Origin of the sequence: Nocardia sp. NPDC051833, from assembly GCF_040681225.1 — a bacterium.
GTDB lineage: Bacteria > Actinomycetota > Actinomycetes > Mycobacteriales > Mycobacteriaceae > Nocardia.
Genome location: NZ_JBFAYK010000002.1, coordinates 1,028,731 through 1,086,401 on the forward strand (window position 1 = coordinate 1,028,731; position 57,671 = coordinate 1,086,401).

Sequence of the window (57,671 nt, forward strand, 5' to 3'; positions counted from 1 at the left end):
CGGACCGCGAGTGGACCTACCGCCACGTCGTCGTCGACGAGGCGCAGGAACTGTCGGAGATGGACTGGCGGGTGCTGATGCGCCGCTGCCCGGGCAAGTCCTTCACGGTCGTCGGCGATCTCGCGCAGCGCCGCTCGGCGGCCGGGGCGAGTTCGTGGGCCTCGATGCTGGAGCCGTATGTCCCGGGCCGCTGGGCCTATCGCGCGCTGACCGTCAACTACCGCACGCCCGCCGAGATCATGGCCGTCGCCGCGGCGGTGCTCGCCGAGTTCGCGCCGGAGGTGCGGCCGCCGGAATCGGTGCGCGCGTGCGGCGTCGCGCCGTGGTCGCGCCGGGTAGACGCGGACGAACTCGGTACGGCCATCGAGGAATTCGTGCGCGCGGAGTCCACCAGGGCGGGCACGAGTGTGGTGATCGGTCCAACCGGGGTGCCCGGCACGGTCACCGCGTCGGAGACCAAGGGCCTGGAGTACGACGCGGTGCTGGTCGTCGAGCCGGCGCGGATCCTCGCCGACGGACCTCGGGGCGCGGCCGAACTCTATGTCGCCCTCACCCGGGCCACCCAGCGCCTCGGCGTCCTGCACCACGGCGAACTCCCCCGGTCCATGACGGGGCTCGCCGGGCTCGTGCCGACTCGCTGAGATCCGCGGAAGAGCCGGGGCGACAGCCGATGTCGCGGTGGTGTGGCCCCCGGGTCGGGGCCGCACCACCGCACCGTTCAGCGCTGGGTCGAGCCCGCGTCGACGGGCAGCGTCACCGCGGTGATGTAGCGGGCCTCGTCGGAGGCCAGGAACAGCGACGCGTTGGCGATGTCGACGGGATCGACCCACGGGATCGGCAGCATGTTCATCGTCACCGCGGCCTCGGCGAACTCCTCGCGCGTCGGATGCTCGCGGTCGGGACGGAACACCCTGCGCACCATGTCGTTCTGGATCATCGGGGTGTCGACATTGGTGGGGTGCACCGAGTTGACCCGGACGTGGTGCGGCGCCAGCTCTTTGGCGAGCGAGCGCATCAGGCCGACCACGCCGTGCTTGGCGGCGGTGTAATGCGCGACGCCGACCAGCCCGCGCAGGCCCGCGATCGAACTGGTCAGGATCATCGCGCCGCCGCCGCGGGCGAGCAGGTGCGGGGTGGCGGCCTTGCAGGTCTGCCAGACGCCGGTCAGGTTGACGTCGATCATCGTGTTCCACTGCTGTTCGGTCAGCTCCAGCGCGCCCGCGCTGGAACTGATCCCGGCGGTGGCGCAGACGATGTCGAGGCCGCCCAGCTCGGCGACGGCGGCGTCGACCGCTTGCCGCAGCGCGGCGCCGTCGCGGACGTCGACGGTGGCCGCGACGATCCGGGCGCCCGTCGCCTCGACCGCGCGCACGGTCTCGGCGAGGTCGTCGGGCGTCGCGCCCGGCGATACCACGGTCTCGACCGGTCCGCAGATGTCGACGGCGACGATGTCGGCGCCCTCCTCGGCCAGCCGGATGGCCTGAGCGCGACCGATGCCGCGCGCGGCGCCGGTGATCAGCGCGATCTTGCCGGAAACCCGTCCCATGTCACACCTTCTGAGTCAGTCCGGCATCCACCACGAGCTGGGTTCCCGTCACGTAACGGGACTCGTCGGATGCGAGGAAGAGCACGGCATTGCTGATGTCGACCGGGTCGACCCACGGCACGGGCAGCACCGTGCGCTGGGCCAGGGCCTCGGCGGCGTCGGCCTGGGTGGGGTCGGCCAGGTCGGGGCGCAGCTTGGCGTACACGGCGTCGTTGAGGATCATCGGCGTCGCCACCGAGCCGGGGTGCACGGTGTTGACCCGGATGCCGCGCGGGCCGAGTTCGTTGGCCAGGGTGCGGGCCAGGCCGACCACGGCGTGCTTGCTCGCCGAGTAGTGCGAGGCGGTGGCCGCGCCGGTGATGCCGTTGGTGGAACTGACGATGACGATCGAGCCGCCGTCGCTCAGCGCCGGGACACCGGCGCGCACGGTGTGCCACATGCCGGTGAGATTGATGTCGATGGTGCGCTGCCAGGCCTCGTCCGTCAGCTCCCAGGACAGGGCGAGGTCGCTGTAGATGCCGGCGTTGGCGACGATCACGTCCAGGCGGCCCAGCGCGGCGACGCCGTCGGCGACCGCCACATCCAGCGAAGCCTGATCGCGGACGTCGGCCGCGGCGGTGACGCACATCCGGCCGAGGGCTGCCACCTCGGCCGCCGTCTGCGCCAGGCCCGCCGCGGCGGCCTCGATGTCGACGGCGATGATGTCGGCGCCCTCCTCGGCCAGCCGACGGCAATGGGCGCGGCCCATTCCCCCGGCCGCGCCGGTCACCAGCGCGACGGTGTTCTGCATGCGGTTCATCGGGCGCCCCCGGGAGATCGAGTGTCCACGAGCCCGACGCTAGGTTCGCCGCCGCGACCACCGTCCCCGTTCTTCCCGGTCAGTGGACAGTGCGCGGTGATCTCCCGGCCACCGGGATCGGCGGCCCGCGCGGTACGCCTGAGCTGCGACGGTGACCACGCAAGACCGGCTCTGTGATCGAGGAGGACACCAGTGACGAGGGCGACTGTCGACGTTCCGCGTGGCTCGCGGGTGGTGACGCTGCGCGTGGCGGCGGTGATCGAGGAAACCGCGGACGCGCGCTCGCTCGTGTTCGAGGTTCCCGACGAGGCCGCCGACCGGTTCGCCTACCGGCCGGGCCAGTTCCTCACCCTGCGGATCCCGAGCGAACGGCCCGAGCCGGTCGCCCGCTGCTACTCCCTGGCGAGCTCACCGTTCACCGGCGAACCGCCGCGGGTCACGGTCAAGCGCACCGCCGACGGCTACGGCTCGAACTGGTTGTGCGACAACGTCGCCGTCGGCGACACCCTCGACGTGCTGCCGCCGCAGGGCGCCTTCACCCCGGCCTCGCTCGACACCGATCTGCTGCTGTGGGCGGCGGGCAGCGGCATCACTCCGGTGATGTCGATCCTGCGCTCGGCGCTGGCGCGAGGCACCGGCCGGGTGGTGCTGTTCTACGCCAATCGCGGGCAGGATTCGGTGATCTTCGCCGAGGCGCTGCGCGAGCTGGTGGCGCGGCATCCGGGCCGGGTGCACGTGGTGCACTGGCTGGAGTCGGTGCAGGGTCTGCCCACGGCCGCCCAGCTGGCGGAGTTCGCGGCGCCGTACGCGTCCTACGAATCGTTCGTGTGTGGGCCCGGCCCGTTCATGGCGGCGGTGACCGAGGCGCTGTCGGGCGCGGGCTGGCCGCGGGAGCGGATCACCACCGAGGTGTTCGTCTCGCTGTCCGGTGATCCGTTCGCCGACCCCGAGCCGATCGCCGAGGCCGACGCGGCCGATGCCGCGCAGGTCGAGGTGGAGCTCGACGGCACCGTGCACGCGCTGAGCTGGCCCCGGTCGCGCACCCTGGTCGACGTCATGCTGGCCGACGGTCTCGACGTGCCGTACTCGTGCCGCGAGGGCGAATGCGGTTCGTGCGCCTGCACCGTCGTCGACGGCGCGGTGTCCATGGGCCCCAGCTCGATCCTCGATCAGGAGGACATCGACGCGGGCTACACCCTGGCCTGCCAGGCCAGGCCGACCACCGATTCGGTGCGCATCCGCTTCTGACCCGAGAGGTGCTCTGTGGCAACCGATACCGCGCGCTCCGAGGTAGGGTTCGGCTCGGAGCGCGGGCCCGTGCTCGCCTCCCTTATGCTCGCCACCGGCCTCGTCGCGCTCGATTCGACGATCCTGGCGACCGCCGTACTCTCGATCACCGACAGTCTCGGTGACTTCGCGCTGTTCCCCTGGCTGTTCACCAGCTACCTGCTCGCCCAGGCGGTCACCGTGCCGATCTACGGCGCGCTCGCCGACACCTTCGGCCGGAAACCGGTGATGCTGTTCGGCGTGGCGGTGTTCGCGCTCGGCTCCCTGCTGTGCGGGGTGGCGACCAGCATGGTGGCGCTCATCGTGTTCCGCGCGGTGCAGGGCATCGGCGCCGGGGCCATCCAGCCGACCACCATGGTCATCGCCAGTGATCTCTACACCCTCGCCGAACGGGCCACCGTGCAGGGCTATCTGGCCGGTGTGTGGGCGGTGACCTCGGTGACCGGCCCGCTGCTGGGCGGGATCTGCGCCGACTATCTCGGCTGGCGCTGGATCTTCCTGATCAACCTGCCGCTGGCCGCGCTGGCCGCCTGGATGCTGGTCCGCAACTTCCACGAGTCCGCGCCACGCCGTCGCCGCAGCGTCGACTACGCGGGCGCGGTGCTGCTGACACTCGGCGCCGGGGCCCTGGTCCTGGGTCTGCTCGAAGGCGGTCGCGCCTGGGCGTGGGGATCGCCGACGGGCCTCGCGGTGTTCGGGCTCGCCGCACTCGCGCTCGTCCTGTTCGTCGCGGTCGAATCCCGGGCCGCGCACCCGATTCTGCCGCTGTGGGTGTTCACCCGGCGGGTGGTGGTGGCGAGCAGTGTCGCGGCCATGCTCGGTAGCGCCCTGCTGTTCGGGTTCACGACCTATGTGCCGATGTTCAATCAGGGTGTGCTCGGCACCGGTGCGCTGGTCGCCGGGCTCGTCACCGGTGGCCTCACGCTGGGCTGGCCACTGGCTGCGGCGCAGGCCGGAAAGGTCTACCTGCGCTTCGGTTTCCGCACGTGCGCGGTGCTGGGCAGTACGGTGGCCGCGCTCGGCACGGCCACGATGTTGCTGCTCGGCGAGGATTCGCCGCTGTGGCAGGTGGCCGTCTCGTGCTTCGTCGTCGGCGCGGGCATGGGCCTGGTGGCCACACCGTCGTTGATCGCGGCGCAGACCAGCGCGCCGTGGTCCGACCGCGGCGTCGTCACCTCGGCCACCATGTTCGCGCGGTCGCTGGGCAGTGCGGTGGGGGTCGCGGTCTTCGGGGCGATCGTCAACGCGCGGCTGGCCGGTGTCGGCGCGCCCTCGCCGCAGACGTTGTCCGCCGCCGTGCATCTGGTGTTCGCGACCATCGCGGTCATGACGCTGGTGCTGGTCGCCGCGTGCGCGATGATTCCCCGCCGGATCACGCAATTTCCTGCCCATCCAGCGGGAACACCCGAGTTCGCCGAGCCGGTGGACGGCGAGCATGGGTGGGCATCACCAGAGGAGAAGAGGGAGCCAGGATGCTGACAACCAGCGTGCGCGCCGAGCTCGCCGCCGAATTGGCGCGGGCGGAGCTGGATCGGGTGGCCGTGTCCCCCATCGCCGACCGGTATCCGGCCATCGATGTGGTGGACGCCTACGAGATCCAGCTGCTCAACATCCGGCGCAGGCTGGACGACGGCGCGAAGATCGTCGGCCACAAGGTGGGGCTGTCGTCGAAGGCGATGCAGGAGATGATGGGCGTCGACGAGCCCGACTACGGTCATCTGCTCGCCGAGATGGAGGTCTTCGAGGACGTTCCCGTCGACACCTCCAAGTACCTGCTGCCGCGCGTGGAGGTCGAGGTCGGGTTCGTGCTCGGCGCCGACCTGCCCGGCGAGGACTGCACCGAGGCCGACGTGCTGGCCGCGACCGTCGCCTACGCGCCCTCGATCGAGCTCATCGATTCGCGCATCAACGACTGGAAGATCGGCCTGACCGACACCATCTCCGACAACGCCTCCTCCGCCGGATATGTCCTCGGTAAGGAGCGCGTCGCGCCCGGCGACATCGACATCAAGGGCATCGACGCCGTGCTCACCCGCAACGGTGAGGTCATCGCCGAGGGCCGCAGCGACGCGGTGCTGGGTGATCCGGTGATCGCCGTCGCGTGGCTGGCGCGCAAGGTCGCGACCTTCGGGGTGCGACTGAAGGCCGGTGACGTGGTCCTGCCCGGTTCCTGCACCCGTGCCATCGATGCCCGTCCCGGCGACGATTTCCTCGCCACCTTCACCGGACTCGGTTCGGTCCGTTTGTCTTTCGCCTAGCCAAGGAGGCTCGACGTGTCCAACGGGACAGTCACCGCCGCGATCGTCGGATCCGGCAACATCAGCACCGACCTGCTCTACAAGCTGCTGCGCTCGGACAAGATCGAGCCGCGCTGGATGATCGGCATCGACCCCGATTCGGAGGGGCTCAAGCGGGCGCGCGGGCTGGGTCTGGAGACCTCTGCCGAGGGCGCGGACTGGCTGCTGGCTCTCGACGAGAAGCCGGATCTGCTGTTCGAGGCCACCTCCGCCTACGTCCACCGCGCCTACGCGCCGAAGTACGAGGCCGCGGGCATCCGCGCCGTCGACCTCACCCCGGCCGCGGTCGGCCCGGCCGTGATCCCGCCGGTCAACCTCGACTCGCTGCGCGACGCGGCGAACGTCAACATGATCACCTGCGGTGGCCAGGCCACGATTCCGATGGTCAACGCGGTCTCTCGGGTCGTGCCGGTGTCCTACGCCGAGATCGTGGCCTCGGTGTCCTCGGTCTCGGCCGGTCCGGGTACTCGCGCGAACATCGACGAGTTCACCAAGACCACCTCCAAGGGTGTGGAGACCATCGGTGGCGCGCAGCGCGGTAAGGCGATCATCATCCTGAACCCGGCCGAGCCGCCGATGATTATGCGCGACACCATCTTCTGCGCCATCCCCGAAGACGCCGACCGCGACGCCATCTCCGAGTCGATCTTCCGGATGGAGAAGTCCATCCAGGAGTACGTGCCCGGCTACCGCCTGCTCAACGATCCGCAGTTCGACGACCCGTCACTGGTCTCCGGTGGCCTGGCGAAGGTGTCGATCTTCGTCGAGGTCGAAGGCGCGGGCGACTTCCTGCCCCCGTACGCGGGCAACCTCGACATCATGACCGCCGCCGCCACCCGCGTGGGTGACGTGCTGGCCGACCAGATCATCTCGGCTCGGGTGTAAGGAGCATCGACACCATGGTCTACTCAACGGATCTCGACATCCGCGTCACCGACACCTCGCTGCGCGACGGCTCACACCACAAGCGCCACCAGTTCACCGTCACCGAGGTCCGCGACATCGTCACCGCCCTCGACGGCGCCGGTGTGCCGGTCATCGAAGTCACCCACGGCGACGGCCTCGGCGGTTCCTCGTTCAACTACGGGTTCTCCAAAACCCCTGAGCAGGAACTGATCAAGGCCGCCGCCGAATCGGCCAAGCAGGCCAAGATCGCCTTCCTCATGCTGCCGGGCGTCGGCGTCAAAGAAGACATCAAGATCTCCCAGGACAACGGCGCCTCGATCTGCCGGGTCGCGACGCACTGCACCGAGGCCGATGTCTCCGTGCAGCATTTCAAGTTCGCCCGCGACCTCGGTCTCGAGACGGTCGGCTTCCTGATGATGTCGCACAGCCAGCCGCCGGAGGCGCTGGCGAAGCAGGCCAGGATCATGGCCGATGCCGGCTGCCAATGCGTCTACGTCGTCGACTCGGCCGGTGCCCTTGTCCTGGAACAGGTCTCGGACCGCGTGGCCGCGCTCGTCGCCGAACTCGGTGACGACGCCCAGGTCGGCTTCCACGGCCACGAGAACCTCGGCCTGGCCGTGGCCAACTCGGTCTACGCCGTGCGCGCCGGCGCCACCCAGATCGACGGCTCCGCCCGCCGCTTCGGCGCAGGCGCGGGCAACCTGCCCGTCGAAGCCTTCATCGGCGTCTGCGACAAACTCGGCATCAAGACCGGCGTCGACTTCTTCGCCGTCACCGACGCCGCCGAAGACGTCGTCCGCCCCGCCATGCCGTCGGAATGCCTCCTCGACCGCCAAGCCCTGATGATGGGCTACGCAGGCGTCTACTCCAGCTTCCTCCGCCACGCCGAACGCCAAGCCGAACGCTACGGCGTCTCCGCGGCGCGTCTGCTCGTCCGCGCGGGTGAGCGCAAGCTCATCGGCGGCCAGGAGGACCAGCTGATCGACATCGCGCTGGAACTCCAGCGCGAAGCGCGCGTATGACCCACGGGCGATCGACGGGTCAGCCGTCGATCGCCCGCGCCAGGCGCGGCAACTGCCGCAACGGGTTGTCGCGTTCGACCTCCCTGCGCTGCGCCGCGTCGAAGATCGATGACAGGCCGGGCGCGGGATCGGTCGATCCGGACTGCGGCAGGGTCAACGCGCTGAACGGCCAATCGGAACCGAAGACGATGTGATCGCGGCCGGTGACAGCGAGGGTGCTCGCCATCGCGGCCGCTGATGCGCTCAGGGCGGTGTCGTAATAGAAGTTCCCGATCTGGCGCTGGATGTCGAGCACCGAAGGACGGGGCAGATCTTCGGGCCACAGCCGGCCGAGCACGGTCTGGGTGGCGACGCCCACCCGCAGCGACAGGAACGGCAGCGTGCCGCCCGCGTGGGCGAGCTGGAACCGGATGCCTGGATAGCGCTGGGTCATCCCGGTCGCCATCATCAGGGTCGCCGCCCTGGTCGTGTCGAAGGTGAACTCCTCCAGGAAATCCGGCAGTGGCAGTTCGGGTTTGGCGTCGGCGGGGATCGCCGCCGGATGCACGAACACATAGGCGCCGCGCTGCGCCAGCACCGCCATCAGCGGTTCGAACCGCGGATCGCCCAGGTACACGCCGTCATAGGCGGACAGCAGCACGACACCGTCGAGACGCAACTCGTCGAGGGCATGGATCGCCTCCGCGATCGAGGCCGCGAGATCGGGCATCGGCAGCACCGCGAACGCGCCGAACCGGGTCGGATGGTCCCGCAAGAGCTGGGCCGCGTACGCGTTGCAGTACCGCGCCATGTCGATCGCCTCCGCGCCACGGAGGAACGACACACCGGGATCGGAGACCGACAGCGCCTGTGCCTGGATTCCGTAGTAGTCCATGAACGCGAGGGCCTGCTCCGGCGACCAGTCCGGCGTCGGATAGCCGCCGATCGTCACGTGGCCGTGCTCGAGCAGCGCAGCCCGGTAATCGGGGGGCAGGAAATGCGCGTGCAGATCGATGCGATACGCGGAATCGGGCGCGGCCGCCTGCGCACGTACCAGGGTGGGTGCCGCCGCCGAAGCGACGAGGCCGAGAGCTCCCGCCGCCAGCACGCTGCGGCGGCTCACCGACGGGCGAATCGGGTCGGACATGGGGTCTCACTTTCCGGGACCACATATCTGATGATCTGGTCAGATATGATCTGGTCACTAATTCCGAGGGAGGAGTTCGATGGCCACCGAGCCCGTCGTGCGCAACCGGGTCGATCGCCGCCGCGAGCGCACCCGCAACGCCCTGCTCGGGGCGGCGCGGAAGTTCTTGTCGGAGGGGCGGTCCGCGGTGAGCATCCAGGAGATCACCGACGCCGCCGATGTCGGCTTCGGTTCCTTCTACAACCATTTCGACTCCAAGGACCAGCTGTTCGACGAGGCCGTCCGCTCGGTCCTGGAGGTCTACAGTGAGCTGCGCGACGAGATCGTCGCCCTCTACGACGACCCGGCCGAGGTCTTCGCGGTGAGCTACCGCATGACCGGCCGGATGCAGCGCCAGATCCCGGAGATGGTCCGGGTGCTCCTGCATTCGGGCCTGTCGGTCCTGCTGCGCGACGAGGGCCTGGCCCCGCGCGCCCGGCGCGATATCGTCGCCGCCCAGGAGGCGGGCCGCTTCGAGCCGATGAACCCGGACCTCGCGGTCATGGCCGCGGGCGGGGCGCTCCTGGGATTGCTGCAGTTGCTCGACGCCGATCCCGAGGCCGACGCCGAAGCGCTGGCCGACGAGATGACCTTGCGCATGCTGCGCATGTACGGCATGGACGACACCGCCGCCCGGCAGTTGGCCACCGGCCCGCTGCCCGCCCTGCCACAGCTCTGAGCTCACCGGGACCGGGTGAGGTCGAGCGCGATATCGGCCAGCAGGTCTTCCTGCCCGCCGACCAGGCCACGGCGGCCCGCCGCGGCCAGGAGGGTACGCACCTCGACTCCATAAGTGGCCGAAGCCTTCTCGGCGTGCCGCAGGAAGCTCGAGTAGACCCCGGCGTAGCCGAGCGCGAGGGTCTCCCGGTCGACGCGGACCGGATGGTCCATCAGTGGCCGGACCAGATCGTCGGCGGCGTCGGCGAGCGCGTCCAGATGCGCGCCGTGCTCCCAGCCGCTCAGATCGGCGACGGCGACGAACGCCTCCAGCGGCGTATTGCCCGCGCCAGCGCCGAGTCCGGCCAGCGACGCGTCGACCCGGACGGCGCCAGCCTCGACCGCGACGACGCTGTTGGCGACCGACAGCGACAGGTTCTCGTGCGCGTGGATACCGATCTCGGTGGCCGGGTCCAGGACATCGCGATAGGCGCGAACCCGGTCCCGCACGTCGGCCATGGTGAGCCGCCCACCCGAGTCGGTGACGTAGACACAGTGCGCGCCTGCCTTTTCCATGAGTTTCGCCTGCGCGGCGAGCCCGTGGGGGCTGTTGCGGTGGCTCATCATCAGGAAGCCGGACACGTCCATGCCGAGCTCGCGGGCGGCGGCGATGTGCTGAGCCGCGATATCGGCCTCGGTGCAGTGCGTGGCCACCCGGACCGAACGTACCCCGAGCGCGTATGCGCGACGCAGGTCCGCGACCGTGCCGACCCCCGGAAGAAGCAGAGTCGTGAGGCGGGCGTGGGTCAGCGCCCCCGCCGCCGCCGCGAGCCATTCCCAGTCGGTATGGCTGCCCGGACCGTAGGTGAGGCACCCGCCGGCGAGGCCGTCACCATGGGCGACCTCCACCGCGTCGACACCGGCGGCGTCCAGCGCGGCCGCCACCGCCGCGACGGTGCGCGGGCTCACGCGGTGACGCAACGCATGCAGGCCGTCGCGCAGGGTCACGTCCTGGAGATAGATCTCGGTCATCACGCACCCGCCGGGAGGGTCGCGGCGATCCGCTCGGCGACGCGCAGCGCGGCCGAGGTCATGATGTCGAGATTGCCCGCGTAGGCGGGCAGATAGTGGGCGGCCCCCTCGACCTCGAGAAAGACCGACACCTGATGGGTCACCACGGTGTCGCCGACGAGGGTATGCGTGGGCACCTCCGGGTCCAGCGCGGTGATCTGCACGTCGTGGCGCAGCCGGTAGCCGGGCACATAGGCGGCCACCTGCGCCACCATTGCGGTCACCGAGTCCCGCACGGCCGCATGGACTTCCGGCGACGGATCGGCGAGCAGCGCCAGCACGGTGTCGCGCATGATCAGCGGCGGTTCGGCGGGATTGAGGACGATCAGCGCCCGGCCGCGCCGCGCACCACCCACGGTGACGATCGCCGTCGAGGTGGTCTCGGTGAACTCGTCGATATTGGCGCGCGTGCCGGGCCCGGCGGAGCGCGAAGCGATCGAGGCGACGATCTCCGCGTAGGGCACCTCGGTCACCCGGCTGATGGCCGCGACGATCGGAATCGTGGCCTGGCCACCGCAGGTCACCATGTTCACATCGGGCGCGTGGACGTGCTCGTCGAGGTTCACCGCGGGAACGACGAACGGGCCGAGCGCGGCGGGCGTCAGATCGATCAGCCGCTTTCCGTAGGGCGCCAGGGCGGCGGCGTTGGCCCGGTGCGCGCCCGCCGAGGTCGCGTCGAAGACGATCTCGATCGCGTCGAAGTTCGGCAGCGCGAGCAGGCCGGTCACGCCCTCGGCGGTCGTGGGGACGCCGAGGCGTTCGGCCCTGGACAGGCCGTCCGAGGCGGGGTCGATCCCGACCAGCGCGCCCATGGTCAGGGTGTCGGACAGGCGCAGGACTTTGATCATCAGGTCGGTGCCGATATTGCCCGAGCCGAGGACGGCGACGGGAACGCGGTCGTTCATGCGGTTTCCTCCATGATCAACTCGGCCGAGCCGAGTGTGGTCGTGTCACAGGCGAGTTCGGCGCGCACGCGGGCACCGGGGCGCAGTGGCGCCATCGGACCGAGCGCACCGGACAGGACGATGTCACCCGCGCGCAACGGGTCGCCGAGCGCGCACGCGGTCGTGGCCAGCCATGCCAGCGCCGCCAGCGGGTCGCCCAGGCACGCCGAACCCGTTCCGGTGGCGACGATCTCGCCGTCGATCGCCATGGTCATCGCGACCGCGCGCGGCTCGAACGCGCCCGGGTCGAGCCGGTCGGCGCCGAGGACGAACCAGCCGCTCGAGGCGTTGTCGGCGACGGTGTCGGCGAAGGTGATGTCCCAGTCCGCGATCCGGCTGTCGACGATCTCGAGCGCGGCGGTCGCGTAGGCGACCGCGCCGCGCACCTGGTGCGCGTCGAACGGGCCGGCGTCGAGATCGGCGCCGAGCACGAAGGCCAGTTCGGCCTCCACCTTCGGTTGCAGCAGCCGGGGGCGGTGTGCCACCGGTGTTCTCGTGGCGTCCATGTCCGCGAACAGCACCCCGAAATCCGGCCGGTCGACGCCGAGCTGGCGTTGCACCGCGGGTGAGGTGAGCCCGACCTTGCGGCCGACGATCCGGGCGCCGCCGGCGAGCCTGCGCTCGGTGCCGAGGCGCTGGACCGCGTAGGCCGCGTCGACGCTGTCGGAGCCGAGCAGATCGCGCACCGGACGGGCAGGCACCCCGGTCGCCGCGGCACGGGCCAGGCGCTCGGCGGCCGCCGCGATCGCGGCCGTGGTGGACGTGCTGGTCATCGAACCTCCTGGGAACGCGGTGCGACGGCAGGAAGGGCGAGCTGCCGATGCCATCGGGCCACCAGCGCGCCGCCGTGGCCGGGCGCCGCCACACCGAACACGTAGCGGTCGGGACGCAGCAGCACAAGCCCGCCCCGGCCCGCGCCGCCGCGCCGCAGCCATCGGGTCAGGACGCCGGTGTGGTCCTCGACGTCTGCTACCCCGGCCTGGCGGCCGTCGCCGGGCCTGCCCTGTGGGCGCCCGCCGACGGGGTAGACGGTGACGAACCGGGTACCCAGCGCCCGCAGCACGGCCTGATCGTCGTCGGCGAGCACCGTGCGCGGGTCGACGCCGGCGCCGAGCACCGCGAACCCCGGCCCGAGGACATCGTCGAGGCGACAGTGCCTGCCGTCGTAGGTCCGCACCTGCGGCTGTGGCGCGAGGGTACCTTCGATGCCGGCCCAGCCGCGCCGGGGCAGACCGAGGTAGGCGCCACGACGGAAACGGGGTGCCGGCTTCATCTTCGCGGCTTTGATCCAGCCACCGAGCCCGGGCACCCGCAACGCGCTGACGATCGCCGTGTCCCTGACCGCGGCAGCGACCGGATTGCTCATGGAGACAAAGTTCTTCATCAGCACCGACAGGTCGATCATCGCTTTCGCGTGGGGCCTGCGCTCGGTCTCGTAGCTGTCCAGGATGCTCTGTGCCGCACCGTGTTCGATGATGGTGGCCAGCTTCCAGGCCAGGTTGTCGGCGTCGCGGACCCCGGAGTTCATCCCCTGGCCGACGAACTGCGGTGTCATGTGGGCGGCGTCGCCTGCCAGCAGCACCCGGCCGATCCGCCAGCGATCGGCGACCACGGCGTTGAAGGTGTACACCAGCTTGCGCAGCACCTCGACCTCGTCGGGGTCGACGAAGCGGGAGATGTGCCCGCGGACGGTGTCCGGGTCCTCCATCTCCTCCTTCGACTGGGTCTCGCGCAGCATGAATTCGAAGCGATGGTGGCCGTCCGGTTGGGGGCACGACACGATCGGCAGGGCGGGATCGCAGACGAAATCGAAGTACGGCAGGTGCCGGAAGGCGTCCACCCCGGCCCTGGCCTTCAGGTCGACGACCAGCCAGCGTTCCGGATAGCTGGTGCCGCTCATCGCGATTCCCAGGTGGGTGCGCACGACGCTGCGCCCACCGTCGCAGCCGATCAGGAACTGCGCCCTGACCCGCTCGACCGCGCCCGGCCCTGACTCCGATGCGCGGGTTCCGTACCCGCTGCCGCCACTGGCGTGGTGCTCGATCTCGACGCCGGTCGCGTCCTGCTCGAAGCCGACCACTTCCCGCCCGCGCCGCACGTGCACCTCGGGATACCGCGACAGCGCGCGCTCGAGCGTGGTCTCCAGGTACGGCTGGTAGAGGAAGTTGACGACCGGCCAGCCCAGCGGGCGGGCCATCTGATGGAACTGGGCCAGCGGGCGGCCGTCCCGGCGCACCCACTGCACCGTCGAGTCGTGGTTCATCTGCGCGGCGAGTTCGTCGGCGGCACCGGCGGACTGGAAGATCCGCATGCCCTCGTCGTCGGTGTAGACCGCGCGGGCCAGGCCGTAGTACTCGGGTTCGCGTTCCAGCACGAGCACCCGCACACCGCGTCGGCCGAGCAGGTTGGCCAGGGTGAGGCCCGTCGGACCGAGGCCGGCCACCACCACGTCGTAGTCGGTCATCGGAGCTGCTCTCCGCTGAGTTCGGGCACGGTCTCCTCCGGGGTCGCCGCGTGGCGCAAGGCCTGGCGGAACTGGTCGAATTTCGTCAGGACGGTCGAGCCGACGGTGCTGTGGCCCCAGATGCTGATGCCCTGATAGGTGCTCGGTTCCCAGGTCGCTTCCCGTTCGGGACCGATCACGAGCGGGTTCCAGCCGACCTCCAGTTCGAACCCGGACGGGGTCACGCAGTAGTAGGACAGTTCCCGGTCGTTGGTGTGCTGGCCGACCGACCACGCCATCGGGAAGCCGAGTTCGCGCACGCGCTGATACGAGGCGAGCATGTCGTCCAGCGACGCGGACTGGATATTGACGTGCTGCACCCGGGTCCGGATCGGATCGATCCGGACACCGCGCACATCGGCGACGGCGATCGAATGATGCCGCTCGTTCACTCGCAGGAACCGGATCTTCATCCGCAGGCCCGCGACGTTCTCGTCGATGTAGTCGGTCAGCCGGGAGTCGAAGACCGTCCGGTAGTACCCACGCACCGCCTCCGGCCTGCGTGAGAGCAGCGCCACGTGCCCCATTCCCGCGTCGCCGGTCACCCACCCGGTGCTCAGCATGCGCAGTGGTTCGGGCGTGGTCACCGCAACCGTGAAGATCTCCTGGACAAGGCCTTTCGGTCCGGGGAAACGCCACAGGCGTTCCACCCCGCGCAGCGCGGCTTCCTCCGCGGTGCCCTCGGTGACGGGTACGCCGCGGTCGGCCACCCTGGCCACGATTCGATCGAACGCGGCGTGGTTGTCGATGTGCCAGCCCATCGCCGTGACGTCCTCCGCCGGACCACGCCGCACGAGGAACCGGCACGTGCGCTCGTCGAGCCGGAAGCGCAGCGTAGCGCCGTCGAGGGTGTCGACGTGCAGGCCGATCGCGTCCGCGCCGAAACGCCGCCACCGGGCGGTGCGGTTCGATTCCACGACGAGGTAACCCAGGTGTACGTCGCCGAAGACATCGTCCCCGTCGGCCCGCTCGATCACGACCCGGCCACCAGGAAGCTCGCGGCGAGCTCGTTGAACAATGCTGCGCGTTCCCACTGCACCCAGTGGCCGGTGTCGGCCGCCAGGAACAGGTCGCAGTGCGGCATGGTTTCCGCCAGCATCCGCCCGCCCGAGGGCCGGTTGACCTTGTCCTGGGCACCCCAGACGACCAGCGTCGGCTGGGTGACCGCGCGCAGGCGTGGATCCCGGGTGAGATCCATCCGCCACAGCGTGCGTGGCGCCGCCGGGCCCGAGGGGCGCCGCAACGGTGGGTTCGCCACGACGGCGGGGTCGATGCTGGCGCGGAATCGCTCCTCGATCAGCTCGTCGGTGACACCGCTCGCGTCGAATACCAGGTAGTCGCGCAGGAACTCGGCCAATTTCTCCCGGCTGGGCCCGGCGCCGCCGTAGTAGGCGAGCAACGCGTTGAGCCCCTTCGTCGGCAGCGCGCGGGTGGTGCCGATGCCGCCGGGCCCGAGCAGGACCAGCCGATCCACCACGGCAGGCCGGTCCATCGCCAGGCGCAGCGCCGCAGCGCCGCCGTAGGAGTTGCCGACCAGGTGCGCGGAATCGACACCGAGTTCGTCGAGCAGGCCACCGACCGCGGCGGCGAGGTCGCCGAACGGATCGGATTGGTCGATCCGCTTCGTCGAGCGCCCGTAGCCCGGCAGATCCGGGACGATCACCCGGAACCTCTCGGCCAGCGCGGCGATGTTGCGCGCGTAGTTCGAGCGGCCCGACGCGCCAGGACCGCCGCCGTGCAGCAGCACGACCGCGGGGCCGGAACCGGCCTCGCTGTAGAAGATCTCCCGGGCGCCGACCCGGACGGTGCGTCCGGGCCCGACGATCTCGTCATTGGTTATCACAGACACCTCCACGTCGTTATTGATGAAATCATCAATCATGACGGAAGCATCTGTCAAGGAGTTTCTGACGATATCATCAGAAACATGAGGCGTGGCCGGTCAGCGCTGGTGGAGGGACTCCTCGGTGTCGTAGCCCAGGGTGACGTCGTGGGTGATCTCGCCGCGGGTCACCGAGACCTGGCTGGCGACCGGGGGGTAGCCGCGGGCGACGACGGTGTACTCGCCTTCGGGCAGGTCGGGGACCAGGTACTGGCCCTTCTCGTCGGTGCGGGTGGTCGCGGCCGGGTCGCCGCCGGCGTCCAGGACGGTGATCTGCACGTCGGCGACCGGGCGGTCGCCGTCCACCCAGGCCGAGCCGACCAGGATGGCCATCGGCTCCAGGTCGATGTCGTGGTGCAGCGAGCCCGTCTCGGGGACGGTCAGCGCGACCGCCGACGGGCGCATGTGGTCGGCGACCGCGACCAGCGTGTAGGTGCCGCTGACGACGTCACGGCACACGTACGCGCCGTCCTCGCCGGTGATCGCGGCGCCGACGACGTCACCCTCGGGATCGGTGAGCGTCACGGTCGCACCGAGCAGTGGTTCGCCGCGCCGGGCCGAGCGCACGATGCCGGTGAGTTCGCCCGCGCCGACGAGCATCAGGTCGACGTGCAGGGCCCGCTCCCCCATCGACACGCTCACCGCCTCGGGCTGATGACCCGCCGCGGCGGCGATCAGGACGTAGTTGCCGGGCTGGGGCGCTTCGATGACGTAGGCGCCGTCGGCGTCGCCGTTGCCGCGCGCCACCTGGTGCCCGTGCTGGTCGATGAGCGTGAGCGTGGCCGAGGGCACCGGACGGGAGTCGTCGCGGCGCAACAGTCCCGCGATGACCCGACCGGTCGCGGCGGGCCGCAGCGAATCGACCATCTCGTGCGCGTCGTGCAGGCTCACATCCCGCAGCAGGGTGCCGTCGGAACCCTCCTCGGGCACCGGATCCTCGCGCAGCGGAATCTCTTTCATGAACACCAGCACCAGGCAGGCCACCACCGCCAGATCGGCGGCGAGCAGGAACACCCCCTGCATGGCGTCGGTGAATCCGGTGAGGATCGGCACCCGCAGCGCGTCGGGCAGCCCCGCGATCCCGGAGGTGTCGCGTTGCAGGGCGTCGAGACCGGCGGCGTCGAGGCCCGGCGGCAGGCTGCCGCCGAAGGCCGACAGGATCGAGCCGGGCAGCCGGTCGAACAGCACGGTCAGGAAGACCGCGACACCCAGCGTGCCGCCGAGCTGCCGGAAGAAGGTGGCCGCCGCCGTCGACACGCCCATCTCGGTGCGCGCCACCGCGTTCTGCGCGGCGATGATCAGCGTCTGCATGCAGCCGCCGAGGCCGAATCCCATGATCGCGCTGTAGGCCAGGGGCTGCCACAGCGGCCCGTCGTAGCCGACCCGGGCGAACAGGGCGCAGCCGATCGCCAGGATCAGCGCCCCGAGCACCGGCAGCACCTTGTAGCGCCCGGTGGCCTTGGTGATCAGCCCGGACAGCTGGGCGCCGACCATGATCCCCAGCACCAGCGGCAGCATCAGCAGACCCGCCTCGGTGGGCGAGAAACCACGGACCACCTGCAGATACTGCGGCACCATCGTGATCGCGCCGAACATCGCGACGCCGACGAGGAACCCGCCGAGGATGGCGATGCTGAACGTCCGGCTGCGGAACAGGCGCAGCGGGATCAGCGCCGCGTCCTTCATGACGAACTCGACGATCAGGAACAGCAGCAGCCCGCCCGCGCAGATTCCGTAGCACAGCAACGACTTCGGCGAAGTCCAGCCCCACATCCGGCCCTGTTCGGCCACGATCAGCAACGGCACCACCCCGACGACGAGGGTGAGCGCGCCGAACCAGTCGATCCGGCTGGGCCGGCGGACGTGCCGCACGTTCAGCACCTTGGCGACCACGACGAACGCCAGGACCCCGACCGGCACGTTCACCAGGAACACCCAGCGCCAGCCCTCGATCCCGCCGAGACTCTCGTAGTCGGACAGGAACCCGCCGACCACCGGCCCGAGCACCGTCGCGATGCCGAACACCATGAGGAAATAGCCCTGGTAGCGGACCCGTTCCCGGGCGGGCACGATATCGCCGACGATGGTGAACGCCAGCGACATGAGCCCGCCTGCGCCCAGCCCCTGGAAGGCGCGGCAGGCCGCCAGCTGATACATGGTGGTCGCGAAGCAGCAGGCGGCCGAGCCGAGCACGAACAGCGCGATCGCCAGCAGATAGAACGGTTTGCGGCCGTAGATGTCGGCGAGTTTGCCGTAGAGCGGGGTGGTGACCGTGGCGGTGATCAGATAAGCCGTTGTCGCCCAGGCCTGTTCGTCGAATCCGTCGAGGCTGTTCGCGATCCGGACGATCGCGACGCTGACGATGTTCTGGTCGAGCGCGGCGAGGAACACCCCGAGTAGCAGGCCGGACAGAATCGTGAGCGTCTGGCGATGCGTGAGGCGTGGTTCGGCAACGACGGTATCGGTCATGGAAAAGCCCTGGTTCTGATCGGCTGGCAAGTTGGGGGTCGATCATGCGGCCCACACGAGGGCCGACAACCCCGCTGCGAGGAAAACTTTGCGCCGCGGGTGGAACTCTTCATGCACTGGTGGGCAGAGCTTACCCACGTCGAATCCGCCGCCGTCAACGAGGGATCAAGTGACCGATCATTTCACACCGAAACGATAGGCCGCGGCGATCAGAACTCGCAGTTCCCGGGCCCGCGCTTCGGCCAGGGAATGCACGACGACCAGGTGATTCCACCGCGCCCGGCCGACCTGATTCACCCGATACACCGGTGGACCCGCGATTTCGGCATCGATCGCGAGCATGATTTGCACGGTGCCTTCCGGATTCCGCCCGGTGACGTTGTAGAGCGATACCCACGCGAACTTGCGCGCGACCCCGAACCCGATCTGCGAAGCCACCGACAGTTCCGCGGGACCGTTGGCCGCGATCAATTCCCGCAGCACCGTGAAGATCTCGTGGGAATGCGGTTTGCCCGCGAAGAAGGTGGCGATCGCGTCCTCGACGGAATCGCTCATCGGCTCGCGGGCACGGTGAGCCGTTCGGCCAAGGCGCGCAAAGTCTCCGAGCAGCCCGCGTGGATGCGCACGGCGGCCAGCTCGTCGCCGCGGGTGGCACCCCGATTGACGATCACCACCGGCACACCGTTTTTCGCCGCCCGGCGCACGAAGCGCAGCCCCGACATCACCGTCAGCGACGATCCGGCGACGAGCACCGCCCCCGCCTCGTCGATCAGGGCGTAGGCCGCGGCCACCCGCTCGGCGGGCACGGTTTCCCCGAAGTAGACGATGTCGGGCTTGAGCAGGCCGCCACAGCGCGCGCAGTCGAGCATCCGGAAGCGGTCGGTGTCGGTGACCACCGCGTCCGCGTCGGGGGCCACTTCGATGCCTGTCGCCGAAACATCCTCCGCGAAACCGGGATTGGCGGCCTCGAGCCGTTCGGCCAGCGTCATGCGGGAGATCATCGCGGTGCAGCGCAGGCAGCAGACCCTGGCGTAGGTGCCGTGCAGGTCGATCACCCGCCGCGCCCCGGCCTTGGTGTGCAGCAGGTCCACGTTCTGGGTGATGACGCCGGAGACCACGCCGGCGCGTTCCAGCGCGGCGACGGCCCGGTGGCCCTGGTTCGGCCGGGCCGCGTCCATCCGCCGCCAGCCGAGGTGGTTGCGGGCCCAGTAGCGCTGCCGGAACTCGGCGTCACCCACGAACTGCTGATAGGTCATCGGGGTGCGCGGCGGGGAATCGGGGCCGCGGTAGTCGGGGATGCCGCTGTCGGTGCTCAGCCCGGCGCCGGAGATCACCACGACACGGCGCCCGGCCAGCAGTTCGGCCGCGCGCTCCACCGCCGCCGCGGTGTCGTCCGGGGTGGGATCCACCATGAATCCACTGTACGAGCGGCGGGGCGCGCGGCCGGCGGCCGGGTCGCGGCGGTGAACACGCCGAGGCGGAGTTGCGTGGCGCGCCGGTGCGGCGACATGATGGCTCATCCGCCCGGGGAGGAAGCCTGTGTCCGACATCGACGAATCCGGCCGCGCCGCGCTCAATGCCGCGGTCGACGGGACGATCATCGCCGTCCGCCGGATGTTCTACGTCCTCGGCGACGACATCGACCGCACCGAGGGGCCGATCGAGTTCACCTTCCACGACGGCGCGACCCTGCTCCTCGACGCCGGGGTCGACGGCGCGGAGCTGCGGATCGGCGCCGCGCCGTGGCGGGATCCGTTCGAACCGCTGGTCGACCCGGTGAACATCGAATACGTCGCCGCCTCGGGCAAGTACACCGCGTTCGACGTCACGGACGAACCGCCCTACGACGCGCTCGCCGGTCGGCGGGTGGACGCGGTCTCGGTCGTGCCGCTGCCCGACGGCAGGCCGCGCGCCGCCACGCTGTATCTCGGCGAGGGCATGGTGAAGGCGGAGTCGATCGCCGACGAGCTGATCGTGACGCTGGTTCCGGCGTGAGCGCGCTCGATCGGCTCCGTGGCCTGTTCCGGCGCGGCGCCGCGGCCGGGCCGACGTTCGCGACGACCCCGCTGCGCCCGGAGTTCACCGGCGAGCACGTGGCGGGCAACCACGTCTGGCGCGGAAGCCACGTCGCCTATCTGGGCCCGGCCGATCGCGCGCGCTTCGCGCTGCACGCGCGCGGCGGTCTGCTCTACACCGTCGACGGTGCCCTGTTCGACACGACCGAGGCCAGCACACTGTGGTCGCCGGGCGGTGGACGCGCGATCTTCGTCATGGACGCCGACGGGGTCGTCTACAGCTCGCCCCGGCACCTGCTCGGCCGGTTCCACCATTCGAGCTTCCTGGCCGGCGGCCCGGTCGCCGCCGCGGGCGAGCTGGTGGCCCGCCGGGGCCGGATCATCCTGGTGTCCGATCACAGCACGCATTACCGACCGGCACGGCGGTTCACCCAGCAGATCCTGGACAGTCTTCGCGCACAGGGGATTCCGACCGACACGGTGTCGATCGAGTTCCATTTCGCCGAGCAGACCGGCACCTAGGCGAGCGCGCGCGCCGGCCGTCGCCCGTGGGAAACAGCCTGGTCCGGGCCACGGCGCGGCTGATCGGGGCCGAGGACACGGCGCGTGGTTGCGCGCGGGCGGGGACCACTCGAGGCAGCATGGGGCACGGCGCAGTGGGTGGACCGGGTGGCAGGGAAGGTGTGTGGGCGGGTGAGTGCAGCGGTGCCGGGGCAGGTCAGATGGCGGGCGGGATGGGGAATCGCGGCGGGACTGTTCGTCGCCGTGTTCGTGCTGGTCCCCGCGACGTTCGCGGTGCAGGACGCGTGGCAGGTGCCCGTGCCGCGGACGATCGCGTTCGCCGAGATCGAGCCCATCCAGACCTCGTACTGGCTCAGCTGGGCGCTCACCCTGGCGGCACTGCTGACCCCGGCACTGCTGCTGGCACTGCTGCCGCCGGCCCGGCTCATCGCGCTCGGCTACCTGCTGACCACCACCGCGGCCGGGTTCGTGCTGTGCGCGACCACCGTGGGGCTGGCGTTCAGCGGCCTCGATCCGGCGTGACCTGCGTCAGCGCGAACTCCTCGGACAGGGTGTCGATGACCGAGCCGTGGATCTGCCGGTGCTCGTTGGCCAGTGCCGTGGTGGTGCAGATCCCGAACGCGCCCTCGGCGTCGTAGAGGACCGCGGCGCCCGCGGCGATGCCGTCGTCGCTGAGATGCGACTCCGCCTCGATGCCCATCTCGAGCCCGATCGGCAGGCGCGAGAACGTGATCGAGACGTCGGTGTTGATGAAGCCGATGCCCTCGGTGCCCCAGTTGGTGACCAGGCTGGTCTGCTCCCCGGCCATGGCGGCGAAACAGAACGGGGAGGACTCCTCGCCGGCGACCACCGGGATATTGCGCACCCACTTGCGCTTCCTGGCGTCGTTCTGGTGCTCGGTCATCTTCACCGACCACCCGTTGCCGTCGCTGCCGAACAGGTGCATGGCCTCGTCGACGGTGGCCAGCGCGTCGCGCGGCGGCAGCGGCCGTTCCCGCTCGGGCCGCCACACCTCCCCCGGCGGCTGGGTCGACCGCTTCAGCAGCAGCGCACTGCCCCGCGCCACCGGCTCACCATCGGAGCGCAGCACGATCGCCACCGCGCGGACCCGCTTGCCGTCGCGGACCAGCTCGCTGTGCACGGTCAGCGGCACCGCGGGCACCGCCCGGTGCAGGTCGACGGTCAGCCGGGCGGGCGCGAACCCGTCGCCGCAGTATCGCGCCTCGACCTCGCGGGCGATCAGCCCGCACACCGGTGGCCCGGACAGCGTGCTCGGCGCCCACAGGCTCATGGAGAAGCGGGTGGGCTGGAAAACGCCGTCGTCCTGCGTGAAGTACGCCGGAGAAGTGCTCATTGCGACTCTCTTCTGCCCTGCGGTCGGCACCGGGGTGCCGTGGTGCGCCCACGCACCACGATCAGAGTAGAACGCGTTCTAGTTTTCCGGCAAGTCCGGCAGCTCAGGCGTGCTGCCTGCCACCGCGCTGCGGAATGTAGGCGTCGATGGCCGCACCGCTGATCTGCCTGCGCTCGTTGGCGACGGCCGACACCGTGCACACCGCGAATTCACCGTCCGCGTCGTAGAGCGCGGCCGAGCCGGCGGCGATGCCGTCGTGGCTGAGGTGGTTGCCCGCCTCGATGCCCATCTCCGGGCCGATCGGCATCCGCGAGAACGTGATCGAGACGTCGGTGTTGATGAAGCCGATGCCCTCGGTGCCCCAGTTGGTCACCAGGCTGGCCTGCTCGCCCGCCATGGCGGCGAAGACGAACGGCGACCCGGGCTCCCCGGCGACCACCGGGATGCCGCGCACCCACTTGCGCTTGCGGGTGTCGTTCTCGTGCTGGGAGATCTCGACCGACCAGCCGTCGCCGGACCCGTCGCTGTCGAACAGGTGCACGGTCGGCGCGACCGCGGCCAGCAGTTCCGCCGGCGGCAGCGGTGGCCGCCGCACCTCGCGCCACACCTCGCCCGGCGGCTGCGCCGAGCGCTTCAGCAGCACCGCCGAGGCCCGCGCGACCACCACGCCGTCGGCGCGCAGCACCGCCTGTGCCGCGCGCACCCGGTTGCCGTCGCGGGTCGTCTCGCTGTCGACGGTCAGCGCGACCGCAGGCACCGGCTGGTGCAGGTCGACGGTGAACCGGGCGGGCACGAATTCCTCGGTGCGGTACCGGTTTTCGATCTCGCGAGCGAGCAGTCCGCACACCGGCGGGCCGGACAGGAGCCCCTCGGCCCACAGGCTCCGGCCCCACGACGTCGGCGTGTACACCTCGCCGTCGCGGCGGAAATAGGCGGCGGACTGCTCGGTGCTCACTCCAGCTCGCCCTCGGTCTCGAGGTAGACCTGGCGCAGCTTGTCCAGCGTCTCGGGCTCCGGGTGCTCCCACAGCTTGCGCTCGGCGGCCTCGAGCAGGCGTTCGGCGATGCCGTGCAGCGCCCACGGGTTGGACTGCTCCATGAACTTGCGGTTCACGTCGTCGAAGACGTAGCTCTCGGACAGCTTCTCGTACATCCAGTCGGCGACGACATTGGTGGTGGCGTCGTAGCCGAACAGGTAGTCGACGGTGGCGGCCATCTCGAAGGCGCCCTTGTAGCCGTGGCGGCGCATCGCCTCGAGCCAGCGCGGGTTCACCACGCGGGCGCGGAAGACGCGGGCGGTCTCCTCCGAGAGCGTGCGGGTGCGCACGGCGTCGGGGCGGGTGGAGTCGCCGATGTAGGCCTCGGGGTTCTTGCCGGTCAGCGCGCGCACGGTGGCGACCATGCCGCCGTGGTACTGGAAGTAGTCGTCGGAGTCGGCGATGTCGTGCTCGCGGGTGTCGGTGTTCTTGGCCGCCACCGCGATCCGCCGGTAGGCGGTGCGCATGTCGTCGGCGGCGGGGGCGCCGTCGAGGTCGCGACCGTAGGCGTAGCCACCCCAGGCGGTGTACACCTGCGCGAGGTCGTCGTCGGTCCGCCAGCTCTTGGAGTCGATGAGCTGGAGCAGGCCCGCGCCGTAGGTGCCGGGCTTGGAACCGAAGATGCGGGTGGTCGCCCGGCGGCTGTCGCCGTGCGCGGCCAGGTCCGACTGGGCGTGCGCGCGCACGTAATTCGACTCGGCGGGCTCGTCGAGGTCGGCGACCAGGCGGACCGCGTCGTCGAGCAGGGCGAGCACGTGCGGGAAGGCGTCGCGGAAGAACCCGGAGATGCGGACGGTGACGTCGACGCGCGGACGGGCGAGCTCGTCGAGGGGGATCACCGCCAGGGCGGTGACGCGGCGGCTGGCCTCGTCCCAGACCGGCCGCACACCCAGCAGCGCGAAGACCTCGGCGATGTCGTCACCGGAGGTCCGCATGGCCGAGGTGCCCCATACCGACAGGCCCACCGACTTCGGGTATTCGCCGTGGTCGGCCAGGTAGCGCGCCAGCAGGGATTCCGCCATGGCCTGGCCGGTCTCCCACGCCAGTCGCGACGGGACGGCCTTGGGGTCGACGGAGTAGAAGTTGCGGCCGGTGGGCAGCACGTTGATCAGGCCGCGCAGCGGGGAACCGCTGGGGCCCGCCGGGATGAAACCGCCGTTGAGCGCGTGCAGGACGCGGGCGATCTCGATGCCGGTCTCGCGCAGGCGGGGCACGACCTCGGTCGCGGCGAACCGCAGGATGGTGGCGACCTTGTCCAGCCGCTCGGCATCGCGGTTTCCGTCACCCGGTGCGGCGCGGTGCCCGTCGAGGATAGCGGTTTCGAAGTCGGCGACCAGCGGCTCGACCGTGTCGACGGCCCAGTCCGTCGCCTGCAATGCCGCCAGCAGTTCGCGGGCGCGGCCCTCGACCATGTCCACCCGCTCGCGGGCTTCGTCACCGGCTTCGCTGAGTCCCAGTGCCTCGCGCAGGCCGGGCACGTTCTGCTCGCCGCCCCACAGCTGGCGGGCGCGCAGCATGGCCAGCACCAGGTCGAGTTCCATCTCGCCCTCGGGCGCCTGGCCGAGGATGTGCAGGCCGTCGCGGATCTGCACGTCCTTGATCTCGCACAGCCAGCCGTCGACGTGCAGCAGCATGTCGTCGAAGACGTCTTCCTCGGGCCGTTCGGCCAGGCCGAGGTCGTGGTCCATCTTGGCGGCGCGCATCAGCGTCCAGATCTGCTGGCGGATGGCGGGCAGCTTGGCCGGGTCAAGGGCGGAGATGTTGGCGTGCTCGTCGAGCAGCTGCTCGAGCCGGGAGATGTCGCCGTAGGTCTCGGCGCGCGCCATCGGCGGGATCAGGTGGTCGACGAGGGTGGCGTGCGCGCGGCGCTTGGCCTGGGTGCCCTCGCCCGGGTCGTTGACCAGGAACGGGTAGATCAGCGGCAGGTCGCCGAGCGCGGCGTCGGTGCCACAGGAGGCCGACATGCCGAGGGTCTTGCCGGGCAGCCACTCCAGGTTGCCGTGCTTGCCCAGGTGCACCATCGCGTCGGCGCCGAAACCGTCGGGCGCGGACAGCCAGCGGTAGGCGGCCAGGTAGTGGTGGCTCGGCGGCAGGTCCGGGTCGTGGTAGATGGCGACGGGGTTCTCACCGAAGCCGCGGGGCGGCTGCACCATCAGCACCACATTGCCGAAACGCAGTGCGGCGATGACGATCTCGCCCTGCGGGTCGGCGGACCGGTCGACATAGAGCTCCCCCGGCGGCGGGCCCCACGCCTCGACCACGGCCTCGCGCAGGTCGGCGGGCAGGGACTCGAACCAGCGGGTGTAGGTGGCGGCGCCGATCCGGATCGGGTTGCCCTCGAGCTGTTCGGCGGACAGCCAGTCCGGGTCCTGTCCGCCCGCGGCGATCAGCGCGTGGATGAGCGCGTCGCCGTCCCGCTCGTCGAGGCCGGGGATCTCGCCGGGTTCGCCGAGGTCGTAACCGGCGGTGCGCAATTCGGTGAGCAGGCGGATCGCGCTGGCGGGGGTGTCGAGGCCGACGGCGTTGCCGATGCGGGCGTGCTTGGTCGGGTAGGCCGAGAGCATGATCGCGATCCGCTTGTCGGCGGCCGGGATGTGCCGCAGGCGAGCGTGGCGCACGGCGATCCCGGCGACGCGGGCGGCGCGCTCGGGATCGGGCACGTAGGTGGACAGGCCGTCGTCGTCGAACTCCTTGAACGAGAACGGCACCGTGATGATGCGGCCGTCGAACTCGGGCACCGCGACCTGAGTGGCGACGTCGAGCGGCGAGAGGCCGTCGTCGTTGTCCTCCCACTGGGCGCGGCCGCTGGTCAGGCACAGGCCCTGCAGGATCGGCACGTCGAGGGCGGCCAGCGCGGCCACGTCCCAGGCCTCGTCGTCGCCACCGGCCGAGGCGGTGGCGGGCTTGCTGCCACCGGCCGCGAGCACCGTCACCACGAGCGCGTCGGCGCGGCCGAGCAGGGCGAGCAGTTCCGGCTCGGCGGTGCGCAGCGAGGCGCAGTAGACCGGCAGCGCGCGGGCGCCCTTGGACTCGATCGCGGTGCACAGCGCGTCGATGTAGCCGGTGTTGCCCGCCAGATGCTGGGCGCGGTAGTAGACGACCGCGACGGTCGGGGCGTGCGGTTCGAGAATGCGGGCGGCGCGGTCGAGTTCGCCCCAGGTGGGCAGTTCCACCGGCGGCTCGAAGCCGTGGCCGGTCAGCAGGACCGTGTCGGAGAGGAAGTTGTGCAGTTCGCGCAGGTTGTCCGCGCCGCCTGCGGCGAGGTAGTTGTGCGCGTCGGCCGCGACGCCCACCGGGACCGTCGAGCACTCCATGAGTTCGGCGTCCGGGGCGATCTCGCCGCCGAGGGCGACCATCGGCACCCCGCTCGCCCGGACGGCCTCGAGGCCGTCCTCCCAGGCGCGCTTGCCGCCGAGGATGCGCACGATCACCAGGTCGGCGCCGTCGAGCAACCCCGGCAGGTCATCCACCAGCAACCGCGCGGGATTGCCCCACCGGTAGTCGGCGCCGCTCGCGCGGGCGCTGAGCAGATCGGTGTCGGAGGTGGACAGCAGCAGGATCACAGGGTGAGGCCTTCCTCGGGTGACGCGCCCATCGGGATCGGTTGTCGTGCTCGCCGGAGAGGGTCTGGCTGTTCACAGTGGCGCGACCGCACCGGATTTCCACCGGTTTCCTCGACGCCCGCCGAGCATCCCGATCGTACTGGCCGCCCGTCGACCGCAACTTTCCAGCCCGCGCTCGGCGGATCACCACGCGACCGTGCGGGCAACCCCCGGGAGGGTGCCCGCACCGGCGAGTAGTGATCTTGATCAGGCGTGACGCGATCGGTCGCCCGGTGCGCACGCGCGCCCGGTTCCTGGTCGCGGCGGGTGCCGACGGCGCGGAGCGATCGCTGTCAGTGGCTCGGACGGCGGGTGGTGTCGCGCGCGGCGATCGCGGCGGCGACCTCGGTGACGGCGGTGCGGATGAGGGTGCCGTAGTCGTCGTCGCCGAGGGTGGCCAGGCGTTCGCGGGCGGCGTCGACGTGGCGGGTGGCGGCGGGGAACGCGCCGAGGCGGCGGAAGTTGTCGGCGAGATTGAGGTGCAGGGATGGGTAGAAACCGGCGACGTTCAGGTCCGCGTGGTGGGCCCGCAGGCGGGTGTCGGTGAGGGCGTCGGCGGCGTCGAGGGCACGGACATCCCAGACGAGGGCTTCGGCCGGGTCGTCGTAGGTGTCGGCGAGGTAGTGGGCGAGGGTGCAGCGATGCAGGGGGTCGCCCATGGGGCCGATGTCGGTCCAGACGTCGAGCAATGCGGTGCGCCCACCCTCGGGATCACCGCCGCGGAAGTCATTGACGCCCTGGGTGATTCGGGCCATGGTGGGGTCGGTGGTGGTCATCGGAGGTCTCCTCGTCGGTGGTGGTAGGCGGTTCGGTTGGCCGGCGGCGGGTTGGCCGTGGCGGTGGTTGTGGCGGTGCTGCGGCAATGGCGGTGGCAGTGGCGGTGGCCGTGCCAGCGGCAGCGGTGGCAGCGGTGGCAGTGGCAGTGGCGGCGCCGTGGCGGTGGAGGTCGGCTGCCCGCCGCAAGTTCGCCGTGACGTCGTGCGCCCGAGACGACATCGCCATGGCCGGTGGGCCGAGGGCGGTCGGGTGGGCCCCGCAGTGGTTACCGGACGGGCAGGTCGGCGGTCATTGGACGGGCACGTCGGCGGGGGCAGGTCGGCAGGGCATAGCCAGGGTCAGCAGGTCGCCGTCGTCGGCGGAGCGGATTCGGGCGGGAAGGTCGGGGGCGGCGAGATCGAGCATCACGTCGGGGCCGACCGCTGCGGTGACGGCGGGGTACAGGGTGGTGACCGTGAAATGGATCGTCATGCCCGGGCCGGTGACGGTCGCGGGCAGGCTCCGAGTGTTGTCGCCGTCGGCGGTTCGTACTTCACCCCCCGGAGCGATGTGCAGCGCGATCGTGGACGAGCCGGTCCGTTCGAGCGCGTCCAGCAGTGCTGCCCGGCCCAGCACCACCCGGGTGGTGACAGCGGGCAGCGCCGTCAGCATTCCCCGGTAGTCGGGGAAGTCCTCGGCCGATCGGCGGCATCGTCGCCGATCCGCACCGGCCGCATCGACTGCGTCACCCACGCGGGGCTCGTCGGCCGCGGTTCCCCGTTCCGCGGGCCGGTGATCGCCGGTCGACGGTCGCGGCCGAACCGGTTCCGTCGGCCGATGGTGGCCGCCGCGAGCTCGGGCATCGAGGGCTTCCGCGCGCCCAGCCGGGTCGGCGGCGAGGACGATGTGGGCGGCTTCCACGCTGATCGTGACGGTGTGCGTTCGGCGCAGCCAGGAGGTGGCGGCACGGAGATCGTCGGCGTCGACGGTGACCGACCACGCGGTGGCGGACGGCTGCGACGGGCGCAGGGTGCGGGTGGCCAGGCGGTAGCGGTCGGTGGCGGTGAGAGTCAGGTCCTGGGCGGTCGCTTCGACGTGAATGGTGTTGAGCACGGGCAGGTTCGGATCGATGACCGTCGCGGTCGCGATCTGGTCGATGGCGGCCGCGAGCAGTGGTCCACGCACCCGGAGGACGTCGTCCGCGGACGACCCCGGGCCGGTGCCCTCCGCCGGTGCGCTGCCGGTCACCCGCGCGGTGCCGCCCTCCAGCGCGGCGCCGTCCGCCAGCGCGCCGCCGTCCGCCAGCGCGCCGCCATCCGCCAGCGCGGCGCCATCCGCCAGCGCGCCGCCGTCCGCCAGCGCGCCGCCATCCGCCAGCGCGGCGCCATCCGCCAGCGCCGGACCGCAGGCCTGAGCGCGGCCATCCGTCGGTGCGCCATCGTCCACCGACGCCTGACCGTCCAGCGCACCACCGTCCATCGGCGCCCGGCGTGAGCCGGGTCCGGTCCGGTCGACGGGGCCGGGGGTCACCTCGGCACGCACCGCTGTCCGGGCCGCGTCGGCGGCCGCGTGGACCGCCCGGAGCCGATGATGCAGTTCGGCGAGGTGGTCGTCGACCAGTTCGGTGGCGCGGGCGGGATCGGGCTCGGCGAGGACGGCGGCGACCGCGGGCAGCGGCATCTCGGCGGCACGCAGCCGGCGGATCAGCCGGGCCGGGCCGGTCTGGCCGGGCGCGTAGTAGCGATAGCCGGTGGACTCGTCGATCACGGCGGGGACGAGCACACCCGCGTCGGCGTAGAAACGCAGGGCGCTGGTGCTCAGGCCGCAGGCACGGGCGAAGGCGCCGATGGTGAGCAGGTCGGGTTCGGGCACCCGGCCATCATCGGGGTTCGAGCTGGTCGAAGGTCAAGCGCTCAGTCGCGGGTGGTGCCCACGGCGACCATCTCCGGGGAACCGGTGCCGAGATTGCGGTAGACGTTGGCGACCACCATCTGGCCGAGCGCGTTGTTGCCGACCCCGCCGATGACGGCGCCGATCCCGGCCGGGACGAGGGTGCCGAACAGCAGCAGGGTGCGTTTCACGAGGTAGTTGACGATGAAGCGTTTGGCCGGGGAGTCGGGCATGCTCGCCAAGCCGGGAATGTGGTCGGTGACCACCCCGAGCCACTGGCCGGTCTTGTGCCCCGCGGTCTCGTCGAGCACCTTCGTGCCCGCCTCACCGAGGACGACCTTCGACACCAGGTACCTGCGGCGCGGGTCGTCGGGATCGAGATCGTAGGCCTCCGCCGCGCCGACCGACAGCACCGAGGACGCCTCCAGGAACACGGCGGTGTCGACACCGGTCGCGGCCAGGCTCAGCAGGGTGCCCACCCCGGGCACGGCGGCGGTGAGGCCGACCAGCACACCGCTGGTGGTGACGACCACGAGGTACTGCCGCGACAGCCGCCGCAACGTCTCCACGGGCGCGTCCTCCGGATGCCTGCGCTCGAGCCAGTCGACATAGCGGCCGACCGTGCCGGTCTGCGCGTGCGCGACCCGGTCGAGCGCGGGAACGACACGCTTGTCCACGAATTCACGCAACATGCGGCGACCTCTCCTGTCGGCGAACGACCGGCGAACGATTCCCCGCCCACCCTAGGGGACGTCCACCCGCACCGCCTGACGGCGGCGCGCCGGTCGGCGGTCGTAGGCTGGACGGATCATGACCAGGAGTACCCCCGATTCCTGCCCCGGTGTCCTGCGCCTGCACCAGGCCGCCGACGGGCCGCTGGCGCGGATCCGCGTCCCCGGCGGACGGCTGGCGCCCCAGCAGCTGCAAGCCCTCGCCGACGCGGCCCGCGACCTGGGCAACGGCGCCCTGGAACTCACCTCCCGCGGCAATATCCAGCTGCGGCAGGTCCGTGACGCCGCCGCGCTCGCCGATCGGCTCGGCGCCGCGGGTCTGCTGCCCAGCCGCACCCACGAGCGGGTGCGCAATATCGTGGCGTCACCGCTGTCGGGCCGGGTCGGCGGCTGGGCGGACGTGCACGGGCTCGCCGCCGATCTCGACGCGGGCCTGCGGGCCGATCCCCGGCTGGCGGATCTGCCCGGCCGGGTGCTGTTCACCGTGGACGACGGCCGCGGCGACGTGAGCACCCTGCGCGGCGACATCGGTATCCAGGCCGTCGCCGCCGACGAGTTCGCCGTGGTGCTCGCGGGCGCCGACACCGGGCTGCGGGTCAGCGCGAGCGAGGCGGTCGAGGTGATGCTCGACGCGGCGCGCGGCTTCCTCGACCTGCGCGGCACCGGCGACGACGGGCAGTGGCGGTTGCACGAGATCCCCGGCGGCGCCGAGCGGGTCATCGAGGCGCTGGACCGCTCCCCCGTCGGCGCGCCATTGGAACTCGTTGCGGCACACGATCTTCCGATCGGCTGGCTGGACCAGGACGACGGCCTGGTGAGCCTCGGCGCCGGGGTGCCACTCGGCACGCTGCCCGCGCGGACCGCGGAGTTCCTCGCCGCCGTCGAACACCCCGTCTTCGTGACCCCGTGGCGCAGCCTGGTGATCACCGACCTCGATGAGGGACCCGCCGAGACGGTCGTCCGGGTGCTCGCGCCGATGGGCCTGATCTTCGACGCGCAGTCCCCGTGGTTGCAGGCCAGTGCCTGCGCGGGCCGCCCCGGCTGCGCGAAGTCACTCACCGACGTGCGCGCCGATCTCGCGGCCGCCGTCGAGAGCGACCGCGTCCGGTCCGGCACCCCGGAACCCGCGCGGATCGTGGTCCCCGCCGAGGACGTCACGGTGGCGGGCCGCCAGCACTGGTCCGGCTGCGAGCGCCGCTGCGGCCGTCCGACCGGACCGGTCACCGATGTCGTGGCCACCCCCGACGGCTACCGCGTCGACACCCACTGACGTTCTCCCCCGGCGAAATTCGATCGACTCCGGCGCGCGCCGGCTCGTACGCTGACCACCTCGCATCGAGGGGGTTTCCATGTCCACACTGCAGGTGACGGCCGAACGACTGGTCGTCCACGCCCATCCGAACGCCGACCGGCTCGAGCTGGCCCAGGTCGGCCTGTACCGGGCCGTCGTCGCCAAGGGCCAGTTCGCGACCGGCGCGCACGCGATCTACATTCCGGAGCAGGCCGTCCTGCCCGACCCGCTCATCGCCGAGCTCGGGCTGACCGGGAAACTGGCGGGTTCCCAGCGCAATCGGGTGAAGGCCGTGCGGCTGCGCGGGGAGGTGTCGCAGGGCATCGTGTGCCTGCCCGGCGCGCTCGACGGTGTCGACCTGGCGGCGGCCGCCGACGCGGGCACGGACTTCGCCGAGGTGCTCGGGATCACCAAATGGGTGCCGCCGGTGCCGGTCTCGATGGCCGGTCAGGTCGAAGCGGCGCCGGAGCTGCTGCGGTGGATCGATGTCGAGAACATCAAACGGTTCCCCGGCATCTTCACCGCGGGGGAACCTGTGGTGGCGACGGAGAAGATCCACGGCACCGCGTGCCTGCTCACGCACGTGCGGGCCGAGGACCGGATCCTGGTGTCCTCCAAGGGGGTCGGCGGGAAGTCGCTGTCGCTGACCGCTTCCGAGGGCAACCTGTACTGGCGGGCGATCCGGGCGCACGGACTCGACGAGGCCGCCCGGAAGCTGGCCACCGCGCTCGACGCCGACCGGGTCGGCCTCTTCGGCGAGGTGTACGGCGCGGGCGTGCAGGACCTGCACTACGGCGCCTCGGCCGCGCACGACGCGTCGCTGGGCTACGGCCTGTTCGACATCGCGGTCGCCCGGGCCGGCGAACCGGTCCGCTGGCTGGACCCTGCCGAGATCGGCACGCTGCTGGACGAACTCGGGCTCGCCGTACCGCGGGTGCCGGTCCTCTACGAGGGCCCCTACGACGCGGCGGAGCTGCTGGCACTGGCCGAGGGCACCGAGACCGTCAGTGGTGCGGGCGCCAACATCCGGGAGGGCCTGGTGGTGCGCCCCGCGACCGAGCGGCTATCGGCCGTCCTCGGCGGCCGCGCGATCGGCAAGATCGTCTCCGACGCCTATCTGCTGCGCGACGGTGGCACCGAATTCGAGTGACCAGCAGCAGCTTTCGCGCACCGGTGCGGCGATCCGCACCGGTGCGCGCGAGAGTTGTTGCGGTACAGCTGGCTTCGGCATTTCCGCCGAACCGGACGGTGACAGGCGATTCGGGGAAGCACCCGGTCGCCGAATTCCGAGGTAGGCGGATACCGGCCCTTCGGTGCGCCCTGCGGCGTACGAGCACCCGGTGAACTATTAATGCGGAATTGCTATATCCACAGGTGCATCGCCCTACACTTGACGCCAGCTACCCACTCGGGCCGCGGGTGGGGTGTCGGAGAGGGAGGGGTTTTCGTGACGGTCCGAATCCAGTGGCTCCATAAACTCATCGACGAATCGGTCGGAGAATCGGTCGACATTCCGGTCGATTCCTTCGGTTTCGGCGACGGATTGCGCGCACTGTTTCCCGACGGCATTCTGCGATTCTCCGCGGGAATCGGAACAGGTGACGCGATCACCCGGGTTTCCTACACCGACCAGCCCGCTTCGGCCCGGTTGAGCCGCGCGCGCGACGGCGCGGATATCACGCTCGACGTGCGACTCCCCGGGACCGGAGCGCCTGCGCAACTGTTGGCCCGATGCGCCGGGTTCGAACTACCGGACCTGCCGTGCGGAACATCCGACGCCTTCACCCTGCGCCTCGACGAGCACACGGGCACGACAGTGCGGGCGACCGGCCCAGACGTGGCGGTCGTACTGCGAGAGAACGGCGAGCGCGTATTCACCGCGGCCGCCGATGGCTGGCGGGTGATCTGCACCGACAGGCCACTGCCCGCCGACCGGCTGGCGGAGCTGGGAACCGCGGACAGCGATGCGCTGTCGCGTGCCTCGCTACCGGACCCGTTCGCCGACGAGCTACCGCCCGGGGCATGGTTGCTGCTGCCGCGACCGGGCGCCCAGCCACGCCACTTCCTGGTGCGGCTGGAGACCCCGCGTCCCGCGATGTCGACCGATCCCTCCCGGCGGGACGGGCTCGGGCGACCGATGCCCCCTGCCGCCACCCACATCCGGCGCACAGGTTCGCCGTATCGTCCGGTGCGGGCGGTGGCGACCGGCGACGGCTTCGCGCTGCTGGCGGGTACCAGATCCGCCGCCGAGCGGGGCAACGGCCGGTTCGGGCTGACGCTCGGCGAGGACGGCGCCGCCGCGAGTCTCGTCCTGGACTACGCACCCCTGCGCATCGTCGGTGAACTCGGCGTGGCACCGGCGGAATCGCCTTACCGGACGGTCATCGGCGGCGTGCTCATGTTCTCGTTCAAGGGCGGGAAGTCGGGGATCTACGGCACCGGCATGGGCGCGTACGTGGTCCCGGAATCGGGCGCCGCCGGGCCCTCCTTCTTCGGCTACGCCGGCATCGGCGGCGATCCCGGCATCGGCATCCCGGCGCTGCGGCTGACCGGCGTGTCGGTGGGGTTCGGCTGGAACAGCCGCATCCGCGTACCCGACGTCGCGCAGGTCGCGAACTTCCCGTTCGTGAAGGCGCTGGCCGATCCGGGTTCGATCGGCGCGGGGTCCGGTAAGCCGGTCTCGGTGCTGCGCAGCCTCATCGGTGGCGACAACCCGTGGATCTCGCCCAGGGCGGACGAACTCTGGGTGGCGGCCGGGCTCGGCTTCACCCTCGCCGAATTCGTCTCGGGCCGCGCGATGGCGATCGTGCAGGTCGGTGACGAGTTCACCGTCGCCCTGCTCGGCACCGCGGCCGCGGAGTTCCCCCAGGGCGGCGGCCGCAAGCTGGCCCGCGTCGCAGCGAACCTGCAGGCGGTGCTCAAACCCGGAGAGGGCGAGATGGGCTTCGCCATGGCCCTCGCCCCGAACTCGTTCGTCCTCGATCCGAACTGCCGGCTGCAGGGTGGCTTGGCGTTCCGCAGCTGGTTCGGGCCGAGCCCGCACGCGGGCGACTTCGTCTACACGGTGGGTGGCTACCACCGGAATTACCTTGCCCCGCAGCGGTATCCGTCGGTGCCGCGAGTCGGTTTCGACTGGGACCTGACCGGCGCGGTCACCATCTCCGGCAAGGCGTACCTGGCGTTCACCCCGGGCGCCGCGATGGCGGGCGGGCAGCTGGCCGTGCGTTTCCACGCGGGCCCGGTCCGCGCCTGGTGTGACGCGAAGTTGGACGCCCTCCTCCAGTGGAACCCCTTCTACTTCGACGTCGGCGTGCGCGTGTCGATGGGTGTTTCCGCCTCGGTGAAGATCGTGTTCGTGCGGATCACCATCACCGTGGAAGTCGGTGTCGGCCTGACGGTCTGGGGTCCGCCCACCGGCGGCCGCGCCAAGGTGAAGCTGTGGTTCATCTCCTTCACCATCAATTTCGGCAACAGGCGCGCCGGGGCGAGCAACGACCTGGACTGGGCCGGATTCTCCGCCATGCTGCCGCCCGCGGGTAACAACGTCCGGGTGCTGCCGCAGGCCGGGCTGCTCGTGGACAAGAACCGCGAGACCGGCGGCGACGGCTCGTGGGAGGTGTCGGCCAACGGATTCACCTTCGACACCGACACCACCGTGCCGCTCACCGAGGTGTACCTGGGCGCGTCGAGTACCGCCGTCGAGAACGGCAGTCCCGTCGACCTGCGGCCGACCGCATGGCGCGGCGAGACGAGCACCCAGCGGGTGACGGTGCGGCGAGGCGAGACGGGCCTCGATCTCGGGCAGTGGGCACGCACCCGCCGGATGGCGACGGTGTCGGCCGAACTGTGGGGCTCCGGCCGCACCGGCGACCTGCCGGACGGCGACGACCACCTGGTGAAGAACCAGCTCCTCGGCGTCCAATTCACCTCGCCCGCACCGCGATACGGCACGTCGACCGGATTCATCGACGAGGAAGCGCTCGATTTCGACACCGTCGCGCCCGACGGCAGTCAGCCACTCGACCCCGCGGCGGGCCCGGTCGGGGCCGTGCCACAGCGGCCGGGAAACGTCATCTCCACCATCGCGAGCACGATCGCCGCCCCGGCGCAGTCCGATGCCCGCCGCCGGTTGGCCGGGCAGCTGTCCGCGCTCGGCTTCGACCTCGGCGAGGTCGACAGCGACCTGTCCGGGTACGCCCGGGCCTGCCAGACGGCCTTCACGGCCGAACCGATGCTCGTCGGCTGAGCGAAAGGGATCGAGATGCCGACCACCACGCACCGCACACGATTCCTCGACCACCGCATCCCGTCGCTCTACGCCGGCCGCTACACCCTCACCGTGGAGCAGCAGATCGAGACCGTCGCCGCACTGCCGACGCGCGATCAGCGATTCGACGTGCGCACCCAGCGTTTCGCGCTCGGCGACTCCGAGGTGCAGGCCTGCTACCCGGTGCCGGGCGGGGTCGGGAAGTACAGCCAGTTGCTGCCGCACATCACGCTCGACACCCCCGGCCTGCCGTGGGCGATGCTGCCCGCGGGAGAGGACGACGGCAGCCCGTGGATATTCCTGCTGGTGTTCCGGGAGGGCGAGCTGCCCGACGACCCCCAGGCTGTCGGTGAGGTCACCGTCTCCACGGTCGCCCAACTGCTCGGCGGGCAGGCCGGACCGGGTGCGCCGCCCGCCATCGACACCGACAGTCTGCTCGACGGCGAAGCCGCGACGGCCTGCCGCAGTATCCACATCCCGGCGGATCTGTTCACGAAGCTCCGCCCGACCTTCGCGGAGGCGGCGCTGCTCGCCCACCTGCGGGAGGGTGGACGGCCGGACGCCGACCACGTGCGCGGCGCCGACCCGGAGCCGAATCTCGACGAGTGCAACGCGGTCGTCGTCGCCAATCGCTTTCCCGCCGCGACCGCCGCACGGCACGTGGCGCATCTGGTCACGGTGGAAGGATTCGAACCGTACCTGCGGGACACGGCGGCGCCGCCGGAGGGCGTGCGGATGGTGTCGCTGCACACGTGGACGTTCGAAACCCTCGACGACACCGGCATCGGGTTCGGTGACCTGGTCGCGAATCTGGCGGCCGATCCCGATCTTCAGCTGTGCCTGGCGTTGCCGCCCGGTGAGCTGGACACCGATGCGCGGCAACGGTTTCAGGGTGGCGCGACGGTGCTCCCGCAGCGCCTGGAATCAGGGGAACGCAGCATCGCCTTCTATCGCGGACCGTTCACCGCCACGCCCGCGCAGCCGCTTCCTCCCCCGCGCGAACCCCGGCTCGATTCCGGCGGTGCGGCGCTGATCTACCTGACGCAGTCCGGTGTCTTCGACACCGGCTACGCCAGCGCCTTCAGCCTCGGCCGGACGTTGGCCTTGGCCGACGCGCCGTTCCGGAATCGGCTGCTGGAATTCCGCACAGCGGCCAGGCGGGCCGCGCGCCGGGCGGCGGCGCATCCGGAGCTGATCGCGGGACGCGCGGTGCGTGAGGCGGGGGCGGCGCTGCGCGAGAGCCGGGTGCGCGCCGCCTTCGATCACCTGCTCGAGTCGCGACTGCCGTCGGCGCTGGCGCGCAGCGGGGCCGAGCTGGCGACCGCGCCGCGCCGTCCCGCCGCCGCGAGGGTACGGGGCCACGGCGCGCTGTCGGCGCTGTCCGCGGACGCGCTGCGCGTCACGGTGTCCGACACCCACACCAGGGCGGTGCTGCGGTCGGCCGTCCGCGAGCACCTGGATCCGGTGCAGGAATGGCTGAACCGGCTCGCCGCCTTGCAGATGGTGCCCTTCGATCATCTCGTCCCCGACCCGAGAATGCTTCCACCGGAAAGCATCCGGTTCTTCTCCGTCGACCCGGGGTGGGCGCGGGCCGCCGTCGACGGCGCGCTGAGCGTCGGCGTCGGTCACGCGCTCGACGAGGACCTCAACGAGCTGGCCGCCGCGGTGGCGGATCCACCAGTCTGCGGGGTGCTGATCCGCTCGATGCTGGTACCGCACTGGCCGCGCACCCTCTACACCGCTTTCCGCGGTGAGGAGGTGCTGGAGCCACTGCGCCGCGCGACGTTCGGCAGCAACGTGCTCATGCTGCTCTACCCGGACACCCTCGACACCTTCACCATCGCCGAACCGCCGCAGGGCATCCACTTCGGTATCGGCGATCTCGGCACCATCGACCTGCGCGCGCTCAGCGGCGTCGTCGGCGAGTACCTCGAGGAGTTCCCCGACCCGCCCGGCTTCGGCGCGTTCCTGCGACCCTCTCACGACGTGCTCGACGTCGAGGGCGCGCTGATGCCCGCGCTGGCCGCCGCTCACGAGCTGCCGACGCTGTCGCCGGCTCAGTTCGCACTACAGATGTTCAAGGCGCCGCAGTTGCAGACCTTCGCCCGCTCCTGATCGCCGCTCTCCGGAGGGATTCTCATGCCCAACGACACTCTGATCGTGCCGGTCGAGGTGGCGGCGTTCGCGGTGAACGCCCGGACCCGCGACGCCGACGGCAGCTATGTGATCCAGCGCTGGATCTCGAATTTCGTTCCGTTCGTCGACGACAACGCCGCACCGGAACCCGCGCCGTTCGCCGGGTCCGAGACGTGGACAGGCGAGGCGTCTCGACTCGGTGTGTACCTGCACTGGCAGTTGCCGGAGGCGCTGAGCGAGGGTCTGCAAGACGAGGAGACCGGCGAGGTCGGCGATTTCCCGCTGGTGCCCAATCGCTGGCTGGTGGTGCGCCGCTCCGACGGCGGCGTGCGGACCTGGATCGTGCACAGCGACTACCTCGACTCCCGCGAGGGCTCGGTGTCGTATCTCGACCCCACCACCGACACCCCGACCGCCACCAAGATCGGCCGACGGGTCGACCTCACCACCGGCAGCCCGTGGCAGGAGCCGGGCGGCGAGCAGTTCCTCACCGCGATCGGTCCGGGGCTCCTGACGTTCTCGGTGTTCCAGCCCTACAACAAGAACGTCTTCTCCCTCCACGACACCCTCGACGACCTGCCACCCGGCACCGACGACCGGCTGAGTTACTTCGTCGCAGGCTGGTATTCGGACCCGGACAGCGACATTCTGACGGTCGGCGACCATGCCGAGGAACGGTTCGCCGACCTGATGTCGCGGCTGGAGTGGCAGCTGGCCGCGACCTTCGGCGAGCCGCGGCGCTCGGTCTACACCGGCAGCGCGCTCGGCATCGACTGGCGCCCCAACGGCGGGGTATACCCGTCGGCGAGCCCGCACGCCAACGAGATCGCGGTGGCGATCGGCAACAGCGCGGGCGAGGCGGCGGGAGAACTCCAGGAGCAGTCGGGCGGTTCGAATGCGTTGAGCGAGAAGGATGCTCAGCTCTATCGCGCGTTCGCGCTCGGTGTGCTCGACGAATACGACCGCGCCGACGGCGAGCTGTTCCCCGAACGCGCGGCCCACGATTCCGGCTTCGGGCCGGTGCCGGGCGGGTTCGTGTGGCGCAGTGTCGACCGCGCCGGCGAGGACGCGCTGGCCGCGCTGTCGGAGGCCGAACGGGCCGCCGAACAGCGCCTCGCCGCCGAGGTCACCGCCGATCTGAACGGCCGCCAACGCGAGCTCGACGCCCTCGAACGCGAGCTCGCCGGCGCACAGCAGCGGCTCTACGTCCTGTGGGCGCTGTCGTGCGACCCGAATCCACCGCAGGATTACGCGCCGGGCATCCTCCGGCAACTCGACCCGGCACGGGAGAATTCGGTGGCCTGGCGGGTGACTCAGCTGTCCGGCCAGGTGGCGGCGCTGCGGGACGACATCCCGTGGGACACCACGGCCGATGGGCTGGCCGCCAAGGCGCGCGCCTATGCCGCCGAACACGGTCTGCGCACCGGCCTCGAATTGCAGCGTGTGCCCCTGGCTCCGTTCGAACAGCACGCCGACCCGGTGCTGATGCTGCAGGGCGCGAACCTGAGCGCCCCGCTGACCCGCGGCTCCGACCTGCCGTGCCGGGTCGAGGAGCGACTCGTCACCGAGATCGGCGCCATCACCGCCGATGCGGTGGCCGCGGAGGTCGCGGAGGTGAACGTCACCGGCCTGCCCGGGCCGATGGCGAAGCTGGTCACCGAGTTCCTCATCATCGACCAGGCTCGCAAAACCGGTGCGAGCCTGACCGATCCGACCGGGACACTGCCGGAGTACGGCACCGGCCCGTGGGCGCAGCCGTGGCAGCCGCTGTATCTGCAATGGGAGGTCGAGTACACCGCCATCCCGTTCGTCGAAGCAGGTCGGGAACGCTTCTCCTTCGACGGCGACTACTACCGATGGGAGGGCGAGGGCACCCTGCGGCCCGCCGTCACCGTCAGCGGCCGCCAGGTCCTCATGCCCACCAGTGGCTACGACCAGGACGGACAGCTCGACAGCTACGCCGACGGCCGCACCGACCTGCGCGCCGACATGCTGGCCGCCCTGCACGAGCAGCTGAACAACCTGGACCAGCTCTCGCAACGCCTCGATGGGCTCAGTACGGCCGTCGGGCAACGTCTTTCGATGGTCAACCGAGCCCCGACCGGCGATCTCGCCGGATTGATCGGCACCGGTGTCGGAGCATCGCCGGATGGCGGCGGACGGCCGGTCTTCGATTGGGACGACTGGCCGGAGTCCGACTTCCAGGAATTGCGCTCCGGGCAGCTGCTGTTCATCCGGCTGTCGGTGGTGGACCGATTCGGCCGCGCGGTCAATCTCATCGACAATCCCCTGCATTTCGATCAGCTGCGCAAGCCCGAATCCATGACCCCGAAGCACGCCGTCGGCGAGGTCCAAGTCGACCGTTACGTGGAACTCGGGCCCCGGCTCCTGCAACCGGCCCGGCTGCGCTTCGACTTCCTGTCCGCACGGTCCGACGACGACGCCGAACTCACCCCCGGCGCGAATCCGGTGTGCGCGTGGCTGATCCACAACCGGCTGGATCGCGCCATCGCCGTCTACGATCCCGAGGGCCATGCGCTCGGCGATCTGCGGCGGGTGCTGTCGCCGTCCGGTGGGCAGATCGTCGCCTGGACCGCGCTGCCCGGCTCCCCGGTCGCCGAATTCGACGATCTGGCAGCGGAATACCCGCACGCCCACCGCTACCTGGCGGTGATCGTGCAGAAGGGCCCCGATGTCCTCGACGCCGTGCGTGACCTGATCGACCGAACCCTCGCCTCCATCGACCCCGACGGTCCGGAGGACTACAGCCTCGGCTTCCTGCTCGGCCGTCCGCTGGCCCTGGTGCGCGCCCGGCTCGACCTGGAACTGTGCGGGCCGGTCCGCACCGATGTCACCTGGCCGCGGGCGGTGAATCCGCCCGCGCCGCAGATGCCCTCCTACCGGTGGAATGTGCGCCTGGGCGAGGCGAGGCAAACCGACGACGGACTCATCGGCTGCGTCATCGACGACGACTACGAGCATTTCGAGACGGTCCTGGACGATCCGGCCGCATCGGACGGATATCTGCGACCCATCGATATCGGCGAGCGCCTGAAGCTGGCGTTCGACGGCGACAGCAACGCCACCGTCACCCTGCTGCTCGACCCCCGTGCCGCCGTGCACGCCACCACCGACATCCTCCCGGTGTCCTCGGTCGTTGTGCCGCAACGGTTCACCGACGCCGCGCTCGCCGCCATGGCGGTGAACTTCCGCGCGGGCCCGCTGCTCGTCGCCCGCACCGAAGCAGGCGCGGTCACGCTCCCCCAGCCCACCACCGCCACCGGCACGTGGTCGTGGACCGAGGCCGTCGGTGCGGAATGGTCCGAGTTCCCGATCGTCGTGCCGGACCCGGCCTCGCTGCCGGTCGGTATCGATCCCGAAATTCGTTCCGGTTTCCTGGTTCTCGAGGACGCCGCCCAGTACAGCCGTACCAGCAACGAGCGAGGAGCACGGTGATGACGATTGTCCAGGGATATCACGCGACCGGGACCGAACAGGCCACCAGCGGCACACCGCTGTATTTCGAGCTGAACACCGATCCGGATCCGGTGCGCATCTCACCGTCCGCCGGCGATCCGGAACGCGCCGACTTCGTGGTGGTCGGCAGTCGCCGCGGCGGACAGGCGATCGCCTGCCGCAAGATCACCATCGCGGTGCCGACCGGCCCCAACGCCAGCGATCTGACACCGGATATCACCAGCATCGCCCCACAGATCAGCTTGAAGGACTGGACGCCACGCACGGACCCGACGGCGAAGACGATCACCTTCACGCCGACGGCGGAATACACCGTCATCGGGCGCGACGAGGGCGTCACGATCCAATTGATGGACGCGCGCATCAACTCCGTCGTCGGGAGCTCCTTGCTGGCCATCGCGATGGAGTGGCGGGAGGTCGACGGCGACGGCGTCTGGGAGACCGGAAGCGTGGCGATCAATGTCGGCAAATTCCCGCCCGACTTCGTGCTCGAGAACTTCACCGCCGATCAGCTGATCATCGACAACGGTGACTCCGTGCGGCTGACCTGGGCGGCCGGCGGTGTTTCGTCGCTGAAACTGCTCTACGACGTCGCCGAGATCGACGTCACGAACAAGGCCACCTACACGGCGCCGAATATCACTCGCACGACGGTGTTCTACCTGCGGGGGACCGTGCAGGAGGGCAACGGAACCGTCGAGCGGACGTTGTCGGTCACCGTCACGGTCCGAGTCCCCGACCTGACGGTTCGCCGCCTGACTGTCATCGACGAACTGTGCGTGGGTGGCGGCGCTCAGTCCGTCGTCCAGAAGTATCTCGGGGAGGACCCAGTGCATCCGCTCGAGCACATGCTCGACGGCTCGCCCGACACGTACTACATGAGTACCCAACATCAGTCCGGCCTCGGACACCTCATTCTCGACCGGGGCGAATACGCGCCGCCGTTCCACTCGATCGAAATTCTCACCGGCACCAGCTCCGGAGACTTTCCGGCGGGCGGGTTCAAGGTGTACGGAGCCGCCTCCGACGGTATGAGTGGATGGACTCGGCTGGGCGCCAGCTGGGCACCGGATTTCACCTTCACCTCGCCGGACGGTCCACTGGCATATCGCTTCCTCCACGTGAAGCTCGAGCACAACGTGGCTCACCGGCTCGCGATCCGCTCGTTCACGGTGAGCCCGGCCGCGGTGCTGCGGCTCGATGCGGATTGTGCCGACTTCGGCGTGCCGATCAAGGCGCACCACGGAGTCGACTGAGTCCGGCTGGGACGTGCACGGTCGTCTCCGCGGCAGAGGCCGATGTCGGCCGAGGAGCTACTCCTGGCCGGTGGCACCGAATTCGAGTGACCAGCAGCGGCTTTCGCGCGCCGGTGCGGCGATCCGCACCGGCGCGCGCGTCACGCGGGGATCGGGCGACGCGCGCGGTAGGTCTCCGAGACGACCGCCACCGTCAGCGTGACCATCACACCGACCACCAGCCACATCCCGCCGAGATGCGGTGCCGCCCAGGCCAGGACCAGCGCGGCCAGCAGGCACGGCAGCGGCCAGCGCAGCAGCCAGCGGGGGCCCGCGCTGGCCAGCCCGCCCAGTCCACAGACCAGAAAGAAGGCCGCGGCGCCGCCACCGAGCACCCAGCCGATGCCGGCGGGCAGGTGCCCCGAGGGGTGCGCGGCCACCAGGCCGAGGCCGGCCGCGACGGTCGCCACGGTCCCGCTCAGCGCGCAGTGGGTGGCCATCACCCGGTGCCGGGTCACGTCGATCGTGCGGGTCGAGGCGTCCATCATGCGGGGCACGAACCCGTAGTGCAGCGTGAGGCCCCACATGCCGAGCAGGCACAGGAACGCGCACACCCCGATCACCGCGACCGGCACCGTCCACTCCTCCACCGACACCGCCGCGATCACCGAGATCACGCCCTCCCCGAGCACGATGATCAGATACTGGCCGAGGCGCTCGCCCAGATGTCCCGGCTCCGCGTGCAGCATCCGCAGTCGCGGCGGCGGACGGCGCAGGGGACGGGGCGGACCGGGACGGCGACGGCGCAGCCGGGAGCGCACCCGCCGCTGCGCGTCGAGCATCAGCCGTTCGGCGTCGACGGTGAACATCACCCACAGGTCGATCGCCAGGCCGACGCCCCACAGCACGAACTTCCCCGGCGCGGGCACCCACAGCGAGACCAGCCACGGCAGCGTGCCGGAGCCGATCTGCGCGATCGGCCAGTCCACCACCACCTGGCCGCGACCCCACGCCGAGGACGACGCGATCCGGACCACCACGTAGATCGCGGCGAAGACGTTCGCGTGGTCCTCGGGCATCCCGTCGACGGCCGCCATCATCACGCACAGGCCGAACATGCAGCCGAACACCAGGGTGGTGCGCGCCTGCTCGCCCGCGACATTGCTGTACACGGTGACGCAGGCCCACACCACCCAGAACGCCAGGTACAGCAGCGCGTACAGGCCGAACTCGCCCAGCGACGGACCCCGGTGCAGCAGGTGCGTGAGCTGGCCGATCCCCGCGACGGCGACGAGGTCGAAGAACAGCTCGGTCCAGCTGGCGCGCCGTTCCGCCGTGGTCTGCTCCGGGTGTGCCACCCGGACAGTATGTGGGCGTCGCGGGGCTGCCCCTGGCTACCCGGCGGTCGTGTCGCGGCGCGTGTGCAGTTCCAGCACACAGCACTTCACGCCGCCGCCGCCCTTGCGCAGTTCGGACATGTCGACCGGCACCGGCGCGAATCCGCGGTCCCGGAGGGCGGCGATCAGACCGGTGGCGCCCGGGTCGAGGAAGACGTGGTGCCCGTCGCTGACGCCGTTGAGGCCGAACGACAGCGCGTCGTTCTCCTCGGCCAGGATCGCGTCCGGGTACAGCGCGGCCAGCACATCGCGGGCGGCCGGGCCGAACGCGCCCGGGTAGTAGGCGATGGTGGCGTCGTCGAGGACCATCAGCGCGGTGTCGAGGTGGTAGAACCGCGGATCGACGAGTTCCAGCGACACCACCGGCAGCTCGAAGTACCGCTCGACCTCGGCGTGCGCGGACAGCGAACAGCGGAAGCCGACACCGGCCAGGATCCGCTGCCCGGCGAAGGTGAAATCGCCCTCGCCCTCGTTGGTCTCGGACGCGGGGGCGAGCGCGCGCAGTTCCCTGGCCGCGAACCAGCGGTGGAACGCCGGCCCCTCCGCCGCGCGTTCGGGGTGGGCGAACCGGGCCGAGAGCGCGTGCCCGCCGATCACGATCCCGCTGTTGGCCGCGAACACCATGTCGGGCAGGCCCGGTTCGCCGGGGACGGTCTCCACGGTGTGCCCGTGTTCCTCGAGCACCGCCCGCAGGATCTCCCACTGGGCCAGCGCCCGCGCCCGGTCCACCGGGGCGGCGGGGTCCATCCAGGGATTGATCGCGTACGCGACCGCGAAGTGGTCGGGCCTGCACATGACATAGCGGCGCGGGGTGGCGACCCGCGCGGGCGCCGGGGCGACCCGCGCGGAGGTGGTTTCGCGAAGGGGGGCTGCGGCGGTCATCAGGACTCCCGGTGGCTGCGCGGATCGACGTGTTGCTACGACGGTAAATGTGTGCGCGTTGCACAGGGAACACCGATTCGTTGCGCATTTCGGTGTCAGAATGGAGAAATCTTGCGTCCCATCGGCGAAGGAGTGACGTGGACGATATCGATCGCCGCATCCTGTCGGTCCTGCTCACCCACGCCCGCGCCTCGTTCCAGGAGATCGGCGCGGTGGTCGGGTTGTCGGCGCCCGCGGTGAAGCGCCGGGTGGACAAGATGGTGGCCAGCGGGCAGATCACCGGGTTCACCGCGCAGGTCAATCCCGCGGCGCTGGGCTGGACCACCGAGGCCTATGTGGAGGTGTACTACCGCGACAACATCTCCCCCGCCGAACTGCGCCGCACCCTGGAACCGATTCCGCAGGTCGTCGGCGTGTGGACGATCGCGGGCGAGGCCGACGCGCTGGTGCACGTGATGGCCACCGACATGGCCGAGATCGAGGTGACGGTCGAGCGGATCAGGGAGAACGCGCGCGTCGGGCGCACCCGCAGCTCGCTGGTGATGTCGCGCATCCTCGAGCGGCCGCGCACCTGAGCCACCGCGGCGGAAACGCCGCCGGACACAGGTTCTAGGGTGGTCGGCATGTCCGACGTGCGTACCAGCTACCTCACCGACGGGGCCGAGATCTATCGGCGCTCGTTCGCGACGATCCGCGCCGAAGCCGAGCTGGCCGGTTTCCCGGCCGATATCGAGCGGGTCGCGGTGCGCATGATCCACGGTTGCGGACAGGTCGACCTGGCCGGCGACATCGCCTACTCCCCCGGCGTGGTCGCCGCGGCCCGCGCCGCCCTGCGCGCGGGCAAGCCGATCATCTGCGACGCGAACATGGTCGCTTCCGGCGTCACCCGCAAGCGGCTGCCCGCCGACAACGCGGTGCTGTGCAACCTCGCCGACCCGCGGGTGCCCGCACTCGCCGCCGAGCTGGGCAACACCCGGTCGGTGGCCGCGCTGGAACTGCTGCGTGATCAGCTCGACGGCGCCGTGGTCGCCATCGGCAACGCGCCCACCGCGCTGTTCCACCTGCTCGACATGCTCGACGCGGGCGCGCCGACACCCGCCGCGATCATCGGCATCCCGGTCGGCTTCATCGGCGCCGCCGAATCCAAGCAGGCGCTGATCGACTTCGGCGGCGTGGAGTACCTCACCGTGCGCGGCCGCCGCGGCGGCAGCGCGATCACCGCCTCGGCCCTCAACGCGATCGCGAGCGAACAGGAATGAGCGAGATCAGCACCGGCAAACTGTGGGGTATCGGCCTCGGCCCCGGCGATCCGGAACTGGTGACGGTGAAGGCGGCCCGCCTGATCACCGCCGCCGACGTGGTGGCCTTCCACAGCGCCCGGCACGGGCGCAGCATCTCGCGCGGGATCGCCGAGCCGTACCTGCGCGCGGGGCAGATCGAGGAGCACCTGGTCTACCCGGTGACCACCGAGACCACCGATCATCCCGGCGGCTACCAGGGCGCGATCGACGAGTTCTACGAGCAGGCCGCGGCCCGGCTCGCCGTGCACCTGGCGGCCGGGCGCTCGGTCGCCCTGCTGGCCGCCGGTGACCCGCTGTTCTACAGCTCCTACATGCACATGCATCGCCGGCTAGCCGACCGATTCGAGGCCGAGATCGTCCCCGGGATCACCTCCGTCAGCGCGGCCTCGGCGGCGCTGGGCACGCCGCTGGTCGAGGGCGAGCAGGTGCTCACCGTGCTCCCCGGCACGATGCCGGTCGAGGAGCTCACCCGCCGCCTGCGCGATACCGACGCCGCGGCGATCATGAAGCTCGGCCGCACCTATCCCGGTGTGCGCCAGGCACTCTCGGACGCGGGGCGGCTCGACGACGCCTACTACGTCGAGCGCGCGAGCAGCACAAGGGAGCGGGTGCTGGCCGCCGCCGACGTCGACGAGGCCGACGTGCCCTACTTCGCGATCACCCTGGTGCCCGGCCCGACCCCGACCACCCCGATCGTCGCCAGGGACAGGGCCGCCTCCGCCGCCGAGTCCCCGGCCGAGCCCGTCACCCCGGGCGAGGTCGTCGTGGTCGGGCTCGGCCCCGGCGACACCGCGTGGACGACGCCGGAGGTCACCGCCGCGCTGGCCGAGGCCACCGATCTCGTCGGCTACACCACCTACATCGACCGCGTGCCCGCCCGTGCGGGACAGCGCAGGCACGCCAGCGACAACAAGGTCGAGTCCGAACGGGCCGCCATGGCACTGGATCTGGCCAAGCGGGGCGCCAGGGTCGCGGTCGTGTCCTCGGGTGATCCCGGCGTGTTCGCGATGGCCGCCGCGGTGCTCGAGGTGTCGGCCGAGCCGCAGTTCGCGCAGGTGCCGGTGCGGGTGCTGCCCGGCCTCACCGCCGCCAACGCGGTCGCCAGCCGGGTGGGCGCGCCGCTCGGGCACGACTACGCGATGATCTCGCTCTCCGACCGGCTCAAGCCGTGGGACGTTGTCGCCCAGCGCCTTTCGGCCGTCGCCGCCGCCGATATGGCGATCGCCGTCTACAACCCGGCCTCGTCGCAGCGTCGCTGGCAGGTCGGCGCCATGCGCGATGTGCTGCTGGCGCACCGCGCGCCGGAGACGCCGGTGGTGCTCGGCCGCGATGTCGGCGGGCCGACCGAATCGGTCCGGGTGATCACCCTCGGCGAGCTCGATCCGGACGAGGTCGACATGCGGACGCTGCTGATCATCGGCTCGTCCACCACCGCCGCGTTCCAGACCAGCGAGGGCACCCGCGTGTTCACCTCGCGGCGGTACGGCACGACGGTCTAGTCCGCGCGATCCGCCACGAGGACACCCCGAGGTCAGCCGGATCCGGGGTGTCCGGTGGCACACTGGGGTGCGGCGGGCCCGGCCCGCCATGGCACAGCGTGACATCTCGTTTCCTGGTTCGATTCCCCAACGCGTCCTCGTGGACGATGAAAGGACTCACCACGATGAGAGTTCAGCACCACGCACGTCGCACCTCCCGCTCCACCTCGTTACGCCGCGCGCTGGCGGCAGGGTTGACCACGGCGGCCTTGTCCGCGCCGATGGCCGCCCTGGTCGTTCCCGCCGTCGCGTCGGCGCAGCCCGCACCACCGATTCCCGGCGCCCCCGCGCTGCCCGGCGCACCGGGCGCTTCCGCGGAGCCCGCCGCTCCCGCGGCACCCGCCGCCCCCGGCCTGCCGGGCCTTCCTGGTCTTCCCGGCGCGCCCGCGTCACCGATCGCGGAGTCCCTCACGCTGGCGGTCACGAACGCCGACGGGGCGAGCTTCCCGGTCACCGTCGACGCGGCGGCGCAGGTCGACGCGTTGAAGGCGCTCGTCGCGGAGCAGACCGGCATCCCCGCCGAGCAGCAGCGACTGCTGGTCGACGGTGACGTCGAGCTCGCCGACGGCACCCCGCTCGCGCAGTACCAGCTCGGCGACGGCGACACCGTCACCCTCGCCCTGCGCTGATCGACCCGCGCGGCGGTGGCCCCGCCGGGTCACCGCCGCGCCGGGCGAACACACCGCAACACCTCCGGTCTTGGTGGACAGCGCACCCAGGCGTAACATTCCACTTAGGAATGTCGTTCGAAGGGAGTTGACCGTTGACCGATACCGCAACTCGACGCCGCCCGCTGAACTCCACCGCGGCCTCACTGCTGGGGTTCCTGCACGAGGGCCCGATGTCGGGCTGGGACCTCGCGACCCAGGCCCAGCAACGGATCGGCGACTTCTGGACGATCACCCAGAGCCAGGTGTATCGCGAGCTGACCGCGATGGACGCCGCCGGCCTGGTGACCAAGGGCGAACGCGGCGCCAGGGAGCGCACGCCCTACCGGATCACCGATACCGGCCGCGAGGCCTTCGCCGAGTGGATCGCCCGCGACCCCGGCGCCGAGACGATCCGGGTGCCGCTGCTGCTCACCCTCTCCTTCGGCGAGCACCTCGACCCGGCGCATCGCGACCGGATCATCGCCGCCAACAAGAACATCCACCAGGACCGGCTCGACCGCTACCTCGACGAGGACCCGACCGCGCTCGCGCCCCATCAGCGCGCCACCCTCGAATTCGGCATCGCCTACGAACGGGCGGTATTGCACTGGTTCGACCAGCTGCCCCGCATCTTCACGGGGCCGCGACCGCAGTGAGCGGCTCAGCGCACCCGGGGTGACGCCGCGTCGTGCAGCCAGTCCACCGCGGCGCCGACCTCGTCGACGGTCACCGCGCCGACCGGCAGCGGCGGCCGATCGATCATCACCACCGGCAGGCCCGCGGTGCGGGCCGCGAAAATCTTCGCCTCCGTCTGCTCGCCGCCGCTGTTCTTGGTCACCAGCACGTCGATCCGGTGCCGCGACATCAGCACCAGCTCGTCGTCGAAGGTGAACGGTCCCCGCGCCAGCAGCAGTTCGTAGCGCGGGGGCAGCGGCGCGGCGGGCGCGTCGATCGAGCGGATGACGAACCGGTGCCGCCCGCAGCCGGCGAACGCGCCGACCCCCTGCCTGCCGATGGTGAGCAGCACCCGCTCACCGTGCGCGGCCAGGGCGGCGGCCGCCGACGACAGATCGGGTACCCGCGTCCACAGGTCACCGCGGCGCTGCACCCACTCGGGTCGCCGCAGGTGCAGCGCGGGGATGCCCAGATCGTCCGCGGCGGTCGCCGCGTGGGAGCTGACCTGCGCGGCGAAGGGATGAGTCGCGTCCACGACGGCATCGATCGCGTTCTCACACAGCCAGGTTCGGAGGCCCTCGACACCACCGAACCCGCCTACGCGGACCGGACCGACGGGCAGCCGCGGCTGCGCGACCCGCCCGGCGAGTGAGGACACGATGTCGAGTCCCCGTTCACCGGACGCGATCCGCGCCAGCTCCCGAGCTTCGCCCGTGCCGCCGAGGATCAGGACCCTCAGGGCTGCCCGCTGACATCGGCCCAACCTGCGGCGATCGGCGACGCGCCGACCGCGATGAACTTCGCGTACTTCATGTAACTCCCCATCATGGAAAAATCGAACCGGCGGGATTTACCCGGAACGGCCCCGACCCTACCCTCGAGGCACGCTTCTTACACGTTCGGTTCGTAACTTTCATGGCATCAGGACCCAGCATGAACGATTTCACCGTGATCTGCGCGTGATTTGTCCGTGATCGAAGAATCCGCTAACCAGCGGGTTTTGTCACGATCCACTGGGCGACCGGGAGGTGCGGCCGCCACGCGGTGAACCCACCGAGCGGTTCACCCCGGTAGATCTGGAATTTTCGCAGCGTGCCGCCGTGGGTGGCGGTCCAGTCCAGCAGCTGCGCTTCCGATTCCGCGGTGACCGCGTTGGCGACCAGGCGTCCGCCCGGGCGCAGCCGCTGCCAGCACTGGTCGAACACGCCGTCCTGGGTGAGCCCGCCGCCGAGAAAGATCGCGTCCGGCGCCGCCAATTCGCGCTCGGCAAACTCCGAGCGCACCTCGCCTCTGACCGTTATTCCCGGAACGCCCAGCGCGGCGGCATTGACGGCGATCTGCTCGCGGCGCGCGGGCAGCCGTTCGAAGGTGACCGCACGGCACAGCGGATGGGTGCGGCACCATTCGATCGCGATGCTGCCGGACCCGCCGCCGACATCCCACAGCGTCTCGCCGGGCGCCGGGGCCAGCGCGGTGACCGTCAGGGCCCGGACCTCGGCCTTGGTGAGCTGGCCGTCGCCGGTGAAGGCGGTGTCGGCCAGGCCGGGCAGCCGGGTGTCGCGGCGGCCGCCGGCCTCGGCGACACAGTCGATCGCGACGACGTTGAGCGGGTCGCCGTGCGGGTGGGCCCAGCGCGCCGCGGTGCCGGTACTCGTGCGTTCGGCGGGCCCGCCGAGCTGTTCGAGCACGGTGAGCGTGGACGCGCCGAACCCGTTGTCGCGCAACAATCGCGCCAGCAGGTGCGGCGTCGACTCGTCCTCGCTGAGCACCAGCAGCCTGCGGCCGTCGGCCAGTTCTGGCAGCACGGTGGGCAACGGGCGGGCAACCACGCTCACCACCGGGACCTCGGCCAGCGGCCAGCCCAGCCGCGCGCACGCCAGCGACACCGAGGACGGCTGCGGGAACACCCGCAGCGCCCGCGCGCCGAAGCGACGGGCCAGGGTGACGCCGATGCCGTAGAACATGGGGTCGCCGCTGGCCAGCACCCCGATGCGCCGACCGGCGTTGCGCGCGAACAACTCCGGCAGCGCGGGCAGCAGCGGGCTCGGCCACGGCACCGATTCGGCGTCGCTGTCCGGGAGCAGCGCCAGCTGGCGCGGCGACCCGAAGACGACCTCGCACGCGCCGATCGCGGCGCGGGCCGGCTCGCCGAGCCCGGACCAGCCGTCGGCGCCGATCCCGAGGACGACGATCGGGTGCCCCGACCAGGCCGGGTCGGTCACCGCGGCATCCGGCGCCACACGAACTGCGGCAGCAGCCGCATCACGAAGAACATCACCGCGAGCCTGCCGGGCACCGCGACGTAGGTCTTGCCGCGGCCGAGGGCCCGCACGACGGCGTCGGCGACCTGGCCGGGCGTGCTGGACATCGGCGCGGGATCCATGCCGGTGGTCATCCGGCCGATCACGAACCCGGACCGGACCAGCAGCAGCTGGACACCGGTGCCGTGCAGGGCGTCCCCGAGCCCCTTCGCGAAGCCGTCGAGCCCCGCCTTCGCCGAACCGTAGACGTAGTTGGCCCGGCGCACCCGCACCCCGGCGATCGAGCTGAACACGACGATCTGCCCGGAGTCCTGGGCCCGCAGCAGGGTCGCCAGCGTCGTCAGGACACTGACCTGGGCGACGTAGTCGGTGTGCACGACCGCGACCGCGTGCGCCGGATCGTGTTCGGCGCGCGCCTGATCGCCGAGGACGCCGAAGGCCACCACCGCGGTGCCGATGCCGCCGTGTTCGGCGGCGATCTTCTCCAGCAGGGGCGCGTGCGTGGCGATGTCGTCGGCGTCGAATTCCACGGTGTGCACGGCGGTGGCGCCCGCGGCGTGCACCTGCTCGATCTCGGCGTCCAGCGCGCCGGACCGGCGGGCGGCCAGGATCACCACGCGTCCGGGCGCCAGCCTGCGCGCCACCTCGACCCCGATCTCACTGCGTCCGCCCAGGACCAGCACCGGTCCGTCGTTCTGCTGCTCTGCCATGGGATCAGTCTGTCATCCGGCGCCGGACGGGGAATTCGGGTGTCGAGGGCCGAAACCCGCGCGATCGGCGACCCGTGGTCCGGGCTACCGTTTCCCGCATGCCGACCGCCACCACACCGCTGTCCCCCGCCGCCCTCGACTTCGTCACCGAGCGGCATCTGGCCACCCTGACGACCCTGCGCGCCGACGGCACACCGCACGTGGTCGCGGTGGGGTTCACCTGGGATGCCGCGAGCGGGATCGCCCGGATCATCACCGACGGCGCCTCGGTGAAGGCGCGCAACGCGGCGCGCGGCGGGTACGCGGCCGTGAGTCAGGTCGAGGGGCCGCGCTGGCTCACCCTCGAAGGGCCGGCCACCGTGCTCACCGAGGCCGACGACGTGGCCGAGGCCGTGCGCCGCTACACCGCCCGCTACCGGGTGCCGCGGGAGAACCCGACGCGGGTCGTCGTCGCGATCCAGGTGCGCCGGGTGCTCTCGTCGAGCACGCTGAAATAGGCCCGCCTACAGGACCGTCAGACCGTGCGGCCGGTTGTTCATCGACTCGGCGCCGTCGGCGGTGACGACCACGATGTCCTCGATCCGGGCACCCCACTTCCCGCGGAAGTAGATGCCGGGTTCGATGCTGAACGCCATGCCCGGCTCGAGCACCAGGTCGTTGCCCGCCACGATGTAGGGCTCCTCGTGCACGGACAGGCCGATGCCGTGGCCGGTGCGGTGCACGAAGGCGTCGCCGAGCCCCGCGTCGGCCAGCACGGTGCGCGCGGCGGCGTCGATGGACTCCGCGGTCACCCCCGGGCGGACCGCGGCCACCGCGGCGGCCTGGGCCGCCTCCAGCAGGGCCATCTGCTCGGCGACCTGCGTGCTCGGCGACCCGAGCACGTAGGTGCGGGTGGAGTCGGAGTAGTAGCCGGGTTCGACGGGGCCGCCGATATCGATGACGACCACGTCGCCGGATTCCACGACCCGGTCGGAGACCCCGTGGTGCGGGTCGGCGCCGTGCGGGCCGCTGCCGACGATGACGAACGCCGCCTCGGTGTGGCCCTCCTCGACGATGGCGGCGGTGATGTCGGCGCCCACCTCGGCCTCGGTCCGGCCGGGCCGCAGGAATTCGCCCATCCTGGCGTGCACCCGGTCGATGGCGGCGCCCGCCCGGCGCAGCGCCTCGATCTCGGCCTCGTCCTTGATCATCCGCGACTGCCGCAGCACCGGGGTCGCCGAGGCGGGCAGGCCGGTGGTCGACTCGGCGAGCGGGATCAGGTGCAGGGCGGGCATGGCGTCGGCGACGGCGATGCGCGAGCCGGCGTGCAGGGTCGAGCGCACCAGCTGATACGGGTCGACGCCGTCGACCCAGTCCAGGACCTGCAGGCCGAGTTCGCCCGCCGCCGATCCGTCCAGCGAGGCCAGCTCGAGTTTCGGGATCACCACCGAGGGCGTGGCGCCGTCGGCGGGGATCACCAGGCAGGTGAGCCGCTCGAAGGATTCGGCGGCCGATCCGAGGAGATATCGCAGATCGGGGCCGGGGGTGATGAGCAGGGCGTCCAGATGCGCCGCGCGCATCAGTTCGACCGCCCGCTCCAGCCGCTGACCGTAGACATTCGCCGCGAACCTGGCATCCGTGTGCGCGCTCATAGGGTCCGACGTTACCCGCCACGGGCGCACGGGCCCAGGACACGTGATCTCCCCGCGACCGGACGCGCCCGGAGCACGGTGGGCGCGGGACGGGGCTTTCGGGGCACAATCGAGCCCGTGACCGCTGACCAGACCTCCCGTGGACCCCTGCTGATCCTCGACGGCGCCAGCCTGTGGTTCCGCGCCTACTACGCGATCCCCGACAAGCTCAGGGCGGCCGACGGACGCTCGGTCAACGCGCTGCGCGGCTTCACCGACATGGTGGCCTCGCTGATCACCAAGCACCGGCCGAGCAGGCTGGTCGTCGGGCTCGACTTGGATTGGCGGCCGCCGTTCCGGGTGGCGCTCGTGCCGTCCTACAAGGCGCACCGGCTCGACACCAGCAGCGGCGCGGCGCCGGGCGCCGAGGAAGTCCCCGACACGCTGACCCCGCAGGTCGAGATGATCCTCGAGGTGCTCGCCGCCGCCGGTATCGCCACCGGCGGTGCGGAGGGGCTCGAAGCCGACGATGTGCTCGGCACCCTCGCCAGCCGGGAGCGGACGGACCCGGTGGTCGTCGTCAGCGGCGACCGCGATCTGCTCCAGCTGGTCCGCGACGAGCCGGCGCCGCCGGTCCGGGTCCTCTACGCGGGGCGCGGCCTGGCCAAGGCCGAACTGTTCGGGCCCGCCGAGGTGTCGGCGAAATACGGTGTGCCGGGGCGGAACGCGGGACCGGCCTACGCCGACATGGCCACCCTGCGCGGCGACGCCTCCGACGGGCTGCCCGGGGTGGCCGGCATCGGCGACAAGTCCGCGGCGCAGCTGATCTCGAAGTTCGGTTCGCTCGACGCCCTGCTGGCGGCGGTCGACGATCCCGGGTCCGACCTGGCCAAGGGCGTCCGCGCGAAACTGGTTGCGGCCCAGGACTATCTGAAGGTCGCCGCGCCGGTCGTGCAGGTGGTGCGCGACGCCGAGGTGATCCTGTCCGGACCGGACAGGCTGCCCGCGACACCGGTCGACCCCGATCGGCTGCTCGCCCTGGCCGCCGCCTACAACGCCGAGAGCCCGATCACCCGGCTCGTCACCGCGCTGACCGCGGCCCACAGCTGATCCGGCCCGGCAGACGACTCCGGGCCGCCCGCGTACGCGCGGACGGCCCGGAATCGGGGGTGCGGCAGCCTAGTTCGGGCGGCCGACCTCGTAGGTGCCATCGTCCTTGGTGATCTTGACGGTGACCTTCTTCGCCTCACCGCTGACCTTCAGGTCGCAGGTGAAAGTCGCGTCGACCTTCACCTCCTGACCCGACGGGCACGACACGTCGGAGACGTCGGCGATGCCGTAGGAGTCCTTCAGCACGCGCGAGACGCCGTCCTGCACGGCGGCGGAGTCGAGTTCGTCGGAGGAGAACACGACCAGGATCAGGCCGACGACGGCGGCGAGCACCAGCACGCCCGCCGCGATCAGACCGATCACCAGGCCCTTGCCCTTGCCACCCGACGACGACGGGGGCTGCTGGCCCCACTGCTGCTGACCGGGCTGCTGCGGCTGCTGTCCCCACTGCTGCTGCGGCTGTCCCCACTGCTGCTGCGGCTGCTGCGCGTTCCAGTCCTGCGGCGGCGGCTGGGTCTGACCCCACTGCTGCTGCGGGCCGGTCGGCTGCTGCGGCTGCTGTCCCCACTGCGGCTGCTGCGCCGGTTGCTGCGGCTGCTGACCCCACTGCTGCTGCGGCTGCTGCGCGTTCGGGTCACCCCAGTGCTGGGTCGGCTGAGCCTGCTGCGGCTGCTGCCCACCACCCCAGTGCTGGGTCGGCTGAGCCTGCTGCGGCTGCTGACCTCCCCAGTGCTGGGTGGGATCGTTGCTTCCCTCCCCTGGGCCATTCGGTCCGTACGGGCCGCTCATCCACTCGCCTCCACTCGCATCGTTGTACATACGGTAGCCCCCCGCGCCAGGCCAGCCGCTTTCGCACGACTCCGCCATCACGGTCGGTACGCCAGGAAATCAAATCACAGACGTATCCACTACGCGGCGTCCACCGCGACGACACCCCGCCGAACCGCGCGCACCGCCTTGGCCGCGGTGGCCGCGATCTCCGGGTCGTCGGCGGTGTTGTGGATCTGGTCGAGCAGGTCGATGACCTGCCTGCACCAGCGCACGAAATCGCCCGCCGACAGCGGCGTGCCCTGATCGCCACTGGCCAGCAACGCCTCGGCCAATGCGTCGCCGCGGGCCCACTTGTACACGCCGGTGACGAAACCGAGGTCGGGTTCGCGAGTGGGCGGCAGCTTGTGCCGTGCCTCGTCGGAGCGCAGCTGGGTCCACACCTCGATGGTCGCGCCGACCGCCCGGCGGATCGGTTCGGTCGGGCCGGCCGCGGTGAGGAACCCGCCTTCCTGGCGCGACTCGTAGACCAGCGTGGAGACCACGGCCGCGAGTTCGGCCGCACCGAGCCCGCGCCACAGCCCCTGGCGCAACACCTCGGCGACCACCAGGTCGCTCTCGGCGTAGATCCGGGCCAGCCGCCTGCCGTCGGCGGTCACCTCGCCGTGCTCGACGAACCCGCGTTCCTCGAGCAGGCCGACGATCCGGTCGAAGGTGCGCGCGAGCGAATTCGTCGTCGCGGCAACCTTCTGGCGCATCGACTCGGTTTCGCGCGCGAGCCGGGCGTAGCGCTCGCCGGTACGGCTGAGCTGTTCGCGATCGGGCCTGCTGTGCGCCGGGTGCGACCGCAGGCTGCGGCGCAGCGTCGAGAGCTCGCGATCCTCGCCGCCGCGGGTGTGGTCGTTGCGCCTGCGCCTGCCCGGCGCGGAGATCCCGGTGCTGCGCAGGGCCGAGGCCAGATCGCGGCGGATGCGCGCGGTGCGGTGATCGACGCGCCGTGGCAACCGCATGTGCCCGAGCGCCTCGGCGGGCACGGGGAAGTCCGCCGCCGAGACCCGGCCCGCCCAGTGGTCCTCGGTGAGCACCAGCGGACGCGGGTCACCGGGGGTCTGATCGGGTTCCAGGATCACCGCGAGCCCGGCGCGCCTGCCCGACGGAATCGCCACCACGTCACCGCGGCGCAATTCGATCAGGGCCTTGACAGCGGCACCGCGGCGATCGGCGCGGCCCTGCTGCTGGATCTCGCGCTCGCGCTGCTTGATCCGCTCGCGCAGCGACATGTACTCCATGAACCCGCCGTCGACGCCGCCGAGCTGGCTCTCCAGCTTGCGCATCGCGCCCTGGTTGCGTTCGATGCCGCGCACCAGCCCGACGACCGACCGGTCCGCCTGGAACTGGGCGAAGGAGCGCTCGAGCAGCGCCCGCGCCTCCTGCGCGCCCATCCGGTCGATCAGGTTGATCGACATGTTGTAGCCGGGCCGGAACGAACTGCGCAGCGGATAGGTGCGGGTGGAGGCGAGGCCGGCGACCGCGCTCGTGTCGACCTCGGGCTGCCACAGCACCACCGCGTGTCCCTCGACATCGATGCCGCGCCTGCCCGCGCGCCCGGTGAGCTGGGTGTACTCCCCCGGCGTCAGCTCGGCGTGCGATTCACCGTTGAACTTCACCAGGCGCTCGAGCACGACCGTGCGGGCGGGCATGTTGATGCCCAGCGCCAGGGTCTCGGTGGCGAACACCGCTCGGACCAGGCCCTGGACGAACAACTCCTCGACGGTGTGCCGGAACGCGGGCAGCATGCCGGCGTGGTGGGCGGCCAGCCCGCGGTGCAGCGCCTCGCGCCACTCCCAGTAGCCGAGCACCTCGAGGTCGCCCTTGGGCAGGTCGCCGGTGTGCTTCTCGATGATCTCGT

Annotated in this window: 49 protein-coding genes (2 of these 49 only partly in view); 23 read left to right on the plus strand and 26 right to left on the minus strand. The window is 71.1% G+C overall.

The window, feature by feature from the left end; all coding sequences use genetic code 11:
- A protein-coding gene (gene helR, locus AB0L91_RS22930; RefSeq protein WP_365013000.1) for an RNA polymerase recycling motor ATPase HelR crosses the window boundary here: on the plus strand, window positions 1-641 show its final stretch. 1,537 nt of this gene lie to the left of the window's left edge; only the last 641 of its 2,178 coding nucleotides appear in the window; the start codon falls outside the window, past its left edge; its stop codon occupies window positions 639-641.
- Window positions 642-718: 77 nt separating this feature from the next.
- On the opposite strand, the gene AB0L91_RS22935 is transcribed toward helR, so the two are convergent.
- The gene (locus AB0L91_RS22935) at window positions 719-1,546 is read right to left on the minus strand and encodes a mycofactocin-coupled SDR family oxidoreductase (RefSeq protein WP_365013003.1); all 828 of its coding nucleotides are present in this window, start codon (window positions 1,544-1,546) and stop codon (window positions 719-721) included.
- 1 nt (window position 1,547) lies between these two features.
- The gene (locus tag AB0L91_RS22940) at window positions 1,548-2,345 is read right to left on the minus strand and encodes a mycofactocin-coupled SDR family oxidoreductase (protein WP_365013006.1); all 798 of its coding nucleotides are present in this window, start codon (window positions 2,343-2,345) and stop codon (window positions 1,548-1,550) included.
- Window positions 2,346-2,537: 192 nt separating this feature from the next.
- On the opposite strand from AB0L91_RS22940, the gene AB0L91_RS22945 reads away from it, so the two are divergent.
- The 5 genes from AB0L91_RS22945 to dmpG (AB0L91_RS22965) are packed head-to-tail and all read left to right on the plus strand — an operon-like array spanning window position 2,538 to window position 7,857.
- On the plus strand, window positions 2,538-3,593 hold the full coding sequence (locus tag AB0L91_RS22945; protein WP_365013009.1) for a ferredoxin--NADP reductase: 1,056 nt from the start codon (window positions 2,538-2,540) through the stop codon (window positions 3,591-3,593).
- 15 nt (window positions 3,594-3,608) lie between these two features.
- A complete protein-coding gene (locus AB0L91_RS22950; RefSeq protein ID WP_365013012.1) occupies window positions 3,609-5,111 on the plus strand; it encodes an MDR family MFS transporter in 1,503 nt (500 codons plus the stop codon).
- Window positions 5,105-5,890 carry a 2-keto-4-pentenoate hydratase gene (locus AB0L91_RS22955; protein WP_365013015.1) on the plus strand — a complete coding sequence of 262 codons (786 nt, stop codon included), beginning with the start codon at window positions 5,105-5,107 and terminating at the stop codon, window positions 5,888-5,890. Before AB0L91_RS22950 ends, AB0L91_RS22955 begins: the two co-directional genes overlap by 7 nt.
- Window positions 5,891-5,905: 15 nt before the next feature.
- Complete coding sequence (locus AB0L91_RS22960) at window positions 5,906-6,814, plus strand: acetaldehyde dehydrogenase (acetylating) (protein ID WP_355284532.1); 909 nt, start codon at window positions 5,906-5,908, stop codon at window positions 6,812-6,814.
- Window positions 6,815-6,828: 14 nt separating this feature from the next.
- Window positions 6,829-7,857 carry a 4-hydroxy-2-oxovalerate aldolase gene (dmpG, locus tag AB0L91_RS22965; RefSeq protein WP_365013017.1) on the plus strand — a complete coding sequence of 343 codons (1,029 nt, stop codon included), beginning with the start codon at window positions 6,829-6,831 and terminating at the stop codon, window positions 7,855-7,857.
- A gap of 19 nt (window positions 7,858-7,876) precedes the next feature.
- Here dmpG (AB0L91_RS22965) and AB0L91_RS22970 read toward each other — a convergent pair whose 3' ends face one another.
- Window positions 7,877-8,983: an amidohydrolase family protein gene (locus AB0L91_RS22970; RefSeq protein WP_365013019.1), complete on the minus strand. Its 1,107-nt coding sequence runs from the start codon at window positions 8,981-8,983 to the stop codon at window positions 7,877-7,879.
- Window positions 8,984-9,062: 79 nt separating this feature from the next.
- Between AB0L91_RS22970 and AB0L91_RS22975 the strand changes: the two genes are divergently transcribed.
- Entirely contained in the window at window positions 9,063-9,701 is a 639-nt protein-coding gene (locus AB0L91_RS22975) for a helix-turn-helix domain-containing protein (protein WP_365013021.1), read from the plus strand.
- 2 nt (window positions 9,702-9,703) lie between these two features.
- On the opposite strand, the gene dmpG (AB0L91_RS22980) is transcribed toward AB0L91_RS22975, so the two are convergent.
- The 9 genes from dmpG (AB0L91_RS22980) to AB0L91_RS23020 all read right to left on the minus strand — a co-directional run bounded on the left by dmpG (AB0L91_RS22980) (window position 9,704) and on the right by AB0L91_RS23020 (window position 19,960).
- A complete protein-coding gene (gene dmpG, locus AB0L91_RS22980; RefSeq protein WP_365013023.1) occupies window positions 9,704-10,714 on the minus strand; it encodes a 4-hydroxy-2-oxovalerate aldolase in 1,011 nt (336 codons plus the stop codon).
- The gene (locus AB0L91_RS22985) at window positions 10,711-11,655 is read right to left on the minus strand and encodes an acetaldehyde dehydrogenase (acetylating) (protein WP_365013026.1); all 945 of its coding nucleotides are present in this window, start codon (window positions 11,653-11,655) and stop codon (window positions 10,711-10,713) included. The genes dmpG (AB0L91_RS22980) and AB0L91_RS22985 overlap by 4 nt, the downstream gene beginning before the upstream one ends.
- Complete coding sequence (locus AB0L91_RS22990; protein WP_365013029.1) at window positions 11,652-12,467, minus strand: fumarylacetoacetate hydrolase family protein; 816 nt, start codon at window positions 12,465-12,467, stop codon at window positions 11,652-11,654. Before AB0L91_RS22990 ends, AB0L91_RS22985 begins: the two co-directional genes overlap by 4 nt.
- Window positions 12,464-14,158: a bifunctional 3-(3-hydroxy-phenyl)propionate/3-hydroxycinnamic acid hydroxylase gene (locus AB0L91_RS22995; RefSeq protein WP_365013031.1), complete on the minus strand. Its 1,695-nt coding sequence runs from the start codon at window positions 14,156-14,158 to the stop codon at window positions 12,464-12,466. The genes AB0L91_RS22990 and AB0L91_RS22995 overlap by 4 nt, the downstream gene beginning before the upstream one ends.
- Complete coding sequence (locus AB0L91_RS23000) at window positions 14,155-15,171, minus strand: VOC family protein (protein ID WP_365013694.1); 1,017 nt, start codon at window positions 15,169-15,171, stop codon at window positions 14,155-14,157. Before AB0L91_RS23000 ends, AB0L91_RS22995 begins: the two co-directional genes overlap by 4 nt.
- Window positions 15,171-16,037: an alpha/beta fold hydrolase gene (locus tag AB0L91_RS23005; protein WP_365013696.1), complete on the minus strand. Its 867-nt coding sequence runs from the start codon at window positions 16,035-16,037 to the stop codon at window positions 15,171-15,173. The genes AB0L91_RS23000 and AB0L91_RS23005 overlap by 1 nt, the downstream gene beginning before the upstream one ends.
- A 102-nt stretch (window positions 16,038-16,139) precedes the next feature.
- Complete coding sequence (locus AB0L91_RS23010; protein ID WP_365013034.1) at window positions 16,140-18,548, minus strand: MFS transporter; 2,409 nt, start codon at window positions 18,546-18,548, stop codon at window positions 16,140-16,142.
- Window positions 18,549-18,725: 177 nt separating this feature from the next.
- Window positions 18,726-19,103: a DUF5655 domain-containing protein gene (locus tag AB0L91_RS23015; protein WP_365013036.1), complete on the minus strand. Its 378-nt coding sequence runs from the start codon at window positions 19,101-19,103 to the stop codon at window positions 18,726-18,728.
- The gene (locus AB0L91_RS23020) at window positions 19,100-19,960 is read right to left on the minus strand and encodes an NAD-dependent protein deacetylase (RefSeq protein WP_365013038.1); all 861 of its coding nucleotides are present in this window, start codon (window positions 19,958-19,960) and stop codon (window positions 19,100-19,102) included. Before AB0L91_RS23020 ends, AB0L91_RS23015 begins: the two co-directional genes overlap by 4 nt.
- A 127-nt stretch (window positions 19,961-20,087) precedes the next feature.
- On the opposite strand from AB0L91_RS23020, the gene AB0L91_RS23025 reads away from it, so the two are divergent.
- The 3 genes from AB0L91_RS23025 (at window position 20,088) to AB0L91_RS23035 (ending at window position 21,607) form a co-directional block, all read left to right on the plus strand.
- The gene (locus AB0L91_RS23025) at window positions 20,088-20,543 is read left to right on the plus strand and encodes a hypothetical protein (protein ID WP_357345645.1); all 456 of its coding nucleotides are present in this window, start codon (window positions 20,088-20,090) and stop codon (window positions 20,541-20,543) included.
- On the plus strand, window positions 20,540-21,085 hold the full coding sequence (locus tag AB0L91_RS23030) for a hypothetical protein (protein WP_365013043.1): 546 nt from the start codon (window positions 20,540-20,542) through the stop codon (window positions 21,083-21,085). The genes AB0L91_RS23025 and AB0L91_RS23030 overlap by 4 nt, the downstream gene beginning before the upstream one ends.
- Window positions 21,086-21,256: 171 nt before the next feature.
- Window positions 21,257-21,607 (plus strand): hypothetical protein, encoded by a 351-nt coding sequence (locus AB0L91_RS23035; RefSeq protein WP_365013044.1) that lies wholly within the window; start codon window positions 21,257-21,259, stop codon window positions 21,605-21,607.
- Here the strand turns inward: AB0L91_RS23035 and AB0L91_RS23040 are convergent.
- The 6 genes from AB0L91_RS23040 to AB0L91_RS23065 form a co-directional block, all read right to left on the minus strand.
- Window positions 21,585-22,439, minus strand: coding sequence for an acyl-CoA thioesterase domain-containing protein (locus tag AB0L91_RS23040; protein WP_365013047.1), 855 nt, complete (start codon window positions 22,437-22,439; stop codon window positions 21,585-21,587). The two genes, AB0L91_RS23035 and AB0L91_RS23040, sit on opposite strands and share 23 nt — an antisense overlap.
- Before the next feature lie 103 nt (window positions 22,440-22,542).
- On the minus strand, window positions 22,543-23,394 hold the full coding sequence (locus tag AB0L91_RS23045; protein ID WP_365013050.1) for an acyl-CoA thioesterase domain-containing protein: 852 nt from the start codon (window positions 23,392-23,394) through the stop codon (window positions 22,543-22,545).
- The gene (cobN, locus tag AB0L91_RS23050; protein ID WP_365013051.1) at window positions 23,391-27,038 is read right to left on the minus strand and encodes a cobaltochelatase subunit CobN; all 3,648 of its coding nucleotides are present in this window, start codon (window positions 27,036-27,038) and stop codon (window positions 23,391-23,393) included. The genes AB0L91_RS23045 and cobN overlap by 4 nt, the downstream gene beginning before the upstream one ends.
- A gap of 332 nt (window positions 27,039-27,370) precedes the next feature.
- Entirely contained in the window at window positions 27,371-27,853 is a 483-nt protein-coding gene (locus AB0L91_RS23055) for a hypothetical protein (protein ID WP_357345636.1), read from the minus strand.
- A 289-nt stretch (window positions 27,854-28,142) separates the two neighbouring features.
- Window positions 28,143-29,705 carry a MerR family transcriptional regulator gene (locus AB0L91_RS23060; protein WP_365013054.1) on the minus strand — a complete coding sequence of 521 codons (1,563 nt, stop codon included), beginning with the start codon at window positions 29,703-29,705 and terminating at the stop codon, window positions 28,143-28,145.
- 41 nt (window positions 29,706-29,746) lie between these two features.
- The gene (locus AB0L91_RS23065; protein WP_365013056.1) at window positions 29,747-30,415 is read right to left on the minus strand and encodes a hypothetical protein; all 669 of its coding nucleotides are present in this window, start codon (window positions 30,413-30,415) and stop codon (window positions 29,747-29,749) included.
- 118 nt (window positions 30,416-30,533) lie between these two features.
- Between AB0L91_RS23065 and cobG the strand changes: the two genes are divergently transcribed.
- The 6 genes from cobG (at window position 30,534) to AB0L91_RS23095 (ending at window position 42,881) form a co-directional block, all read left to right on the plus strand.
- Window positions 30,534-31,724, plus strand: coding sequence for a precorrin-3B synthase (gene cobG / locus AB0L91_RS23070; protein ID WP_365013057.1), 1,191 nt, complete (start codon window positions 30,534-30,536; stop codon window positions 31,722-31,724).
- Between the two features lie 79 nt (window positions 31,725-31,803).
- The gene (locus AB0L91_RS23075; protein WP_365013060.1) at window positions 31,804-32,895 is read left to right on the plus strand and encodes an RNA ligase (ATP); all 1,092 of its coding nucleotides are present in this window, start codon (window positions 31,804-31,806) and stop codon (window positions 32,893-32,895) included.
- A 297-nt stretch (window positions 32,896-33,192) separates the two neighbouring features.
- Complete coding sequence (locus AB0L91_RS23080) at window positions 33,193-35,991, plus strand: DUF6603 domain-containing protein (RefSeq protein WP_365013063.1); 2,799 nt, start codon at window positions 33,193-33,195, stop codon at window positions 35,989-35,991.
- Window positions 35,992-36,006: 15 nt separating this feature from the next.
- A complete protein-coding gene (locus AB0L91_RS23085) occupies window positions 36,007-38,127 on the plus strand; it encodes a hypothetical protein (protein WP_365013065.1) in 2,121 nt (706 codons plus the stop codon).
- A gap of 24 nt (window positions 38,128-38,151) precedes the next feature.
- Window positions 38,152-41,604, plus strand: a complete 3,453-nt coding sequence (locus tag AB0L91_RS23090) for a hypothetical protein (RefSeq protein ID WP_365013067.1) — start codon at window positions 38,152-38,154, stop codon at window positions 41,602-41,604.
- Window positions 41,605-41,801: 197 nt separating this feature from the next.
- On the plus strand, window positions 41,802-42,881 hold the full coding sequence (locus AB0L91_RS23095; protein WP_365013069.1) for a hypothetical protein: 1,080 nt from the start codon (window positions 41,802-41,804) through the stop codon (window positions 42,879-42,881).
- 140 nt (window positions 42,882-43,021) lie between these two features.
- Here AB0L91_RS23095 and AB0L91_RS23100 read toward each other — a convergent pair whose 3' ends face one another.
- On the minus strand, window positions 43,022-44,218 hold the full coding sequence (locus tag AB0L91_RS23100; protein ID WP_365013072.1) for a low temperature requirement protein A: 1,197 nt from the start codon (window positions 44,216-44,218) through the stop codon (window positions 43,022-43,024).
- Between the two features lie 36 nt (window positions 44,219-44,254).
- Window positions 44,255-45,139 carry a dimethylargininase gene (ddaH, locus tag AB0L91_RS23105; protein ID WP_365013075.1) on the minus strand — a complete coding sequence of 295 codons (885 nt, stop codon included), beginning with the start codon at window positions 45,137-45,139 and terminating at the stop codon, window positions 44,255-44,257.
- Between the two features lie 137 nt (window positions 45,140-45,276).
- Here ddaH and AB0L91_RS23110 point away from each other — a divergent pair, with 137 nt between their 5' ends.
- From AB0L91_RS23110 to AB0L91_RS23130, 5 genes are all read left to right on the plus strand, one after another.
- Window positions 45,277-45,714, plus strand: a complete 438-nt coding sequence (locus AB0L91_RS23110) for an Lrp/AsnC family transcriptional regulator (protein WP_218718291.1) — start codon at window positions 45,277-45,279, stop codon at window positions 45,712-45,714.
- A gap of 48 nt (window positions 45,715-45,762) precedes the next feature.
- A complete protein-coding gene (locus AB0L91_RS23115) occupies window positions 45,763-46,398 on the plus strand; it encodes a precorrin-8X methylmutase (RefSeq protein WP_365013077.1) in 636 nt (211 codons plus the stop codon).
- Window positions 46,395-47,939: a precorrin-3B C(17)-methyltransferase gene (cobJ, locus tag AB0L91_RS23120; RefSeq protein ID WP_365013080.1), complete on the plus strand. Its 1,545-nt coding sequence runs from the start codon at window positions 46,395-46,397 to the stop codon at window positions 47,937-47,939. The genes AB0L91_RS23115 and cobJ overlap by 4 nt, the downstream gene beginning before the upstream one ends.
- Window positions 47,940-48,103: 164 nt before the next feature.
- The gene (locus AB0L91_RS23125; protein ID WP_365013081.1) at window positions 48,104-48,607 is read left to right on the plus strand and encodes a ubiquitin-like domain-containing protein; all 504 of its coding nucleotides are present in this window, start codon (window positions 48,104-48,106) and stop codon (window positions 48,605-48,607) included.
- Between the two features lie 134 nt (window positions 48,608-48,741).
- Window positions 48,742-49,284 carry a PadR family transcriptional regulator gene (locus AB0L91_RS23130; protein WP_355275465.1) on the plus strand — a complete coding sequence of 181 codons (543 nt, stop codon included), beginning with the start codon at window positions 48,742-48,744 and terminating at the stop codon, window positions 49,282-49,284.
- A 5-nt stretch (window positions 49,285-49,289) separates the two neighbouring features.
- On the opposite strand, the gene AB0L91_RS23135 is transcribed toward AB0L91_RS23130, so the two are convergent.
- The 3 genes from AB0L91_RS23135 to AB0L91_RS23145 form a co-directional block, all read right to left on the minus strand.
- The gene (locus AB0L91_RS23135; RefSeq protein WP_365013699.1) at window positions 49,290-50,042 is read right to left on the minus strand and encodes a cobalt-precorrin-6A reductase; all 753 of its coding nucleotides are present in this window, start codon (window positions 50,040-50,042) and stop codon (window positions 49,290-49,292) included.
- Between the two features lie 247 nt (window positions 50,043-50,289).
- Window positions 50,290-51,543, minus strand: coding sequence for a precorrin-6y C5,15-methyltransferase (decarboxylating) subunit CbiE (gene cbiE / locus AB0L91_RS23140; RefSeq protein WP_365013084.1), 1,254 nt, complete (start codon window positions 51,541-51,543; stop codon window positions 50,290-50,292).
- Window positions 51,522-52,274 carry an SDR family NAD(P)-dependent oxidoreductase gene (locus AB0L91_RS23145; RefSeq protein WP_365013087.1) on the minus strand — a complete coding sequence of 251 codons (753 nt, stop codon included), beginning with the start codon at window positions 52,272-52,274 and terminating at the stop codon, window positions 51,522-51,524. Before AB0L91_RS23145 ends, cbiE begins: the two co-directional genes overlap by 22 nt.
- A 98-nt stretch (window positions 52,275-52,372) precedes the next feature.
- Between AB0L91_RS23145 and AB0L91_RS23150 the strand changes: the two genes are divergently transcribed.
- Window positions 52,373-52,771 (plus strand): TIGR03618 family F420-dependent PPOX class oxidoreductase, encoded by a 399-nt coding sequence (locus tag AB0L91_RS23150; protein WP_365013090.1) that lies wholly within the window; start codon window positions 52,373-52,375, stop codon window positions 52,769-52,771.
- A 6-nt stretch (window positions 52,772-52,777) separates the two neighbouring features.
- Here the strand turns inward: AB0L91_RS23150 and AB0L91_RS23155 are convergent, their stop codons facing one another.
- Window positions 52,778-53,905, minus strand: coding sequence for a Xaa-Pro peptidase family protein (locus AB0L91_RS23155; protein WP_365013093.1), 1,128 nt, complete (start codon window positions 53,903-53,905; stop codon window positions 52,778-52,780).
- 117 nt (window positions 53,906-54,022) lie between these two features.
- Here AB0L91_RS23155 and AB0L91_RS23160 point away from each other — a divergent pair, with 117 nt between their 5' ends.
- On the plus strand, window positions 54,023-54,994 hold the full coding sequence (locus AB0L91_RS23160; protein WP_365013096.1) for a 5'-3' exonuclease: 972 nt from the start codon (window positions 54,023-54,025) through the stop codon (window positions 54,992-54,994).
- A gap of 69 nt (window positions 54,995-55,063) precedes the next feature.
- Here AB0L91_RS23160 and AB0L91_RS23165 read toward each other — a convergent pair whose 3' ends face one another.
- Both AB0L91_RS23165 and AB0L91_RS23170 read right to left on the minus strand, forming a co-directional pair.
- Window positions 55,064-55,783 carry a DUF4333 domain-containing protein gene (locus AB0L91_RS23165; protein WP_355275473.1) on the minus strand — a complete coding sequence of 240 codons (720 nt, stop codon included), beginning with the start codon at window positions 55,781-55,783 and terminating at the stop codon, window positions 55,064-55,066.
- Window positions 55,784-55,902: 119 nt separating this feature from the next.
- Window positions 55,903-57,671, minus strand: partial view of an RNA helicase gene (locus tag AB0L91_RS23170; protein WP_365013100.1) — the 3' portion only. It continues 928 nt past the right edge of the window; 1,769 of the gene's 2,697 nt are visible here — the last part of the coding sequence; its start codon lies off the right edge, out of view; the stop codon is at window positions 55,903-55,905.

Excerpts from the sequence above, each read along its gene's own strand:
- AB0L91_RS22975 (WP_365013021.1), top strand. The coding sequence starts at position 9,063 with ATGGCCACCGAGCCCGTCGTGCGCAACCGGGTCGATCGCCGCCGCGAG.
- cobJ (WP_365013080.1), top strand. The coding sequence starts at position 46,395 with ATGAGCGAGATCAGCACCGGCAAACTGTGGGGTATCGGCCTCGGCCCC.
- AB0L91_RS23010 (WP_365013034.1), bottom strand. The coding sequence starts at position 18,548 with ATGACCGATACCGTCGTTGCCGAACCACGCCTCACGCATCGCCAGACG.
- AB0L91_RS22990 (WP_365013029.1), bottom strand. The coding sequence starts at position 12,467 with ATGACCAGCACGTCCACCACGGCCGCGATCGCGGCGGCCGCCGAGCGC.
- AB0L91_RS23055 (WP_357345636.1), bottom strand. The coding sequence starts at position 27,853 with ATGACCACCACCGACCCCACCATGGCCCGAATCACCCAGGGCGTCAAT.
- AB0L91_RS23090 (WP_365013067.1), top strand. The coding sequence starts at position 38,152 with ATGCCCAACGACACTCTGATCGTGCCGGTCGAGGTGGCGGCGTTCGCG.
- AB0L91_RS23020 (WP_365013038.1), bottom strand. The coding sequence starts at position 19,960 with ATGGTGGATCCCACCCCGGACGACACCGCGGCGGCGGTGGAGCGCGCG.
- AB0L91_RS23065 (WP_365013056.1), bottom strand. The coding sequence starts at position 30,415 with ATGTTGCGTGAATTCGTGGACAAGCGTGTCGTTCCCGCGCTCGACCGG.
- AB0L91_RS23015 (WP_365013036.1), bottom strand. The coding sequence starts at position 19,103 with ATGAGCGATTCCGTCGAGGACGCGATCGCCACCTTCTTCGCGGGCAAA.
- AB0L91_RS23040 (WP_365013047.1), bottom strand. The coding sequence starts at position 22,439 with ATGAGCACTTCTCCGGCGTACTTCACGCAGGACGACGGCGTTTTCCAG.
- AB0L91_RS22940 (WP_365013006.1), bottom strand. The coding sequence starts at position 2,345 with ATGAACCGCATGCAGAACACCGTCGCGCTGGTGACCGGCGCGGCCGGG.
- dmpG (WP_365013017.1), top strand. The coding sequence starts at position 6,829 with ATGGTCTACTCAACGGATCTCGACATCCGCGTCACCGACACCTCGCTG.
- AB0L91_RS23155 (WP_365013093.1), bottom strand. The coding sequence starts at position 53,905 with ATGAGCGCGCACACGGATGCCAGGTTCGCGGCGAATGTCTACGGTCAG.
- AB0L91_RS23145 (WP_365013087.1), bottom strand. The coding sequence starts at position 52,274 with ATGGCAGAGCAGCAGAACGACGGACCGGTGCTGGTCCTGGGCGGACGC.
- AB0L91_RS23115 (WP_365013077.1), top strand. The coding sequence starts at position 45,763 with ATGTCCGACGTGCGTACCAGCTACCTCACCGACGGGGCCGAGATCTAT.
- AB0L91_RS22995 (WP_365013031.1), bottom strand. The coding sequence starts at position 14,158 with ATGACCGACTACGACGTGGTGGTGGCCGGCCTCGGTCCGACGGGCCTC.
- AB0L91_RS22970 (WP_365013019.1), bottom strand. The coding sequence starts at position 8,983 with ATGTCCGACCCGATTCGCCCGTCGGTGAGCCGCCGCAGCGTGCTGGCG.
- ddaH (WP_365013075.1), bottom strand. The coding sequence starts at position 45,139 with ATGACCGCCGCAGCCCCCCTTCGCGAAACCACCTCCGCGCGGGTCGCC.
- AB0L91_RS22985 (WP_365013026.1), bottom strand. The coding sequence starts at position 11,655 with ATGAACGACCGCGTTCCCGTCGCCGTCCTCGGCTCGGGCAATATCGGC.
- AB0L91_RS23075 (WP_365013060.1), top strand. The coding sequence starts at position 31,804 with ATGTCCACACTGCAGGTGACGGCCGAACGACTGGTCGTCCACGCCCAT.
- AB0L91_RS22935 (WP_365013003.1), bottom strand. The coding sequence starts at position 1,546 with ATGGGACGGGTTTCCGGCAAGATCGCGCTGATCACCGGCGCCGCGCGC.
- AB0L91_RS23125 (WP_365013081.1), top strand. The coding sequence starts at position 48,104 with ATGAGAGTTCAGCACCACGCACGTCGCACCTCCCGCTCCACCTCGTTA.
- AB0L91_RS23085 (WP_365013065.1), top strand. The coding sequence starts at position 36,007 with ATGCCGACCACCACGCACCGCACACGATTCCTCGACCACCGCATCCCG.
- cobG (WP_365013057.1), top strand. The coding sequence starts at position 30,534 with ATGACCAGGAGTACCCCCGATTCCTGCCCCGGTGTCCTGCGCCTGCAC.
- AB0L91_RS23150 (WP_365013090.1), top strand. The coding sequence starts at position 52,373 with ATGCCGACCGCCACCACACCGCTGTCCCCCGCCGCCCTCGACTTCGTC.
- AB0L91_RS23165 (WP_355275473.1), bottom strand. The coding sequence starts at position 55,783 with ATGAGCGGCCCGTACGGACCGAATGGCCCAGGGGAGGGAAGCAACGAT.
- AB0L91_RS22955 (WP_365013015.1), top strand. The coding sequence starts at position 5,105 with ATGCTGACAACCAGCGTGCGCGCCGAGCTCGCCGCCGAATTGGCGCGG.